The sequence below is a fragment of the Tolypothrix campylonemoides VB511288_2 genome (assembly GCF_045999855.1).
Lineage (GTDB): Bacteria > Cyanobacteriota > Cyanobacteriia > Cyanobacteriales > Nostocaceae > Scytonema > Scytonema bouteillei_A.
This window is the reverse complement of record NZ_JBFPMW010000018.1, coordinates 115343-173013: the sequence shown is the minus strand read 5'-3', so window position 1 is coordinate 173013 and position 57671 is coordinate 115343. Positions and strand designations below refer to the sequence as shown.

The 57671-nt window shown below is 40.6% G+C and carries 49 protein-coding genes, 2 tRNA genes and 1 pseudogene (2 of these 52 running past the window's edge); 25 read left to right on the top strand and 27 right to left on the bottom strand.

The genetic code is table 11. The annotated features are described in order from the left end of the window. The 3 genes in view from AB0756_RS36615 to AB0756_RS36605 are tightly spaced (at most 41 nt apart) and all read right to left on the bottom strand, a layout consistent with a single transcriptional unit that may run on beyond the window. A protein-coding gene (locus AB0756_RS36615) for a hypothetical protein (protein ID WP_038088669.1) crosses the window boundary here: on the bottom strand, nt 1-279 show its 5' portion. It extends 342 nt beyond the left edge of the window; only the first 279 of its 621 coding nucleotides appear in the window; the start codon lies at nt 277-279; the stop codon falls past the left edge of the window. Nucleotides 280-320: 41 nt separating this feature from the next. Next, nucleotides 321-1589, bottom strand: coding sequence for an FAD-dependent oxidoreductase (locus AB0756_RS36610; RefSeq protein WP_038088672.1), 1269 nt, complete (start codon nt 1587-1589; stop codon nt 321-323). 37 nt (nt 1590-1626) lie between these two features. Next, the gene (locus AB0756_RS36605) at nt 1627-2616 is read right to left on the bottom strand and encodes a beta propeller repeat protein (protein WP_137986127.1); all 990 of its coding nucleotides are present in this window, start codon (nt 2614-2616) and stop codon (nt 1627-1629) included. Nucleotides 2617-2867: 251 nt separating this feature from the next. On the opposite strand from AB0756_RS36605, the gene AB0756_RS36600 reads away from it, so the two are divergent. After that, nucleotides 2868-3059, top strand: a complete 192-nt coding sequence (locus tag AB0756_RS36600) for a CsbD family protein (protein WP_038088675.1) — start codon at nt 2868-2870, stop codon at nt 3057-3059. A gap of 127 nt (nt 3060-3186) precedes the next feature. Next, nucleotides 3187-3726, top strand: a complete 540-nt coding sequence (locus AB0756_RS36595) for a hypothetical protein (RefSeq protein WP_336604378.1) — start codon at nt 3187-3189, stop codon at nt 3724-3726. A 67-nt stretch (nt 3727-3793) separates the two neighbouring features. Here the strand turns inward: AB0756_RS36595 and AB0756_RS36590 are convergent, their stop codons facing one another. The 3 genes from AB0756_RS36590 to AB0756_RS36580 all read right to left on the bottom strand — a co-directional run bounded on the left by AB0756_RS36590 (nt 3794) and on the right by AB0756_RS36580 (nt 9028). After that, nucleotides 3794-5116, bottom strand: a complete 1323-nt coding sequence (locus tag AB0756_RS36590) for an RNA-guided endonuclease InsQ/TnpB family protein (protein WP_237265918.1) — start codon at nt 5114-5116, stop codon at nt 3794-3796. Between the two features lie 454 nt (nt 5117-5570). Then, entirely contained in the window at nt 5571-8438 is a 2868-nt protein-coding gene (locus tag AB0756_RS36585) for an apolipoprotein A1/A4/E domain-containing protein (protein ID WP_050045308.1), read from the bottom strand. Between the two features lie 452 nt (nt 8439-8890). Beyond that, complete coding sequence (locus AB0756_RS36580) at nt 8891-9028, bottom strand: hypothetical protein (RefSeq protein ID WP_153021558.1); 138 nt, start codon at nt 9026-9028, stop codon at nt 8891-8893. 506 nt (nt 9029-9534) lie between these two features. Here AB0756_RS36580 and AB0756_RS36575 point away from each other — a divergent pair. Then, on the top strand, nt 9535-9795 hold the full coding sequence (locus AB0756_RS36575; protein ID WP_038088678.1) for a ribbon-helix-helix domain-containing protein: 261 nt from the start codon (nt 9535-9537) through the stop codon (nt 9793-9795). 47 nt (nt 9796-9842) lie between these two features. Beyond that, complete coding sequence (locus tag AB0756_RS36570) at nt 9843-10124, top strand: type II toxin-antitoxin system RelE/ParE family toxin (protein ID WP_050045307.1); 282 nt, start codon at nt 9843-9845, stop codon at nt 10122-10124. Between the two features lie 185 nt (nt 10125-10309). Here AB0756_RS36570 and AB0756_RS36565 read toward each other — a convergent pair whose 3' ends face one another. Together AB0756_RS36565 and AB0756_RS36560 are read right to left on the bottom strand one after the other, a co-directional pair. Then, nucleotides 10310-10744: a hypothetical protein gene (locus AB0756_RS36565; RefSeq protein ID WP_082051611.1), complete on the bottom strand. Its 435-nt coding sequence runs from the start codon at nt 10742-10744 to the stop codon at nt 10310-10312. Between the two features lie 27 nt (nt 10745-10771). Next, on the bottom strand, nt 10772-11014 hold the full coding sequence (locus tag AB0756_RS36560; RefSeq protein ID WP_237265919.1) for a HigA family addiction module antitoxin: 243 nt from the start codon (nt 11012-11014) through the stop codon (nt 10772-10774). Between the two features lie 494 nt (nt 11015-11508). Here AB0756_RS36560 and AB0756_RS36555 point away from each other — a divergent pair, with 494 nt between their 5' ends. The 4 genes from AB0756_RS36555 to AB0756_RS36540 all read left to right on the top strand — a co-directional run bounded on the left by AB0756_RS36555 (nt 11509) and on the right by AB0756_RS36540 (nt 18814). Then, nucleotides 11509-11592 (top strand): LuxR C-terminal-related transcriptional regulator, encoded by an 84-nt coding sequence (locus tag AB0756_RS36555; RefSeq protein ID WP_072040710.1) that lies wholly within the window; start codon nt 11509-11511, stop codon nt 11590-11592. Between the two features lie 187 nt (nt 11593-11779). Next, nucleotides 11780-11911, top strand: a complete 132-nt coding sequence (locus AB0756_RS36550) for a hypothetical protein (RefSeq protein WP_272899753.1) — start codon at nt 11780-11782, stop codon at nt 11909-11911. A 133-nt stretch (nt 11912-12044) separates the two neighbouring features. After that, on the top strand, nt 12045-14108 hold the full coding sequence (locus AB0756_RS36545; protein WP_050045306.1) for a caspase family protein: 2064 nt from the start codon (nt 12045-12047) through the stop codon (nt 14106-14108). Nucleotides 14109-14179: 71 nt separating this feature from the next. Beyond that, nucleotides 14180-18814 (top strand): nSTAND1 domain-containing NTPase, encoded by a 4635-nt coding sequence (locus AB0756_RS36540; protein ID WP_038088680.1) that lies wholly within the window; start codon nt 14180-14182, stop codon nt 18812-18814. A 16-nt stretch (nt 18815-18830) separates the two neighbouring features. Here AB0756_RS36540 and AB0756_RS36535 read toward each other — a convergent pair whose 3' ends face one another. Genes AB0756_RS36535 through AB0756_RS36525 form a run of 3 tightly spaced genes read right to left on the bottom strand, consistent with a single transcriptional unit; the run spans nt 18831 to nt 22122 of the window. Beyond that, on the bottom strand, nt 18831-19100 hold the full coding sequence (locus AB0756_RS36535; RefSeq protein ID WP_237265920.1) for a WD40 repeat domain-containing protein: 270 nt from the start codon (nt 19098-19100) through the stop codon (nt 18831-18833). Then, the gene (locus tag AB0756_RS36530; protein WP_237265921.1) at nt 19004-20701 is read right to left on the bottom strand and encodes a WD40 domain-containing protein; all 1698 of its coding nucleotides are present in this window, start codon (nt 20699-20701) and stop codon (nt 19004-19006) included. Before AB0756_RS36530 ends, AB0756_RS36535 begins: the two co-directional genes overlap by 97 nt. A 47-nt stretch (nt 20702-20748) precedes the next feature. Continuing rightward, the gene (locus AB0756_RS36525) at nt 20749-22122 is read right to left on the bottom strand and encodes an NB-ARC domain-containing protein (RefSeq protein ID WP_237265922.1); all 1374 of its coding nucleotides are present in this window, start codon (nt 22120-22122) and stop codon (nt 20749-20751) included. Nucleotides 22123-22406: 284 nt separating this feature from the next. Between AB0756_RS36525 and AB0756_RS36520 the strand changes: the two genes are divergently transcribed. After that, entirely contained in the window at nt 22407-22673 is a 267-nt protein-coding gene (locus tag AB0756_RS36520; protein WP_038088690.1) for a ribbon-helix-helix domain-containing protein, read from the top strand. Beyond that, entirely contained in the window at nt 22670-22972 is a 303-nt protein-coding gene (locus AB0756_RS36515) for a type II toxin-antitoxin system RelE/ParE family toxin (protein ID WP_038088692.1), read from the top strand. Before AB0756_RS36520 ends, AB0756_RS36515 begins: the two co-directional genes overlap by 4 nt. A gap of 211 nt (nt 22973-23183) precedes the next feature. Here AB0756_RS36515 and AB0756_RS36510 read toward each other — a convergent pair whose 3' ends face one another. After that, complete coding sequence (locus AB0756_RS36510) at nt 23184-24650, bottom strand: NB-ARC domain-containing protein (protein ID WP_050045304.1); 1467 nt, start codon at nt 24648-24650, stop codon at nt 23184-23186. 625 nt (nt 24651-25275) lie between these two features. On the opposite strand from AB0756_RS36510, the gene AB0756_RS36505 reads away from it, so the two are divergent. From AB0756_RS36505 to nspC, 8 genes are all read left to right on the top strand, one after another. Next, nucleotides 25276-26247: a CobW family GTP-binding protein gene (locus AB0756_RS36505; protein WP_038088695.1), complete on the top strand. Its 972-nt coding sequence runs from the start codon at nt 25276-25278 to the stop codon at nt 26245-26247. Between the two features lie 18 nt (nt 26248-26265). Further along, nucleotides 26266-27324 carry a WD40 repeat domain-containing protein gene (locus AB0756_RS36500; protein WP_038088698.1) on the top strand — a complete coding sequence of 353 codons (1059 nt, stop codon included), beginning with the start codon at nt 26266-26268 and terminating at the stop codon, nt 27322-27324. Nucleotides 27325-27411: 87 nt separating this feature from the next. Then, nucleotides 27412-27654, top strand: a complete 243-nt coding sequence (locus AB0756_RS36495; RefSeq protein ID WP_038088725.1) for a hypothetical protein — start codon at nt 27412-27414, stop codon at nt 27652-27654. Nucleotides 27655-27803: 149 nt separating this feature from the next. Further along, nucleotides 27804-30032 carry a GAF domain-containing sensor histidine kinase gene (locus tag AB0756_RS36490; RefSeq protein ID WP_167844732.1) on the top strand — a complete coding sequence of 743 codons (2229 nt, stop codon included), beginning with the start codon at nt 27804-27806 and terminating at the stop codon, nt 30030-30032. A gap of 205 nt (nt 30033-30237) precedes the next feature. After that, nucleotides 30238-31242 carry a metal ABC transporter solute-binding protein, Zn/Mn family gene (locus AB0756_RS36485; RefSeq protein WP_038088731.1) on the top strand — a complete coding sequence of 335 codons (1005 nt, stop codon included), beginning with the start codon at nt 30238-30240 and terminating at the stop codon, nt 31240-31242. Nucleotides 31243-31416: 174 nt separating this feature from the next. Beyond that, entirely contained in the window at nt 31417-31686 is a 270-nt protein-coding gene (locus tag AB0756_RS36480; RefSeq protein ID WP_038088734.1) for an HNH endonuclease, read from the top strand. A gap of 294 nt (nt 31687-31980) precedes the next feature. Continuing rightward, nucleotides 31981-33177 carry a saccharopine dehydrogenase family protein gene (locus AB0756_RS36475; protein ID WP_038088738.1) on the top strand — a complete coding sequence of 399 codons (1197 nt, stop codon included), beginning with the start codon at nt 31981-31983 and terminating at the stop codon, nt 33175-33177. A 6-nt stretch (nt 33178-33183) separates the two neighbouring features. Next, nucleotides 33184-34335, top strand: a complete 1152-nt coding sequence (gene nspC, locus AB0756_RS36470) for a carboxynorspermidine decarboxylase (RefSeq protein WP_038088741.1) — start codon at nt 33184-33186, stop codon at nt 34333-34335. Between the two features lie 228 nt (nt 34336-34563). Here the strand turns inward: nspC and AB0756_RS36465 are convergent. Further along, nucleotides 34564-35115, bottom strand: a pseudogene (locus AB0756_RS36465) (AAA-like domain-containing protein); the annotation flags it as partial. 12 nt (nt 35116-35127) lie between these two features. Next, on the bottom strand, nt 35128-36090 hold the full coding sequence (locus AB0756_RS36460) for an aldo/keto reductase (protein ID WP_038088746.1): 963 nt from the start codon (nt 36088-36090) through the stop codon (nt 35128-35130). A 478-nt stretch (nt 36091-36568) separates the two neighbouring features. On the opposite strand from AB0756_RS36460, the gene AB0756_RS36455 reads away from it, so the two are divergent. After that, entirely contained in the window at nt 36569-37579 is a 1011-nt protein-coding gene (locus AB0756_RS36455) for an SDR family oxidoreductase (protein ID WP_038088747.1), read from the top strand. 469 nt (nt 37580-38048) lie between these two features. Beyond that, nucleotides 38049-40313 carry an EAL domain-containing protein gene (locus AB0756_RS36450; protein ID WP_038088749.1) on the top strand — a complete coding sequence of 755 codons (2265 nt, stop codon included), beginning with the start codon at nt 38049-38051 and terminating at the stop codon, nt 40311-40313. Nucleotides 40314-40449: 136 nt separating this feature from the next. On the opposite strand, the gene AB0756_RS36445 is transcribed toward AB0756_RS36450, so the two are convergent. The 8 genes from AB0756_RS36445 to AB0756_RS36410 all read right to left on the bottom strand — a co-directional run bounded on the left by AB0756_RS36445 (nt 40450) and on the right by AB0756_RS36410 (nt 45769). After that, entirely contained in the window at nt 40450-41700 is a 1251-nt protein-coding gene (locus AB0756_RS36445) for a serine hydrolase (protein ID WP_038088751.1), read from the bottom strand. Nucleotides 41701-41816: 116 nt separating this feature from the next. After that, the gene (locus AB0756_RS36440) at nt 41817-42221 is read right to left on the bottom strand and encodes a helix-turn-helix domain-containing protein (protein WP_038088752.1); all 405 of its coding nucleotides are present in this window, start codon (nt 42219-42221) and stop codon (nt 41817-41819) included. Beyond that, on the bottom strand, nt 42205-42504 hold the full coding sequence (locus AB0756_RS36435; RefSeq protein WP_038088753.1) for a type II toxin-antitoxin system HigB family toxin: 300 nt from the start codon (nt 42502-42504) through the stop codon (nt 42205-42207). Before AB0756_RS36435 ends, AB0756_RS36440 begins: the two co-directional genes overlap by 17 nt. 225 nt (nt 42505-42729) lie before the next feature. Further along, nucleotides 42730-44256: a slipin family protein gene (locus tag AB0756_RS36430; RefSeq protein ID WP_038088806.1), complete on the bottom strand. Its 1527-nt coding sequence runs from the start codon at nt 44254-44256 to the stop codon at nt 42730-42732. 302 nt (nt 44257-44558) lie between these two features. Beyond that, entirely contained in the window at nt 44559-44702 is a 144-nt protein-coding gene (locus tag AB0756_RS36425; protein ID WP_153021557.1) for a hypothetical protein, read from the bottom strand. A gap of 516 nt (nt 44703-45218) precedes the next feature. Further along, nucleotides 45219-45506 (bottom strand): hypothetical protein, encoded by a 288-nt coding sequence (locus AB0756_RS36420; protein WP_050045299.1) that lies wholly within the window; start codon nt 45504-45506, stop codon nt 45219-45221. Nucleotides 45507-45613: 107 nt separating this feature from the next. Continuing rightward, a tRNA-Ile gene (locus tag AB0756_RS36415) sits at nt 45614-45689 on the bottom strand. Between the two features lie 8 nt (nt 45690-45697). Continuing rightward, nucleotides 45698-45769, bottom strand: a tRNA-Gly gene (locus tag AB0756_RS36410). A 428-nt stretch (nt 45770-46197) separates the two neighbouring features. Between AB0756_RS36410 and AB0756_RS36405 the strand changes: the two genes are divergently transcribed. After that, nucleotides 46198-48540, top strand: a complete 2343-nt coding sequence (locus AB0756_RS36405) for a GNAT family N-acetyltransferase (protein WP_162002288.1) — start codon at nt 46198-46200, stop codon at nt 48538-48540. 111 nt (nt 48541-48651) lie between these two features. On the opposite strand, the gene AB0756_RS36400 is transcribed toward AB0756_RS36405, so the two are convergent. Both AB0756_RS36400 and AB0756_RS36395 read right to left on the bottom strand, forming a co-directional pair. Beyond that, nucleotides 48652-49284, bottom strand: coding sequence for a Uma2 family endonuclease (locus tag AB0756_RS36400; RefSeq protein WP_038088757.1), 633 nt, complete (start codon nt 49282-49284; stop codon nt 48652-48654). A 428-nt stretch (nt 49285-49712) separates the two neighbouring features. Beyond that, complete coding sequence (locus AB0756_RS36395; protein ID WP_038088759.1) at nt 49713-50288, bottom strand: PadR family transcriptional regulator; 576 nt, start codon at nt 50286-50288, stop codon at nt 49713-49715. 237 nt (nt 50289-50525) lie between these two features. On the opposite strand from AB0756_RS36395, the gene AB0756_RS36390 reads away from it, so the two are divergent. Further along, nucleotides 50526-51518, top strand: a complete 993-nt coding sequence (locus AB0756_RS36390; RefSeq protein ID WP_038088765.1) for an SDR family oxidoreductase — start codon at nt 50526-50528, stop codon at nt 51516-51518. 13 nt (nt 51519-51531) lie between these two features. Here AB0756_RS36390 and AB0756_RS36385 read toward each other — a convergent pair whose 3' ends face one another. Then, nucleotides 51532-52239: an HAD family hydrolase gene (locus tag AB0756_RS36385; protein ID WP_038088767.1), complete on the bottom strand. Its 708-nt coding sequence runs from the start codon at nt 52237-52239 to the stop codon at nt 51532-51534. Between the two features lie 8 nt (nt 52240-52247). After that, a complete protein-coding gene (locus tag AB0756_RS36380) occupies nt 52248-53153 on the bottom strand; it encodes a class I SAM-dependent methyltransferase (protein ID WP_038088770.1) in 906 nt (301 codons plus the stop codon). Nucleotides 53154-53462: 309 nt separating this feature from the next. Between AB0756_RS36380 and AB0756_RS36375 the strand changes: the two genes are divergently transcribed. Next, nucleotides 53463-55610 (top strand): RtcB family protein, encoded by a 2148-nt coding sequence (locus AB0756_RS36375; protein ID WP_050045297.1) that lies wholly within the window; start codon nt 53463-53465, stop codon nt 55608-55610. Between the two features lie 294 nt (nt 55611-55904). On the opposite strand, the gene AB0756_RS36370 is transcribed toward AB0756_RS36375, so the two are convergent. Continuing rightward, the gene (locus AB0756_RS36370; RefSeq protein ID WP_038088776.1) at nt 55905-56570 is read right to left on the bottom strand and encodes a hypothetical protein; all 666 of its coding nucleotides are present in this window, start codon (nt 56568-56570) and stop codon (nt 55905-55907) included. Between the two features lie 121 nt (nt 56571-56691). Here AB0756_RS36370 and AB0756_RS36365 point away from each other — a divergent pair, with 121 nt between their 5' ends. Both AB0756_RS36365 and AB0756_RS36360 read left to right on the top strand, forming a co-directional pair. Then, entirely contained in the window at nt 56692-57588 is an 897-nt protein-coding gene (locus AB0756_RS36365; protein ID WP_038088778.1) for an ATP-grasp domain-containing protein, read from the top strand. A 37-nt stretch (nt 57589-57625) separates the two neighbouring features. Continuing rightward, a protein-coding gene (locus AB0756_RS36360; protein WP_038088780.1) for a Uma2 family endonuclease crosses the window boundary here: on the top strand, nt 57626-57671 show its 5' portion. Its footprint extends 533 nt past the window's final position; the window shows 46 of its 579 coding nt (coding positions 1-46); the start codon lies at nt 57626-57628; the stop codon falls past the right edge of the window.

The following is a 57671-nucleotide window of genomic DNA, read 5'->3' as shown; positions in this document are numbered from 1 at the left end:
GAGTGGTGCTTGAATAAACTTACAAACAGTCTTGAGAATTGGAAAGATTAACGCTTCGCGTCGATCCATTTCTGAAGTAGGATCTACTAAGGTCAAATTTTCTTGCAGTTCTACTCTCAATGGTTCTAAATCGATTGGTAATTGTTGTGGCAGTTGAAGATCCGTATTATTCAAGCGAACACTAAATTCAGTGAGAATGTCAGCACTATCATAGGCTAATTCAGCATATTTGCTAAAAGTATAGCTCTCGGATGGATCGAGAATCCTGGCTTTGGTCATGTTACAGGTGGTGCTAAATCACAATTAATTGTAGTAGATAATTAAGTAGGATTGCTTAGAAGTAGTTTTTTAGCAAGCCATACCCACAATCTATTTTCATGTAGTACCTGCACGTAATTAGTATCTACTTGATTGACTCTAGCAAAGATGCTCGGCTGTCTTAATACAATTACCCATATTAAAGTAATAACTTTGTAGAGAAGACCTAACCATCGGTGGTAAACTATAAGTGCAATTAGGTTGAGGTCAGAAGCAGCATGACCTTCTTTAACTTGCTGACGGGAAAATTCTGGTAAGACGATGGACAATCGATCGCTGTGCTGCTGAAGTAACGAGTCAAGTGCAACTGCATCTGCAACAGCCGCAGTACAACCTTGTCCTAAAATACTAAACATTCCATGTGCAGCATCTCCAATTAGGACTGCGCTACCTTCTAGATCGTGATAGCAGGAACACTGACTCCAGTATTCATTTCCTGGCTGGGCTGCCAAGAATGTCTCAGCTTCATTGCTATCGAGTTTGAATGCAGGCAAGTTCTTTGGAGACATTTGTTGTAATAACTGCTGCAATTCTTCTACTGTTGACACTCCACATGGATTGTTGGTGTCGCTACTACCTACTGGTTGCCAGAATATTAGTGCATTGAAACTACTTTCTTTTTGCGGTAACAAAGCACCAAAAATTAGACCAAACTGAGGGCTGTGCTTTTGAAGTCGAATGATGCGGGACGGATGTTGTTGTAGTTCTGGTTGTACGGGTATTTGCAGCACTTTCCAGACGTGCGGTCGTTGCTGCTGTTGAAAATTATTTTTGTCTGGTTTTGAAACCATCATGGCACTTCTGATGGTTGAGTAAATTCCATCCGCCCCGATTAAGAGATCGTATGGCACTTTTTCAGAACCAGTGTCTCCGTCAATGATAATCTCGCGATGTGTAAGATCGACATTTACTACTGGAGTGTTAAAGTTTATCCATAGCCGTGAGTTTTCATTGGACTCGCGCTCGCCATAAAGAGTCAGTAGCGATCGCAATAGTAACGCACACAACTGACGACGCGGAATCAAGATCAATCCACTAGGAAAGTTTATGCCTTGAGAGACTAATTGTTCCTCCAAACCATCAATACTTTTGAACCAATTTTGGATTCTTGCACCCAATCCTAAACCAAATTCTTTGCTATCGCAGTACTCTAAATCAATGGGATTTTTGTTAGATTCGTAAATTTTTACTTTGTAGCTTGGATTTCGGGCTAGCAATCTATGTGCTAAAAATAAACCAGTCGGTCCCGCACCAACAATGATTACATTCATAATACAAGTTAGGTTTGGAAGAAATGTCAGATCTATATTATGCGAGAGACAAACAGTTTATTGAAGCCAAATCTGTGGCTATCTTCTTCCATGTCAAACCTGCATCGTTTGAGAAGAAAATCTGACCATCACTCGTTCCAAATGCAGCGAAATTTTCTAAAGTGGCAACAGTTCCCGTGTTAATGTTACTTGAAAACCACTCTGGCAGACCGCGATCGCATTTCTCAAAGGCTCCCGAGCGATCGAGCGGACGGCGATAGATGGCTGCTTTATTAGTACGGGGACCTGTGGAAGCAGTCATCAAGATGGTATCCTTGCAAACTGCTATGGCTCGCGAATACACAGCATGCAGATTTGCGCGATCGAAGCTCCAAGTATCTCCTCGATCTTGACTGACTGCTAATCCCTCAGCTGTGGCTGCCAGTACTAGTTCTGGACGATTTGGAACAGTTCGGACTTCGTGAACATCAGCATGAAAGTCGATGGTAGGTTGCCAAGACTTTCCTCCATCACGAGAGCGCAAAATACCGCCAACGTGTACGTTGACATAGATTTCTCCAGATTGACTCACTGCAAAAGACCGCACATCAGGAGGATCGCCCCACGGCGTATACCACTCTGAGCGTCCCTCAACATCTTGAAAGCAATTGAAGCGATGCATATTTCCATCTGTAATGCGGATGAGACAGGCTCCAGATGTTCCAACCAAAACTTCACCTTCAAGCGGCAGAATACAGTTCAGTTGTAGATCGTTAACTGAGGCGACTTGATGCCACTGGCTGTTAGAATTGCGATGCCAGACTGAGTTGTGATTCGCGATTGTCCACAATCCATCTTGGCTTAAAGCAAGATCTGTGATGGAATTCCCTTCAAGTTCAATATGCTGCTCGGAATCAAGAAATAGCAAACCCTTAGATGTTCCTGCTACGATTTGGGGCTTGTGCATCACCCGTTCGACATTAGCAAAGTCTGTATCGGCTTGTTGGCGATCGATGGGTTCCATTAGTTGCCGTGTTGTATCGTTCATAATTTGAACCTCTTTTATCAATGCTGCCACTATGGTTAGCATTTATCCTTGCTAATTAGCTATATCCCGCAACATTGGTTACATCTCTAATATAGCAGTCCTATTTAGGTTGCAATTGAAATATCAATCAGGCTTGCGGTAGAGGCAGATGATTCGACAGAATTGATATTTTAGTATTGTGAAACCTTATTTTTATTTTTTTGCAACTTTCAAAAAGTTGTGGATAAATAGTTGTATAAAGGAGTTCAGCAATGAGTACTGAAAATAGAGTGGAAGCAACCGCTAAAAACATCGAAGGCAAAATCCAAGAAGCAGTTGGTGAAGTAACTGGCAATCCTAAAGATAAAGCAGAAGGTCAGGCAAAACAGAGAGAAGCTGCAGTTGAGCATACTGTAGAAAACATCAAAGACGAAAAAAAGGAAGCCATAGATAGATCTTATTAGTCTCAGATAAGAATTTTTGTAGGTTGGGTTGAGGAACGAAACCCAACGTATATATATATGTTGAGTTTTCCCACGGTAAGCTCAACATATATATTTTTGTATTTTCATACATCCTTAAAGTAAATCAGTGGCTGTTATAACCAGTGAAATCGATTTTCTCAACATCTTTCTAGAAAACTTCTTATTCTTCGCGATCGCAACGTCATTTTTTCTAGTAACAGGCTGGGCGTGGAGAAATACAAAACCCTATGATTTACCAAAACCATTGCCAAATTGGTTTAGGATTTGGTTTTTGACAATGCAAATTGGAGGTATAATCCTGCCACTAGTTGGGCTTGTGTGGGTTATTTGGCAAGGCTATTTTAGTGCAGCGATCGTACTAATCTCTTACTTTTTCATGCTAGGGTTGCAAATCCTTTCTGAAAGCCTATCACTGAGATGGTTTCATTCATTCGTATTTGTCATGATACCCTACCTGTACTTGCCTTACCGTGTCTGGCAGTTATATCAGGGATTGATGCTTCTCAACCCCGTGAGTGATTTGGCATGGATTCGGAATCTGCTATTCATAGAGATTGTCTTATGGACTGGAAACTACGCTCTCGATTTGTCACAACTACCTAGACTTGTTCGTTGGGAGGTACGAGAAGAGATCGTATCTCGTTAAGTAGATAAGTTATTACAAACTTGTGCATATACTTCAGTTAGTTGGTAAAGGAAAAATACGATGAAACCTAATCTTGTTCTATTGTGGGTAACGCTATCGTTCGTAGTTGTGGGAGCCATAACCTTGCTTCTTCAACCTGTGATTGATTTTCAGTGACATCTCCTACACTTACTGAGAAGCAGTAAGTGTAGGCTTCCAAGACAATCCGGCTATTGCTTAGGAGACTCTTGGCTTTAAGAACGGTATGCCCATCCGCCCTTTTCTTTATATTAATCGCAGCATTACGATCCCTATCCAAGCTGCATGAGCAATGAGGACAACTATGCCATCTCTCATGCAGTTTTTTAGGAACTTTAGCCCCACAATTAGAACAATCTTGAGATGTGTTTTTTGGGTTAACAGCTATCACAAGCAAACCAGCATTTTCGGCTTTATTTGCAAGAATTGATAAAAAGCTTGACCACCCAGCATCATGAACTGACTTTGCTAGACTGGACTTTGAAAGTCCTTTGATATTTAAATCTTCATGGACTATGACATCATACTTTTTGAGTAAATGATTAGCAGTTTTGAAATGAAAATCCCGACGTTTATCAGCAACTTTTTTATGTTGCTTACCTAGTTGCTTAACTGCTTTTTGTCTCCCTTTACTGCCCTTTTTACGTCTAGATACTCGCTTGGTGACTACTCTTAATCGTTTTTGTGCTTTCCTATAATGTTTTGGAATAGCAACAGCTTCACCTTCAGAGGTTGTCAAAAACTCCTTCAATCCCAGGTCAATGCCAGTAATCGATTCGGGATTAATGTCAGGTTTAACAGTAGGAACTGTAGGGTCTTCTAGACTTAAAGTGATGTAGTATCCATCTGCTTTTTTGGTGACAGAGGCAGTTTTAATTTTGAAACCAGTAGGCAGTTGACGATGCAAAACAACTTTTATTAACCCCAATTTTGGGAGATTAATCAAGTCATCCTGCAAGCAGTCTTCTTTCATCTGAGGATAAGTAAAGGTTTTGTATCTACTTCTAGATTTAAACCTTGGTTTACCACTTTTTTTACCATTGCTATCGCCTTTAAGAAAACGGTCAAAAGTTACCTTAACTCGTTTAACTACATCTTGTAACACTTGTGAATAAATATCACCGTAGTGGGGATGAGTTTTCTTAAGCTCAGGCAATGTTTTCTTTTGAGAGTAATAGTCAGGATTATCTCTTAATTCAGGTAGGTGACAAACTAGTGGGCAAGCATTAACAGGACTACGGTTTTGTTCATACCAATGAAATCTATCTGCCAACAAATAGTTATACTGAGCGCATAACATAGATAGCCATCTATCTATCTCTACAACTTGGACTTTTGTTGGACGTAGTTTGTACTGGTATGCAGACCTCATTTTTTAATTCTCAACACCAGATAGACTTTATCATAAAAGTGTATACGTTGTTTACCCATTATGAAAGATTCTAGATTAAGTGTCAGGATGTCAAAACGTAGATTAAACAAGCTGAGGCAGTATGCAGCAGATAAGGATAAAACAGTGACACAAATAATAGAGGATTGGATCGATAAGTTGCCAAGCCCCAAAACTGGTGATTCCTCATTGACCCCCTGCCCTGTCAAGGAATAGCGGATTGAATTGGTTGTGGGTCAATTCGTCATCACCCCGACATTCATCCCACACTGCCTTCGGTCAGATGTGGGATGAATGTCGGTTTTAGTTAAGGGACTTCCAAATCAAAAAATGTCCAATTTTCTCTTATAGTTAGTGCAGGCTAGAAGCCTGCAATTAGTATAGGACGGGCGAGAACACCCATCCCACACTTTAGAGTTATCAACTCGTCAAATCTTCAACCAAATAGATTAAATCCCGATACAGCTAAAGCACCAGCCACTGCTGAAGCCGCTAGAGAGATGCTAGCTGTGTTAAACAACCACCAAGCTGCACCTGCAACAACTTTTTTGGTTTCCACTGCTTGCTTTTTAGCTTGCTCTTTGATTGCGTCTAACCGTTTTTGAGTTTCTTGTTGAATGCGTTCGGCTTGATTTAATACGCTATCCCGTGCGGCTTCGATGCGGTTAACAATCTGGTTGGCTTGTTCTTCTGAAATATCTTCGCGAGAACTAATGAGAGCAACTAAAGTATCGCGATCAAATTGTGAAAGGCGATCGCGTATAGCCTCAAACCCTTCTTGTGGAGAGTCGAATAATTTGGCAAAGTCTTGTTGTATGCTGTCATAATTCAGTTCGGGACAGTTCAGTGAATTGAGATAGTTGCGAACTTTCTCAAAAACTCCATCAACGATCGATTGCACTCTTTTCTGGACTTGCTGATACTGTTCGACAATCGAGTCACGAACGGATTCTATGCGATCGACGATTTTGTTCGCTTCTTCAGGGGAGATATCCTCGCGTTGGGACAGTAAGCTGACAAGTGTAGAGCGATCGAATTTAGAAATGCGTTCTCCTAAAGAAGAGACTCCCGCACGAGGAGAAGATAGCAACAGTTGCAAATCTCGTTTGATAGCTTCTGGATTCAGTTCTTCTTTATTAGTGTTACGCAAATAGTTCTCTAAATTTGCTTCAAACTCTACAACTCCTTGTGTTGCACGGTTTGTCAAGCGTCTAGGTGCTTTAACAATGTTGTCAATGCCTTGTTGTACTGAGTCAATAGCATGATTAATTTGTTCTTCAGTCAAATCTTGACGCTGACTGAGTAACTTCACTAAAGTATCGCGATCGAATTGTGATAATCTTGCCCTAAGAGCAGAGATACCTACTTCCGGATTGTCTAGCAATGTTTTCAAGTCGCGTTTGATGCCTTCAGGGTTGAGTTCTTCTTTGTGAGTATTTCGCAAATAATCTTCTACTCTTTGTCTGAATTCGTCGGCTTTAGCCTTCGCTTGCTCTTGCAGTTCGCCAGCGCGATTTAAAAGATTATCGCGAGTCTGTTCAAATTGACTGACAATATTATTCGCTTCTTCTTCGTTCAAATCGGAGCGTACTGCTAAGAAACTTACTAAGGTATCGCGATCGATTTGTGAAAATTGCTCTTTCACATCCTCAAAACTACCTTTCGGATCTTCTAGTAGCTTTGTTAAGTTTTGCCCAATTCGTTCTGGTTTGAGTTCTTCTTTGTTAGTCGATCGCAAATAATCTTCTAAACGGGTGCGGACATTTTGCGGTTGTTCTCGTGCTTCCGCCTGCTTGACAGTTTCTAAAACCTCGTTTTTGGTGCTTTGAAGTAATTCACTAATTTCCTTAATCCTTACTTCGCTCAAATCTCCCCGCTGTTGCAATAAGTTGGTGAGATACTCTTGGTTGAGTTCTTCCAATTGTCGTCTTACACTTGAAGGATTTGCATCGCGATCGTAGATAACTTCTTTGAATTCATCTTGAATGGTAATGCGATTGAAATGCCAGGGAAAGGAATTCAGTATGTATTCTTCTACATCTGCTTTAATTGTATTATTTACAGATGCAGGTAATCTTTCAGCTACAGCACCGCCAAGTTTTTCAGCTTGGTGAGTCGCTTGGTCTTTAAGTTGTTGCAACTGTTGTGTGATTTTCTCTACATCTACATCCCGAACTTTTTCTCTCATCTGTTGTAGTTGTTGACTGACTTGTTCTACATCCAATTGAGACAAGTCTACTTGTTTTAACACAGCAGGTAAAGTGACACCTAAGCCAACTTCTAGAGCTTGTTTGACTATTCCATTGCTTTGTTTGCCATTTCCACCTCCAACTGTTGCCAATTGCTGAACTTTCTCTCCTAAACGTTCGGATTGTAGTTCTTCCGGTGTTGCTTGTTGAATTAAACGAATGACTTGTTCTGTAGGATTTTGCCTAGCCAAAACTTGGTTCCAAGCATTTTGTAATTGGTCGGCGATACGATTAACATCTTCTTTGGAAAAGTCTGTACGACTGCTAATTAAATCGACGAATGTTTGACGATTTATATTTTTCAGTAGGTCGCTATCAGCAAGCGATCGCAAATCTGCATCCTTTAGTAGCTTGTCAAATTGCGATCGAATTTCTTTAACATCTAGTTTTGACGGTTGTATAGAAGTTAAAGAATTTTGCAATGTATTTCTAATAGTATCGGTGTTAAGTCCCGATACAAGCTCGCGACGAACAACAGCACTAATTTCTTCTGCAGTGGAAACTATTTGATTTTTAGCAGCATTTGCACCTAAAGCAGCAGTGGCTGTACCCATTATTCCTTGTAAGCCAGATGTGACAGTGCTCGCAACAGAGCCAATTAAAGAACCTACTGCTTTTGAACCAAGCCACATAATGAGTGAGAAATAAGCAGACCAGATGACGACACCAATAATCGCTCCCAAGGACGCACTTTCAATTAGGCTGAGTTTCACTGCTAAAAAACAGGCGCTAAATAATGCGATAGTTGCGGTTGCGATCGCCCAAAGACCAACAGATGTTTCAATTTTACGAATTGTACTACCTGAGGTTCCTGACTCATCATCGGTATAAGAATCAGTTCCCAAAGATGAAATTCCCACCGCTACTGAAAAGTTAGTTAACAGAAGTTGGAAAGCAAATGCCATAAATACGCCTGCAAGCAATGCTACCAAAAATTTAGGGCCAGAAAAAGCAACTGATACTTCTTCTGGAGTTAATACTTCGTCAACTACGGGAATTTGTGCCAATCCTTGTAGATAGCAGGATTTAAATGCAATGAATGCACTTGCAAACATAGATATTGTCCTCAATTTAGTTTGATTAGATACTGCTGTACTCAGTCATTACGTACCTAAAGTACTTTCTCTTGAACTGGAACCCAATCTCTCTACAGTTCCAGTTTTAATGTGTTTGTTAACGATCTCCCAAAAATCAAATCTCAGCTTTGCTCCCTATTTGTAGGCTAGAAAATATTTCTCTGTAATTTATCTTCCTGAAGATTGACTTTAGTTATTTTTATGTCTGTGTGAGTGTAGAACCCTGACTTCTCTAAGAAATCAGGGTTCTAGTTGTAGTTTAATTATTTTAAATAATATTACGTTATGTTAATTAGGTAAATTATCAATGATGAGATAAACAAGCAGCAAGAATCGTTAGCATATAGTTGTTATCCATAGCAGATCGATGCGATTTTTGACGATTACCATCGCAGCTTAAATGTAGCAGTAAAATCTCCGCTAACTGGCACCTAAGCACCTTGAGCATGACCTTGTTGTTCTAAGCATACAGCACAGGCTTCAGCCAATGCGGCTCCAAATGAAGGGGTGATAGCAGGTAAGCCTTGCGATAAATCAGTCAGTACAAGTTCTAGAGGTTCGTTCAACATTATTCCCTTGGTTAGGATTTCCAAAGTTTTTACATTTTGTAATATAGTTCTATTGATTTCTACTCACCTACTTATTAAGTTCCAAACCATTAAAGAACTATAGCAGTCCTAAATCATTCGTGCGAATTTGAAATTATTGTGACCCCCTGTAGTTCCTCCAAGGCATCATACGGTGTACACAGTTCTCTAGAAAAGACATGAAACATCCTAAAAAAGGAGAATTGGAATTAAGTTCCCCCTTTTTTTAAGCCTTTTTTAAGGGGGTTTAGGGGGGATCGAAACCGCAAGAATACACTTTAGAAGACTTGTGTGTACACCGTAGCCAAGGCATCGGGGGGACGATGTTAGCAGGGAAGTGAATTTTCTAACAATTCATTTAAGATTGCTATAGGACAACGTAAATTCGATTAAAATCAAGCTCTAAAAATTGGCATAGACCTTGGGGAATTGGGGTTGATGTGAAATTGTAAGTTAAAATAGTAAGCGATCTTTATGCTTGAATCCTAATGAATATCAACATCGATATACCTGATAAGGTGCGCGTTTACGTTGAGGCACAAGTAATAGCTGGTGCTTACAATAGCATTAGCGAATATTTTTTAGATTTAGTACAGCAAGACCAAAAACGCAAAGCACAAGAAAAGTTGGAAGCTCTTTTACTCGAAGGTATTGATTCTCCAGGACAGGAAGTCACACCAGAATATTGGCACTCTTTGCGTTCTATGGTTTTGGGTGAGAATAATATGGAGAACTCGAACGAAGCATGAGCTATCGGTTAGTTGTCAAAAATAAGGCAACGCAAGATTTGTGACAGTTGGCAAATTATATATTGCTCAATGGCAATGCGGATGTAGCTGTTAAATTTTTAAATGCTGCGGAAGTGACTTTTGAACAGTTGCTACAAACTCCTAAAATCGGAAAAGTGACCCAATTGGTGGTGTCGAGATTGGGCGAAATTAGACAATGGCGTATTAAAGATTTTAAGGATTATTTAATTTTCTATCGTATTCAAGATACTACCGTTGAGATTTTACGGGTATTTCATGGAGCAAGAGATTTAGCAGATGTACTTAGCGAGTTAGATGAAGAAATTTAACCCAAAATAACAACTTCATCTCTCTAGATTCCCAGTATCGGCTTGATTATGACACCAATACTATTTCTCGATTGTCAACCGTATTTCAAGTAAGTTCGCGATCGCACAATATGTGCTGCTTCATGGAAAAAATGAAACTAGAAGCGGTATTGGTTTTACTGTCAAGTGAAAGTTGAATCAGTGCCTTATGGGGATTTAACCACCGCGCTACACCACTGATATGCGTTCACATAGTGGCGGCTTCCGCATCGCTTAATTGATGGTATAAAAGCAAGCACAACCCCCGCTTCCCGGCACAACTGTTGCATCTGTGGTTCAAATTCCTCTGGTGGTAACACCGTCAACGTGCGAATTGAGCGTACCGCTTTTTCAAACTTTGATTTGCTGTACTTAGGACAGTCCAGTTTTTCTGCCTCTATTTCACCCAAACGCAACCAAGCAGTAATCGCACCAACATCACTTTGTTCAAAGCGGGTGCGACGAAAAGCAATTTCCATGCCTGCATAGTATTTCTGCCAATCTTCTGGCTCGACAACACCGAAAAATTGTAGTAACTTTTTTACCAAAGCTGGTTTATTCTTGGCGATTAAATGGCATTTGGAAATTACACCAAGGTTCATCAATTCTTTGACTGGTAACCGATCTAACTAAGATGTCCATCCCTTGAAGCGGTTTTCTTCTTCCTTCTTTGCCAAAGCAGCGCGATATTGGGCTTCATATCTGAGCCAGAATGCTGGTGTACTACCCAAAACTCGTTCTAGCTTCAGGGCTGTTTCTTCATTAATCGCTGCTTTGCCATTGATAAGCAAACTGATATGTTTCGTGGTGTAGCCCAAACGCTCTGCTAATTGTGCTTGCGTCCAATCGCGCTCCTCTAAATAGATCGGCAATGGTATCACCGGGAGGAGATACCCAATCGGGAGTGAATGTTCGGATTGTCTCAATCATGGTCATTTCCAATGAAAACAATACAAACAGCAGTAACTTTTGACCAATCAATGCTTCCATGTCAGGCATTAATTCCTCTCACCCTTCAAAAATGAGCGAAGGTACAGTTATGAGGCTTGACGAAAAGCCCAAAACTCTATTTATGGGCGAGCAAAGATGTAGGGGGAATGGCAATTAAAATTGCCGTCAACATGATACTCTCATCAAGCTTGGAAGATAAATCGCTCTCGTTTGTTTACGAAAGCCTTAAGTTGAAAATAACTTGCTAAAGTTGCCTTGTGTAAGTACGGGAAAGTACGCAAACAATAATTATGTAACAACTACATGGCACTTTAAAAATAAATCTTTATGTGCATAATCTATTGTACTGCGGATAAGCAGCTAGGAATTGAGCTATGTCTAACAACCAGCCACTCCGCTTCTACGCAACTTAGAGGTGCTGCGCTCTATCGCAAAAGGCAATAAGAACCAGCAAATTAGCACTGTCCTCAATATCGCTGAGAGTACCGTCAAGCTTTGATGCTAATAATATTTTCGGCAAATTAAATATGAGGGGTCGTACACAAGCACTAGTTAGCGTGCTGAATCAGGGATTGTAAGGAGTTCATGCTCTTAGCAAGGATATCAGCCGTCACATGGCGGCTGATATCAGCCTCGCTGACTTTGTTTGCGAATTCATGTAAACCGCAATTTCTGGCGTAGGGGCTATGGCATTTCAAAGGTTTGAGCATAGCGATGCCTGCGGCGGGCTGTGCCAACGCAATTCGCCAACAGAATCCGGAGTATACCGCAATCGCAAGCACTGGCAAGAAAACTCACCTACGACGCCCGTTCCTTGAAAAGCAAATTCAGTTCTTGATTCTGACCGATTGTGTACACTTGCTCAAATGAACAGCGCTTAAGGATTCTGGAAAACTTTTTAGATAAGGGGAGCTAACCTCCTTGGAGCCAACCTTATGAGGTAAAACTACCATGTCCAACCATATTTACGCTTTGCTAGTTGGTATTAATACTTATCATCCTCAATCTGAAGTTTCTTCCTTAGATGGCTGTGTTAACGATATTGAAGCGGTAGAAGCATATTTAAAAGGACGCATTGATAAAAAATGGAATGTTAAAGCAAAAATACTGAAAAACGAAGAAGCGACTCGGCAAAATATTATTAACGCCTTTGACAATTATCTCTGCCAAGCAACAAGCGGTGATGTGGCGCTATTTTACTATGCAGGTCATGGTGCCCAGGCAAGAACACCAGAACAATTAAAACATTTAGACCCGAACGGCTTACTTCAAAGTATAGTTTGCTATGATAGCCGCACCGAGAATGGTTGGGATTTAGCCGACAAAGAACTACGTTACTTAATTTACAAAGTGGCACAAAAAAATTCTGAAATCTTAGTTATTATGGATTGCTGTCATTCTGGAACTGGTACAAGAAACCCAGAAGTTAAAGTGCGTCAAACATATGAAGACTTGCGCGATCGCCCTTACGAAAGTTTGATTTTTGCAACAGATAAAAACGCACTTATTCAACCATTCAACGATGGGAAAGTTTCAACTTTAGTTCAAGGAAAACACGTTGCAATAGCTGCCTGCCGTTCCCACGAAACAGCGAAGGAATATAAAACTGAAGACTACAAAAACAGAGGTGCTTTTTCTTATTTCTTATTGCAAACATTAGAGAAAAGTAATGGTAATTTAACTTACAGCGACTTGTTGAGAAATGTTAATGCTTTAGTTAGTGGAAAAATATTAGAGCAATCACCACAATTAGAAGCAATATGCAAAGAAGATTTTAAAAAGATATTCTTAGGGGGTGCAATTAAAGAAATACCTATTTACTTTACCTTGAGCTATAGCGATAAAAATAAGACTAAACACAGTTGGGTAATAGATGGCGGTACGTTGAATGGCATTCCCAGTAACTCTCAAAATGGAGATACTTTATTAGCAATTTTTCCAGTAGGAAGTAACCCTGAAGAAATGCGCGAAATTTCTAATGCTTTAGGTACAGTTCAAGTTACTGAAGTAGTCGCCCAGCAGAGCAAAGTGATAATTACAGAAGGGAACGAAAAGCTAGATAAAAATGAAAGTTATTGGGCTGTTGTTACCCATTTACCTCTAAAGCGTTTGAAGGTTTATATTGAAGGCGAACAAGGTGATGAAATAGGTGTAGAACTGGCACTACAAGCACTAAATAAAGCTGCGGCTGAGGAAAATCCTTCGTTATTTGTTGAGAAAGTTGATGAAGCAAAAGATGCGGATTATCGTTTATTAGCCCGCCAAGGGCAATACTGGATTATTGAACAGACGACTGACCGTCCTATAGTTGCTCCCATTCCCGAAAAATCTGATATTCAAGGTTACACAGCAAAACGCGCCCGTCAAACTATTCAACGCTTAGAACATATCGCTCGTTGGATAAACATTTTAGAACTAGACAGCCCAGCAAACAGCACCATTAAAGCTGAAGACGTAGAGATGGAGATTATTGTTGTGTCAGGAGATAAACCATCTTCAACCTATGAAAATAATCTCTATAAACAAGAGTCGTACTTCCATCTAGAGTATTTTAATAAAAATGGAGAATGGCAACCACCAGAACTCAAAATCAGGCTGAAAAATAACAGCCACAAAACTATCTATTGTAATATCTTAGACCTATCTGGTAATTTCGCTGTATATGCTGAATTCTTTACTCCAGAAAAGAGTAGCATTCGCTTAGAACCTAATTCAGAAAGAACAACTGATGAAGGCGAGATGAAAATTCCCGAAGATTATTTAAAACAAGGAATTGCTGAATACAAAGAAATTTTGAAATTAATTGTCAGTACGTCAGAGTTTAATGCCAGTTTATTAGAGCAAGATGAACTTGATGTTCCACCACCTACATACCGCAGTGTGCCATTAACTGGAGGAACTCTCGATAAATTAATGGCGCAAGTTTATTCTCGCAAATGGGAGTCAAAAAGTAAGGGTAAACTTGACGATTGGATGACAAAACAAGTCACTTTGAAGATTGTACGTCCACAATAATTTCAAGGTATTAATCCAAATCAAAGCACTTCTCTACTATACAGACACAACGTTAATAACAAGGTAAAAAGATGATGAAACAATATGCAGTCATTATTGGTATTAATGATTACCGTGAACGTCCTTTAAAAACTGCGGTTAATGATGTAAAAAAAATTGCGTCTATCTTACAAGAAGACTACGGCTATGAAGTTAAAGAGATTTTAGATAAAGACGCGAATTTGGCAAGACTGCAAAATCTACTTTCAGAACTTAAACAACAACAATTCCCTGGTACTACAACAAAAATTCAGTCTGACGATCGTTTTTTATTTTATTTTGCTGGACATGGTAAGGCTAATAATGCGCCAGAAGGAGAGATGCGTCCAGAAGGTTTTCTCATACCTCAAGATGCCAATCTTTTAGATACAGATAATCAAAAATTTTTATCAATGAAAGATTTGCATGATGCTTTGGAAAATTTACCATGTCGTCATGTGCTAGTCATCCTTGACTGCTGCTTTTCTGGTTCTTTCAAGTGGGCATCTAAAAGACCTTGGTATCAAAAAAGTTCTTATAAAATGTATCACGAACTTTATCAGCGTTTTCTTAATAGTTTTGCTCAACAAGTAATTACTTCAACTGCTCATAATGAAGAGGCAGCAGATGTAATCAGTCTTGGAAATCGTGGGGAAGATAAAAATCAGAAAATAGGCTCTCATTCTCCTTTTGCTTATCGATTAATTGAAGGATTAACAATTGATAACGATAGAGCTAAGGCAGATTCTTCAAAAAGCGGTGTACTTCTTGCAAGGGAGTTACATACATATATTCTTGAACGAATGCATATACCTAAACATCAGCAAACACCTGGTTTGTTTGAGATGAACAAGCATGATAAAGGTGAATACCTCTTTGTTATTAAAGGATTTACACCTCAAAAGTTACCAGACGCTATAGAATTAAATGAGCATACTAATCCTTACAAAGGGTTACGTTCATTTGAAGTAAAAAAAGAAGATACTAAAAGATTCTTTGGGAGAACAGAACTAATCAATCAATTAGCTGATATTGTTGAAAAGCAAACTTTTACAATTGTATTAGGTGATTCTGGATCGGGAAAATCTAGCCTAGTGCAAGCAGGATTAATTCCTAAATTATGTCCTCAAGAAATTGGAGAAACTCCAAATTTAAGTAGTAACAATCACAATTGGATTTACCTTGGTTCAATGCGTCCTGGAGATTCTCCTTTTCAGGCTTTGTACAAAATACTAGACCCGCAATCTTCCACCTCCACTACACAACAGGCGGAAACTCAGAATAAATTTGTTCAGTTTTTTGAAAATCTACTAATTGGACTGAATCTGAAACAGAACAACTCAGCAAATGTTCACTCTTCTCAACCTCCTTCTATGCATAGAGCATTAGAAGCGTTTAATGTTTTAAAGGATAGGCTTAAGGCTAAAAGTCAGCAAGACCATAATTCTAAGATGATCTTAGTTATAGACCAGTTTGAAGAATTAATAACTTTCAGCAAAAAGGAAGAGAAAAAGAAAAAAGACGAGACAGAACAAGATAAATTTATCAGTCAACTTAGTAAAATTATCGGAAACAAAGACTATTCAGAATACTTACGTGTGGTACTGACATTACGTTCAGACTTTGAACCGCAGTTTAAAGAAAAAGAAGGATTGAAGGATTATTGGAGTGAAAATTCACAATTTTGGGTTACACCCATGGATCGTCAGCAATTGCGAGAAGCAATTGAAGAACCAGCAGCACAAAAAGTGGTATTTTTTGAGTCTCCTGAGTTAATAGACAAGTTAATTAATGAAGTGGCAGATACGCCTGGAGCTTTGCCTTTACTTTCCTTTACCTTAAGCGAGATTTACCATAAATATTTAGAAAGTGCAAGAGAAGACAGAACTCTCACTAAAGATGATTACAACAGCCTTGGCAGTGTTAGGAGTTCAATAACCAAGAAAGCTACAGAAGTTTATAATAATTTGTGTGAAAAAAAAGAAAAGGGTGAAGAAATTAACGAAAACATGATTCGTTATATAATGCTGCGAATGGTATCAGTAGAAGGAAACGAATTAGCTCGCAGACGGGTAAGAAAAGAGGAATTAATATATCCAAAATCAGTTAATAAATATGTTGATTTAGTAATTAATGAATTTGTTAATGCTCGGTTGTTAATCACTGGACTAGATGCCAACAACAAAGAATGTGTAGAACCTGCTCATGATGAGTTAGTGAGGGGATGGTCTCAATTGCAGCAATGGCTGAACCAGGAGAAAAAAGAACATTTGGCTATTCAAAGGCGTTTAACTGATGCTGCTTTTGATTGGAAGGAAAAACAAAGAAAATCACAGCTTCTTTGGAATGGTAGTCCTTATTTAGAGGTTTTAAAAAAAGAGGTACTGAACGATGAAACTCACAACTGGTTAAATCAGTTGGAAACTGAGTTTGTTAAGTCTAGCATCCGGCAAAAACACTTGAATACAAACTTACGAAGGGTCGTTGTAATTGGTGTAATTGGGTTAATTACCCTTGCTGGGATCTTTGGGCGAAATAAAGAAATAGAGCAAATCCGTGCTTTAACAGCGTCCGCGAATACGGACTTGAGCGTAAATCGAGAGTTGAATGCTTTAATAAGCAGCCTACAAGCTGGAAAGAAACTCAAACAGTCACGCTTGTTGCAATTTTTTCAGCCAGATACACAACTACAAAACACATTAAATTTAACATTGCAAAAAGCAGTTGAGCGAGTTAAAGAACGCAATATTTTAGTATTGTCGCCAGACGAAATAGATAAAAATGATATAAAAGTGATTTTCAGCTCTGACGAGGAATTACTAGCTATTGTTAAAAAGCCTTATTCGGAAGATGGTAACACTGTTCTGGATAGTACGGTTGACTTGTGGAGCCGTTCAGGTAAACATCTTCAAAAATCATTCAAGATACCTAAGTTGTTAGACGTCAGTTTTAGTTCCAATAGCCAACAACTGGTTGCCATTAGCACTGACAATACTATTAGCTGGTGGGATTTGGAAAGCAATCAGAAGAGTCAATCGCATACATTATTTAACACCAAATCACCTATATTTAAGAGTGTGGTAGAAAAAGGGCTTTCTTCAGCAAATGTAATGATTGATTCCAATAATAGGCTGCTTGTGTCGGTTCAAGAAGAGAATTCCATCGTCCGTTTGTTTGACTTTAAGCAAGGAAATTTGTTAGCTAAATTCAATAAGCCAAACGCTCCTGGTAGCGAATATTATGCGGCTTTTAGCCTTAACGGCGAATTACAAGCTACTATTTCCAATAGCGGCACTGTCAGCTTATGGGATTCAAAGGGCAAAAAACTAGACGACATCGGGGGATGTAGAATTTTAGTTCAAGACAGCACACCAATGACAAATGTTAGTATTAGTCCCGATGGCAAGCTTCTTGCTACTGCTGCATTTGAAAATGGAAACGGCATCATTTGCTTGTGGAATTTAAAGAGCAAGCAGTTAATTAAATTTAGGGGCAATCAAGGTCTAATCAACAGTGTCAGTTTTAGCCCTGATAGCAAACAATTAGCTACTATTGGAAGAGATGGCACTATTCGCTTATGGGAAGGTTGGGAAGGTCAACCCCTAGTAGCAGTCAAAGGACAAAATACGGTTACTAGCGTTAGCCTTAGCCCTGATAACAAGCTAATAGCTACTGGTGAAGAAGAAGGCACTGTCCGTTTGTGGAATTGGAAGCTGCAACAAAAACCAATCCGCGAATTCCCACTTCAAAATTCAGGCCAAATTTGGGGTTTGATTTTTAGTTCTGATGGTAATTTACTGGCTACTGGTAAAGAAGATGGTACTATCAGCTTATGGGATTTGAGGAAGTCGAACAACCAGCAACCGTTAGCTCGATTTACCGGACCAGCACTTAGCGTAGGTTCTGCTAGTTTTGCTCGAGATCCATTATGGACTTTTGGCTTTAACAAAGATAACAACTTGCTAGCTACTGTTGACTCTCATACTTCTAATAATGCTATTGTCTACCCGTGGAATGGGCAAACTCCACAAAATCCGACCATACTCTCTCGAAATTTGCCAGAGTATGATGTCAACAAAATCCGTAGCGTCAGTTTTAATCCTAATAGTAGCTTGCTAGTTACTGGTGACTCACACGGCGAGATAAGTTTTTGGGACTGGAAAAATAAGCAGAAACTGCCAACGAAATTTAAAGAACATAGAGATGGGGTGAACAGCGTGATTTTTAGTCATGATGGAAGTATGCTGGCTACCGCCGGAAACGATGGCATCGCCCGCTTATGGCTAGATTTAGTAAATTACAAGTTTTTAGAATTAAAAGGACATATCTACGGGATTAATCAGGTAATTTTTAACTCGAAGAATAATTTAGTAGCAACTGCTGGAAGAGATGGTACGGTTCGTTTGTGGAACTTGAATGGTCAGCAGTTAGCAGAATACCAGATAGATCAAAGTAATCGTGATTACTGGGTTACAAGCATTAGTTTTAGCCCGGATGGTAAGCAACTAGCTGCTGTAGGACAAGATACTACAAGAGGGTCGTGGCAAGCTAAGATGTGGCAGGTTGAAGGATTAGATGAGTTGATGGTAAGGGGTTGCAATTGGGTGCGTAGCTATCTTGAGAATAATCCCAATGTTAAAAATGGCGATCGCAAGCTTTGTAATGACATTCCCGATAAACGCTCTTAGAGGTCAACAATACAACCTACCTTACACCCTCCACAGCCCCCAAAGCTAAGAGTGCTGCTCTCTGTGCTGCTGTTAACCCAGTTACACCCGCAATATTCATACCCTCATAAAGACGATCGCTTCTCAATACTTTTGTACATTCCCCAGTATCTACATCCCAAAGCCTCATCGTCTCATCCGTACTACCACTTAATAAGGTACATCCATCCGGACTCCAAGCAACAGACCAAACCTCATTAGTATGTCCTTGCAATATCTTAAGCACGTACCTTGCTGCACATCCCATAACCTTACAGTACCATCCTGAGAGCCACTTGCTAAAATGCTACTATCATGACTCCAACATACTGACCACACGCGATGGGTGTGACCGCGCAACACCAGGCAGCACTCATCTTGCTGCACATCCCATAAATAAATTGAACCGTCATCGCTGCCACTTGCCAAAGTTCGATTATTTGGAGCAAAACTGAGTGTCAACAATGCGTGATTTGTATCATACTTTAACACCTTGAGGCAGGTACCAGTTTGGGAATCCCACAGGCGAATGGAACCGTCAAAACTGCAACTTGCTAAAAGCGTAACCTCTGGATTATGACTTAAATCTGTTCTGGGTGCATAACTGACTCCACTGACCCAAGAAGCATGACCTTGCAATACTTTTAAAGTTTCACCCGTCGCAACATCCCACACTCTCACTGTACAATCATGACTGCCACTTGCGATCAGGCGAGCATTTGGACTCCTAGATACATCCCAAACTCGATTGGTATGACCGCGCAACACTCTTAAAGCTTCACCTGTCTGGATATCCCACAATCGAACTGTACCATCCGAACCGCCACTGACTAAAAGTTGTGAGTCTCGATCGCTAGCATAGCTTGTGGGTGCATAGGAAAGTCCCACGATTCCACGCTTGTGCCCCTGAAACTTAGTCATTAACTTACCATTATCGACATTCCACAATCTCACATTAGAATCATCACTACCACTAGCAATCGTTTTACCATCTGAACTCCAAGCTACCGATCGCACGGAATGACATTGCCCCTGTAATACTTTAAAACATTTACCCAATTTTTCATCCCAAAATCGCACGCTAGAGTCGTGGCTACCACTGGCAATTGTCTTACCATCTGAACTCCAAGCCATCGAATAAATTGCACCTGTGTGTCCCTGCAAAATTTTGAGACACTCACCAAGTTGTACATCCCACAATCGAACAGAAAACTCAGAATCGTCCCCAGTTGCAATCTGACGACCATCTGGACTCCAAGCGATCGACCAAATCGGTGCAGTGTGCTCTTGTAAAACTTTTAAGCTGTTACCTGTTTGAGTATCCCACAATTGAACAGCATTATCATCACTATTACTTGCCAAGATATTGCCATCGGGACTAAAAGTAACAGTTGATGTCAAACTATGATGCCGATGCCCTTGAAGTGTTAAAAGGTTTTGATAATCCGACGTGCGGCGTAAGTAAATGTATCCATCAATGTCACTTATGGCTAACAATTTGCCATTTGGACTAAATGCTACTGACCTCACACTAGTTAGCTTTTCTGTAAATACACAGCGTTCGAAAGCGGAAGAATGGAAATTAGCTCCAGCCAGATTTACACGCCGTAAGTCTGCTTGCCAAATTGCTAAATTTGAGAAGTTATACCCCCGTAAATCTACTTGCATATGTGCTAGCAAATTAACAAGATTACCCCCCACATATCCTGCTAGTATTGCGGCTTGATGTCTTTGCTGCTCTAGTACACCCTGCAACTTTTGTATAAGTAATTGTTGACTGCCTAATTCCATGAGCAATTGCTCGAGCAAGGGTTGTATAATGAGTTGCTTTTGTGTCTCCCGAATGTAATCTTTAGCTGTTGCCTTCATCAAAGCATGGCTCTGGAATAGAGGAGTAGGGCATTGGTTTTCTAACCCTACGCCCGATGCCCGATGCCCAATACCCCATTCCCTAATTTCTTGACACGATCGAGCAATCGCTGTGTGGTATATTCCATCACCACTGGTTGTAGGAAGAAATACTCTTCGCTTTTTTCAACCAATGAGCGTCGTAACAGGGATTTGATTGCTTGCGGTAATTGACGCTTAGAAGCAGATGTCACTATATCCTCAGCTAACTCAGCGAGAGAGACTGGCTCTCGATGAATTGCCAGCCAATACATGACTTCCTCTTGCACCATCGACAAACGGTTGAACTGGGATTCCAACAAATCGCCGATGTCCTCAAAAATCCATATCCCCTGTTGCACATAGTCCAAAACCGAAGCAATCTTACCGTTAAAAAGCTCTTGGGTTCCAGATGCCACCATCTTCAGTGCTAGAGGATTGCCCCCATAATGCTCGATAAGTACCTGCCAATCTCGTTCTGTACCCGCAAATTGTCCTTTTTGCTCGAATAACTGCCGTCCCTCAGTAGGATTTAATCCCTTCAGTTGGAGCGATCTCACTCCTGTTTTCTCTCCTTCTAACGGTATCATTTCTCTTGGTTTTTCTCTAGAAGTCAGCAGGACACAACTCCTATGAGGAACTTCCCTAAGGCATTTGAGTAAGCGATCGTACCCTTCGTACCCAGGACGGCATTGCCCTGCGCGATCGCCACTTAATAAAATCGTCTCCACATTGTCTAAAATCAACAGACAACGATGGTTCATCAAACATTCCATCAGCTTTGATACTTTGCCATCAAAACTTTGAGCGATCGCTATTTCTTTTCGCAACGCCCACAGCAAGAATTGCAGTATGCTCGTTAAAATCTCCTCTACTGGTGGGGCATTTTGCAGGCTTCGTCGGCTTCGCCACACCACTACCTCAAATTCCGTTTGAATTTCTAGCCCTAACTTAACTGCTAAAGTACTTTTGCCAATACCACCAATTCCTAACAACGCCACTAAACGACACTGTTCTTCTAACACCCATTCCCGTAGTTGCACCAGTTCCACAGAACGACCATAAAATACAGAGACACTCGGTGCTTCTCCCCAATCATACTGTGGATAAGCGCCTCGCACTTCCAATTCATTGGGAGGGTTTGGTCGGGTATAGTCTTCTTCACACAACTCCAATCCAAAAGCAGCAAAAGCAGATTGCAACGAACTTTTATCTATCGGTTCACTGCGCCCCTGTATCCTGGAGACAGTGTGCAACGCTAAACCCATGCGCGAACTCAGTTCCTCTAAAGAAAAGCCTAATTGAGCATTATCAGTCAAATCGGCTTTAGTAATGGATGCTTGAAGTTTATCCCAGCCTTTGAGGGTGAGGATAAAACCTCGGCTTCGTCTGTTCTGTTTCATAAACGTCACCTAGAACGGAGTAGATGCATCTTAATAGAGCTTTTGGGTAAGTTTGGCTTTGAGATACACAGCTACTGAAGCGTATTAAGCAGCCTTACAAAAAATGGGGTTATATAATATATAATAGCCAAAAACTACTGACGGTTTTGTTGAGAAAAAAACAACCCCAGGATTAGCAAAGAAAATATTACTATCAAAGTTCCGTCTGAGGTTGTTGAAGTTTACCGTAATGCGACGGTGTTAGAACGTCAAAAAACAGAGCCAATCTACAATAATTAAAAATTATGAACATCCAACTTAAGCCCGAAGAAGAGCAATTTATTCAAACACAAATTGCTGGAGGTAAATACGACAATCCAGAAGCAGTTATTAGTAAAGCACTCAAACTATTGAGGGAGTGGGAAAAAGGCTATCAAAATTGGATTGAAGAAACCCGTCAAAAAGTAGAAGTCGCTGCAGAACAGTTAGAGAGAGGTGAAGGTATTGACGGGGAAGTTGTAGTTGAGCGACTGCGGGAGAAATTGCGTAAAGCGAGAGAAAATCAAGGATGAAACAACACATTATCTCTCCAGCAGCCAATCAAGATTTGGAAGAAATTATTGATTATTTTACGAGCCGTAATATTGATACTGGGGAGCATTTTATTGATGAGTTTAATAAAAAATGTAAGAATCTTGCAAACTTCCCCAACATGGGACGCAGTTATGCTAACATTAAGGATTATTTGCGGGGTGTGCCTTTAAATGGTTACATTATTCTTTACCGAGTTACAGATAATGGAATTGAAATTTTACGTGTAGTAAGCGGTTATAGAGATTTAGAGTCTTTATTCGCAGAGGATGATGATTAACCAGGTGGACTTTGTTTGTATAGCGGCGAATTCTATTCGTCTCAATTATTTTCTTCCCAAAGTGATAAGAGAGCGGTAGGTAAGCGGGAAAAAACAAAACTATGTAAAGGTGGGTAAACACGGCTAACACCCTTACAAATAACCAATGACTTTTGACCAACGACGCTCCTGACTAGTTAACTTTAATTGTGCTGACTTACTTAGGAATTGCTCAAGCAACGGTTGCTGTAGGAGTTGCTTTTGAGTTTTCCGAATGTAGTCTTTGGCTATTGCTTTTATCAAAACATGGGTTTGGAAGAGGGGAGTGGGGAGTAGGGGTTTGAATGTTCTGCATGAGTGAGTCCTTCCTTTCTTGACTAACCCGTTCAACAAATCGCTGTGTGATATGTTCCATCACTACTGGTTGCAGGAAGAAATGCTCGTCGCTTTTTTCAACTAATGAGCGTTGCAATAGGGATTTGATTGCTGAAGGTACGAGACGTTTTAAAGAAGATGTCACTATATCAGAAGTTAACTCGGCGAGAGAGACTGGCTTGCGATGAATTGCCAGCCAATACATCACTTCCTCTTCCACCACCGACAAACGGTTGATTTGACATTCTAACAACTCACTAATATCCTCAAAAATCGATACTCTCTGTTCCACGTACTCCAAAACCGAGGCAATCTTACCGTTAAAAAGCTCTTGAGTTCCAGCAGCTACCATCTTCAGTGCTAAGGGATTACCTCCATAATGCTCGATCAGCTTTTGCCACTCTTGTTCTGTCCCCGTGAATTGTCCTTTCTGCTGGAATAACTGTTGTCCTTCGGTAGAACTTAATCCCCCCAATCGCAGACATTTCACCCCTGTTCGCTCTCCAACTAATGGTGCGATCGCTCTTGGTTTTTCTCTAGAAGTCACCAAAACACAGCTCCTATGAGGTGTTTCCCCAAGGCATTTGAGTAATTGAGTGTATCCTTCGTACCCAGGACGACATTGCCCCACCTGACCACCACTACATAAAATTGTCTCTACATTGTCTAAAATCAACAGACAACGGTGATTCATCAAACATTCCATCAGCTTGGATACTTTACTATTAAAACTTTGAGCGATCGCTGTATCGAGTCGCAACCCCCACAGCAAAAATTGCAGTATGCTCGTTAAAATCTCCTCTACTGGTGGCGCATTTTGCAGGCTTCGCCACACTACCACCTCAAATTCTGTTTGCATTTGTAGCCCTAACTTAACTGCTAAACTACTTTTGCCAATACCACCGATTCCTAACAACGCTACTAAACGACACTGTTGTTCTAATATCCATTCCCGGAGTTGCACCAGTTCAGCAGAACGACCATAAAACACAGAGACATTTGGAGCTTGTTCCCAGTCATACTGCGGACAAGCTCGTCGCACTTCCAACTCATTAGGAGAGCTTGGTTTAGTATAATCCTCCTTACACAACTCCAACCCAAAAGCAGCAAAAGCAGATTGCAACGAACTTTTATCTACTGGTTCCAAACGTCCTTGTATTCTAGAGACAGTATGCAGTGACAAACCCATGCGCGAACTCAGTTCTTCTAAGGTAAAGCCTTCTTGAGCATACTCGATCAACTCGGCTTTAGCTTTGGCACCTTGAAGCTTATCCCAGCCTTTAAGGGTGAGAATAACACCTCGGCTTCGTCTGTTTTGTTTCATTAATGTCACCTAAAACAAAGTAGATGCAGTCTTAAGCGAGGATAATAGAAGGAGATAGTTGAAAGACAATAATTTTGTCTTGACAAATAAAATACACTCTGATAATGAGCCTATTTTATTTGAGCTAACTCTTCTACATAACTTACTAGGTGAAGCCAAAGCTTACTTATGCACCAACCACTCTGTCGAACAGTTTACTCTCCCACAGGAGCCAAAGCTTGTTGGTATAGTTGTTGACTGATGTATGTACCGTGGGCTTATTTATAATTAATGGTGTAGTTTTATGAAAAATCAAGTCTATAATTCCTGTTTCGCTCCCGCAAACGGGTTTCATTATATTTGAAACTAGAGATATAATGTTTTCTCAAATCGGCGCTCAGGTTTCAATCCCGCAAACGGGTTTCATTTAATTGAAATTGTTACAATACCTAGCCCAGATAAATTTTGCCATTTTTGCCCAGAACGCGAACTTTTGCTACTTCCAACGCCTATCTCCCACCCATGTATGTTCTTTCGCTTCTAAAACTGTTCGGAAATCTTGGCAGAGCTAGGTAAACTATAAAGGAAAAAAGATTAAAATAATTAAAATGATTATCTTAATCGTACATTAAGAGGCGCTAAAGGCATGGTAGCTGACGCATTAACAGATTCAGTTCCCGTTACAGTTCTGACTGGCTATTTAGGAGCGGGTAAAACAACACTTCTCAATCGCATTCTAACTTACGAACACGGTAAGAAAGTCGCCGTGATCGTGAATGAATTCGGAGAAGTGGGTATTGATAACCAACTGGTTATTGACGCAGATGAAGAAATTTTTGAAATGAACAACGGTTGCATCTGTTGTACGGTGCGTGGCGATTTGATTCGCATCATTGGTAACTTGATGAAACGTCGCAATCAATTCGACCATTTGGTTATTGAAACCACCGGGCTTGCCGATCCCGCACCAGTCATTCAGACATTCTTTGTCGATGAGGATATGCGGGACAAGCTAAATTTAGATGCTGTGGTAACGGTGGTAGATGCCAAACACATTTGGCAACACTGGGATGCTGATGAAGCACAAGAGCAAATAGCCTTTGCTGACGTGATTTTATTAAATAAAGTCGATCTGGTATCACCAGAACAGCTTGAGGAATTAGAAAAGCGGATTCGGGGGATGAATGTTATGGCAAAAATCTACCGAACCCAAAATTCAGAGGTATCCATGGACGCTTTGTTAGGCGTACAAGCCTTCGATCTCGATCGCGCTTTAGAAATTGACCCAAATTTCTTAGGTGAAGATGCCCACCAGCACGATGAGAGCGTATACTCTATTGCTTTGGTAGAACAAGGCGCACTTGATGGCGAGAAGTTAAATAATTGGTTGGGAGAGTTACTGCGTACCCAAGGACCAGATATCTTCAGAATGAAAGGCATTTTAAACATTGCTGGTGAAGATAACCGCTTTGTGTTCCAGGGAGTGCATATGCTATTTGAAGGCAAACCAGACCGCCCTTGGAAACCGGGCGAAACTCGAAAAAACGAACTCGTCTTTATTGGGCGCAACCTTAATGAAGCCCAACTCAAGCAAGACTTTCTTGCTTGTAAAGCGTAGACTGGGGTTAGTAAAATCATGAACAGCTCGTCCTTACAATCCAAGGATTTTGAAGAACAATATTCTGGGACACTTGCAGATTACGTTACGGCGATCGCTTGGTCTCCCCAAGGGACTGTTTTTGCCGCCACTTCAGCAGCAGGGGAAGTTGTCCTTTGGCAAGATGGGGACTTAACAACCTTGCAAACTCAACGAGGTGAATCAGTCGATTGTCTTGCCTTTTCTAAAGATGGACAATTTTTAGCGGTCGGGGGACAAGATGGTAATGTTAGGATTTGGCGAGACAAAGAACTCATCGCCACTTTAGAAAACGCCCCCGCTTGGGTAGATAGACTTGCTTGGAATCCTACCAACCATCTCTTAGCTTTCAGCTTGGGACGTTACGTGCAAGTGTGGGACGCTGACACTCGCGAGGTAGTCGTTACACTCAATTTTGAGAATTCTTCTGTGTTGGGTATCGATTGGCGCTGTGATGGCAACTATCTTGCCACTAGTGGCGATCGCGGTATCAAAGTCTGGAATTGTCAAAACTGGGATAACGAACCCCACATTCTAGAAATTCCATCTGCTAGCTTGGCTATGGCGTGGTCGCCTGATGGCAAATTCCTTGCCTCTGGTAATATGGATCGCACCATTACTGTTGTAGAATCTCAGCTATTAATATCAGGTAACAACCCCGAACCTTGGATTATGAGGGGTTTTCCTGGGAAAATCCGCCAACTTGCATGGTCGGAGATCGACACCCCAGTTGCACCTCTGCTGGCATGCTCGAGCGTTGACGGTATAGTTGTTTGGGAAAAGCAAGCTGATGATTCTGAAGGATGGGAAGCAAGGGTTTTAACCAATCATGTCGATATTGTGCAGGCAATTGCCTTTGCACCCAACAGCTTTTTACTGGCTTCAGCTGGTGCTGATGGATGGATTTGTCTGTGGAAAAACGCCAAGCAACTTTCAGACATTCTTACGGGTGCATCATCTGAGTTTTCTTGTTTGGGATGGCATCCGCTAGGTAAGCAATTAGCTGCAGGTAGTAAGTACGGTGAATTGCTTGTTTGGTCAAAAGCCTCTCCTGTTTAGGATTTGGGCGCGGCTAACCTAGAGAATGACTATCAATTATAACTTGCTTATACTGTATCTAAAGAGCATACCCCAGAACAGCAATTTATGAAAGCAGCCAAGTTAATTTTGCTAGCCTCTCCCATGTTTGTTTCTTCTATGTTTTTAGTGGCAAATCAAGCAGAAGCAGCAATTGTGCCATCTGCACTTAATCAATCTGATTCTGAGGTGGTAGTATATAATACTACTCAAGAGTCGAATCCTATTTTAGATGGGCTCGGTTGCAAATGTTCCAGTTGCACCCAAACCAGACAGGAATTCCTTCAAGGCAAGTTACCTTCCGTTCGTTAATTCTTCTGGTTTTCAGGCTGTGCCTGGAAACCAGAGTGCAAGCGCGTGTAAGGGAACAAAATTAAGAATAGTTGAAAGATGTTATTCACGCTTCTGGTGTGGGAATACTGCTAATAGCGAAACCCTTTACATTCGGCAAGCAGTAAATTATGACCGTTCCATCAGTACAAGACAACTCTTTTATTGTAGATAGAGAAAGCTTACTGCGCCGCATTACCTATAGAATTCGTCGATCGCTCAATCTTCAAGAGATTCTCAACATTACAGTAGCAGAACTCGCTTCTTTTTTAAAGACTCATAGAATAAAGATTTATAAATTTCATCCGGATGGTAGCGGACAGGTGATAGCTGAATATATACGCGAGCAAGGTTTACCATCTCTTCATGGGTTAAATTTTCCTGCTGATGATGTCCCTTTATCTTCTCGAGAACTGTTTATTAAAGCTCAAGTGCGAGTGGTGGTAGATGTTGATGCTTGTCAGATCGGTCAAAGCATCTTGAGAGATCCAGAAACAGGAGAGTTTGTGTATGAGGAATTGCGCTTTCGCCCTGTCGATCCTTGCCATGCTGAGTATTTAACAGCAATGGGAGTCAAAAGTTCCTTAGTTTTACCTATCCTGCATCAGGAGCAACTTTGGGGATTGCTGGTATCTCACCATGCTGAATCGCGTATGTTTTCAGAATACGAACTGATGGTGGTTCAATTAGTGACAGATCAGCTTTGTATTGCGATCGCTCAATCTATTTTACTTACAGAGGCTCAAGACAAAGCTCGACGTGAAGCTGTTATCAATCGTGTTGCCATGCTACTCCACTCTCAGTCCGCTATAGAATTACAAGCCGCATTAGAAGAAACTGTTGACGCATTTGGAGGATCTGGTGGTCGGTTGTGCTTTAGAGCGGAAGCCTTAGAACTTGAGAAGAATTCTGCCAAAAGCTTTGCAGAGTCACTAGCAACAAAAAGAGATGCTATCCGACTCTACACCTGTGGAGAGCAACCTGTGACACACAAAGTTACCAAATATCAGATGTTAGAGGAGTACCACGTCTGGCAAGAATATTTTAAATCCAATCACAATCGGGTTTGGGCAATTTCAGACCTTCATCTTATTTCTAGCTTACGCAATCTACAGCCCTTATTTGAATCAACGAAAATTCGCAGTCTGTTAATAGTACCGCTTTCATACCGCCAACAAGAAGTTGGGTATCTCAGCATTTTCCGCAACGAATTTGAAACTGATATTCTATGGGCAGGACAGTTCGATCCTGATGAGAGGCAACTTTACCCCCGCCAATCATTTGCTGTTTGGAGACAATCCGACAGACTGCAAATTCAACAGTGGAGAACCGTTGAGATTGAACTCGCGCAAACACTAGCAACTCACTTTGCGACTGCTATTCAGCAATATGAAATGTGCCATTCACTTGAAAGGCTCAATAGCAATTTAGAACAACAAGTTCAAGAACGCACGGCTAAACTACAACAAACAGCCGAACAATTAGCTCAAGCAATTCATAAGTTACAAGCCACACAAACCCAACTTGTCCAACGCGAGAAAATGGCTAGTCTGGGACAACTTGTTGCAGGAGTGGCGCATGAAATTAACAATCCCGTGAATTTTATTTATGGCAATTTTATTCATATTGAAGAATATGTGTACGATCTGCTGAGATTACTGGAACTCTATCAAAACCAATTTCCCAATTCAGATTTAAAAATTCGCGAGATAGCAGAAGACATAGATTTGGATTTTATTGCTCAAGATTTACCAAAAACCCTATCTTCCATGAAGATAGGCACGGATCGCATTCGGCAAATTGTTTTATCTTTACGAAATTTTTCCAGACACGACCAAGCAGAAATTAAACCTGTTGACATTCATGAAGGGATTGATAGTACTTTATTAATTTTACAACATCGATTGAAAGGTAAATCAAATAGATATCCTATTGAAGTGATTAAAGAATATGAGAATTTACCTTTAGTAGAGTGCTATGCAGGACAACTCAATCAAGTGTTTATGAATATTTTGGTCAATGCTATTGATGCTCTTGAGGAGAAATATAGCGCAAGGGACATCACACAGGAGCAAAATTCTCTGTTTTCAATTCCCAAAATCCGTATTTCTACTAAACTTGTTGATAATTATGTTAAAATTACTATTGTAGATAACGGTCCGGGAATCGACGAATCTATCAAAAATCGTTTATTCGATCCCTTTTTTACAACTAAAACTGTTGGTAAAGGCACAGGGTTGGGGCTATCTATCAGTTATCATATCGTTGTTGAAAAGCATCAAGGCAAACTTGAGTGCTTTTCTAGTCCCACTCAAGGAACAGAATTTGTTATTGTGATTCCACAACAGCAAACCTTATAAAAGATAGCTTTGGAAAATAACTTCTGTACTAAATATGCACGGCTGTTATAGTATATCATTTTCTGCTAACGACTTATAAGTTAATTGGTTTGTAGTCGATCTAGGCGCGTTCGCCGCTTTTGCACAACACAGGCAAGACAGCACAACTACAAACGGAATATAAGTGTTTATCCGAACATGATATGAGTGAAAATAAGAAGTTGTTATGACAAAAAAATTACTATTAACCCAACCCCTACGAACTTTCCTTATTGCTCTTACTATAGGATTCTTTGGGTGTAATAATCCAAGTCAACTGACAAACATTTCATCGGCTAACACTCCTGCATCTGACGAACTCACCAACAAGCTCCCCAAAGTTGTAGCAACGACGAGTATTTTGTGCGATTTAACCAAACAAATTGCACGAGACACAGTAAAGTTGACTTGCTTGATACCCTCAAATTCCAACCCTCTGGTTTATGAACCAAAACCAGAAGACGGCGATGCGATCGAGCAAGCTCAACTCATTTTATACAATGGATACGATCTAGAGCCAAATTTGGTTCAACTTATTAGAACCCGTAATAATTCAGGGCTGAGAGTAGCAGTTGCTCAACGAGCTGTTTCCAAGCCAATAAAAGTTAAGGTAGAGAAAACAACGCTAGCTAACCCTTACGTTTGGCATAATGCCAAAAATGCTATCGGTATGGTTGATGTTATCAGCCGTAATTTAGGTAAAACAGTTCCTGAAAATGCATCCTTGTATAAGGACAACGCACAGAAACTAAAACAAGAGTTAAATCAGTTAAATACTTGGATTTCTGAAAGAATTGAAAGTATTCCTGAAGACCACCGTAAATTGATCGCCACTCGTAATGCTATGGCTTACTATGCTAAAGCATATGATATGGCTTATGCAGTTGTGTTAAGAGGTTCAAATCCTGATGGAATGCCAACTCCTAAGCGGACAAAAGCCCTAGCTAAATATATTAGAAAAAATCAGATACCAACAATTTTTACAGAAACAACGAATAATAGCAATGCGGTAGCAACAGTTGCCGAACAAGCAAATGTAAAAATATCAGAAAGGCAATTATTTGTTGATAGCTTGAGTGAACCTGGAACTGAAGCAGATACTTATCAAAAAATGATGGTTGCCAATACGCGGACGATTGTAGAAGGATTGGGAGGGACATATCTAATCTTTGAGCCAACTCCTACAAAGTAAAACAAATGTAGCAATGGCTACTTTACATTATTTTCTGATATGGCAATCCTATTTGAAATCCAGACAAGGGAGACAAGGGAGACAACAGAGACAAGGAGGAGGTGGCAAAATCATAAGTAATACGTAATAATACAAATAGCTCAATCGCAGTAAATTGAAGGATTAATCGGAAGCATGACTTGCGAGTTATGTGACAGAGAAGTGGACAAGTTAACAGTTCACCATCTCGTTCCCAGACAGAAAAAAGGCCATCACGGTCCAAAAATCAACATTTGTTCTGCGTGTCATCGACAAATTCATACGTTGTATGACAACACGTGCTTAGCGCAACAGTTAAACTCACTAGAGAAACTGAAGCAAGAACCGCAAATGCAAAAATTTCTTTCTTGGGTTGGCAAACAAGATCCTGCTAAACGTGTCAAAGTACATCGCAAGAAAAGCTAGTACATGAAGGCTGATACACTGTCGGCTTTCTCACGATTTACAATGGGGTTTTTATTTATGCCGTCTTGTACTAGGGTAATTGTCTCTGTGTCGAAATGCTCAACTTCAACCGCTAGCGGTAAACGCATCTTTTCGATGTATTTCACGCAAGTATCATAAGTTTCAGAAAGTGTCATTCCATCATTGGGAATAGAGACCATCTTACAACATTTATATTGATGAGCGCTTTTTACTTCATTGACTTAAAATCTGCTATAGGTCCGTTATTAGCCAAATGTAGTGCAAGGAGAGAATATGGCAAGAGTCATGATAGTGGGAGCCGGTGGTGTCGGTAGGGTCGTTGCTCACAAATGTGCCGCACAACCAGAATTTTCTGATATTCTGTTAGCAAGCCGCACGCTGGCAAAGTGCAATCAAATTGCTAAAGATATCAATTCCCCGAAAATAACCACTGCTGCCTTAGATGCAGATGTTGTAAGTAATACGGTTAAACTCATTCAAGAATTTCGCCCCGAAATTCTGATTAATGTAGCGCTTCCTTATCAAGATTTAGCCTTGATGGATGCTTGTCTTGAAACAAAAGTCAATTATCTCGATACGGCTAACTATGAACCTCCTGATGTCGCCAAATTTGAATATAGTTGGCAATGGGCGTATCAAGAACGGTTCAAAAATGCTGGAATTACAGCAATTCTTGGTTGTGGGTTCGATCCTGGAATGACAGGAATTTATACCGCCTATGCCTTCAAACACTATTTTGATGAAATCCACTATTTAGATATTATTGATTGTAATGCAGGCAGTCACGGACAAGCTTTTGCCACCAATTTTAATCCAGAAATTAATATTCGTGAAATTACACAAAATGGTCGCTATTATGAAAACGGGCAATGGGTAGAAGTACCTGCTCTTTCCGTTCATCGCCCAATTGATTACCCAGAAATAGGGTTTCGAGAATCTTATCTCTTGTACCATGAAGAGCTAGAATCTTTAGTAAAAAATTTTCCTACAATTAAAAGGGCGCGTTTCTGGATGACATTTTCAGAAAACTATATTACCCATTTGCGAGTTTTAGAGGCTGTAGGGATGACACGAATCGATCCTGTTAATTATGAAGGGACACAAGTCATTCCCCTCAAATTCCTAAAAGCAGTTTTACCGGAACCTTCTTCTCTCGCCGAGAATTATACAGGACAAACTTCTATTGGTTGTCATATTCGCGGATTAAAAGATGGAAAAGAACTTCAATATTACATCTATAACAATTGCGATCATGCGGCATCATATAAAGAAGTAGGTTCTCAGGCAATTTCCTATACTACAGGTGTTCCGGCAGTAGTTGGTGCATTAATGTTAGTACAAGGACTATGGAAAAAGCCTGGAGTATTTAATGTAGAAGAGTTCGATCCAGATCCCTTTATGGAATTGGTAGCAAAACTTGGTTTACCCTGGCATGAAGTCATCAATGGAGACTCACCCTTTGAGGCGTAGTTTATAATGACCCAAACTAGCGATTTATTCAAAAATATCCCTTCGCCCTGTTTTGTATTGGAAGAGGCACTTTTAGAACGAAATCTAGCTATTTTTGAAAGATTGCAACGAGAAGCCCCTATCAATGTATTGCTGGCATTAAAGGGGTTTTCTCTGTTTCATACTTTTCCCATGATTCGTAAAACGCTTCAGGGTGTATCAGCAAGTTCACTATGGGAGGCGCAATTGGGGGCGGAGGAATTTGGCAAGGAAGTTCATGTCTATTCCCCTGCTTATCGAAATGAAGATTTACCTCAGATTTTACCCCTAGCTTCTCATATAACCTTTAATTCGATGACGCAGTGGGAAAGATTTGCACATATTATTGCAACATCATCGTCTCATCTGTCGATAGGCTTGCGGATTAACCCTGAATATTCCCCAGTCAAAACCGCGCTGTATAATCCTTGTATGCCTAATACACGTCTTGGGATATCACAAAATCAGCTTGGAGATACTCTACCAAAAGGAATTGAGGGTTTTCTGTCTCACAATTTATGTGAAAGTGATTCTTATGCGTTGGAGAAAACCTTATTACAAATAGAACTGTTATTTGGGCGTTTTCTACCTCAATTAAAATGGCTAAATCTTGGCGGCGGTCATTTGATGACTCGTAAAGATTACAATGTGGAACACGCGATTGAGGTGATTAAGGCTTTTCACGATCGCTACCCCCATATTCAGTTAATTATTGAACCAGGTTCGGCGATCGCTTGGGAAACTGGGTTTTTACTCAGTACAGTGCAAGATTTAATTCCTACTCCTGCACTGATTAATGCTATGTTAGACATCTCTTTTACTGCTCATACACCAGATTGTTTAGAAATGCCCTATAAACCCGTAATTCGGGGAGCGCACGAGCCTCAAGACGGCGAAAAAGTATATCGCATGGGGGGAGCGAGTTGTTTAGCAGGAGATTTTATCGGAGATTATGCTTTTGCTGAAGATTTATCTATCGGCGATCGCTTAATTTTTGAAGACATGATGCATTATACAATGGTCAAAACTTCCATGTTTAATGGGGTGCTACATCCTTCCATTGGCACGATTGAGAAAGATGGTAGTTTCGTTTTATGGAGACAGTTTTCCTATCAAGATTATCGTGCTAGATTGGGATAACTTGCTACGCTCTGGGAGAACATCCCAATTTGGCAAAAACAAATTATTTGCAAGAGCTTAGTAGGGAAAATCTAAGCCAGTTAATTGGCTTAGATTGTTACAATACCGTTGATAATCTTAGCAAGTGCTCGCTGATAAGTGTACAAAAATATAAACAGTATTAAAAAACATCGATAATCTGAACTTGGGAAGATATTAACAATAAAATTAGGAGAAAAGATAAAATTTTTATGTACTACTTTCTTTCTGTTTTGTTTGTATGTGACAGTTGGGGTGTGGAAGGGAGGCTATATGCCACCGTCTTTGCGATCGCTCCCACCACTCCTGCAACCACTCCGCCGCCTGCTCCCGTTGTAAAAACTCTTCTAAAATGGCATGAGCGATCCCAATTCGTAACTTCTGCCAAACTGAAATGTCTTTTGTTTCCTCATACCAGGAACGCAACAGAACAAAAAAATCACTAGAGACTTCTGGGTACTCAAATAATTGGTCGATATCATCAAGTGCTAGAACCATAGGGTGAGAGAGTTCCTTCAGGAGATAGCCCTGAAAATAAATCGTGCTGTTAATCAAAGCTCCCATATCCTCTTCCCAGTAGTCATTTAATCTAGATTCCAAACCCAACTGCTGAGTGACATTTGTACAAAACCAGCGTAAGAAGCGATCGCTCGAAGCAAACACCTATATTTTGGCGTGATAGAAGCTAAGCCTCACTGTGTGATAATTCTGACTGCTCCTATAATTCAGAATTCGTGCGATCGGGGATGTCGTTCCCATCTTTCGAGGTGCTTTTTATGTTGGCATCAATTGCTGAAGGCGCTGTGGTTCCTCTCCAAGCCAAGCCGGATGCTGAGCGGTGCTGTCGAAAATGGATGAGGTTTTGAATGGCTCAAACTCCCCTCGTGCTGCTGCCTCTGCCGTTTTTGCTAACAACGATTCTACCTCATGCTCGTTCATTGTCTGGAATGTACGCACGGCTTCAAAAGCTTGCTCCAGAATATCCATGCTGTCAATTCCAGCGATTACTACCGATGTGGGCAAATTTAGAGCATAATGCAGACACTCAATTGGCGTTACAGTCTTTGACCGTAAAAGAATACCATTAGCCATACTTTTCATGCCAAGAACGCCGATGTTGTTTTTGACTAGTTCTGGCACAACTAACTTTGCAAAGCTTCGGTAGTGTGCATCCATTACATTCAGCGGCATTTGAACGGCATCAAATTTAAAACCGGAACTGGCTGCAACTTCAAGCATATGCAGATGAATGTGAGGATCTTTATGTCCCGTAAAGCCTATGTATCTGAGCTTACCAGCTTTACGCGCCTCAATAAAAGCGGCATTTGCTCCTTCTTCATCAAACACTCGATGCGGGTCTTCATACCTGATAATTTCGTGGTGCTGTACGAGATCGATGCAATCAACTTGAAGGCGTCGAAGCGATTCGTCTATTTGTTTTGCAGCTTCTTTCTTCGAGCGACCATCAATTTTCGTCATCAGGAACACTTTGTCTCGATAGCCATCACGCAGCGCTTTCCCCATGCGAATCTCGCTAACACCCCCGTTATAATCCCAGGAGTTATCCATAAAGGTGATACCGCGATCGATAGCTGTGCGAACTATACGTATACCCAATTCCTCATCAACGTACTTCAATCCAATGTGCCAACCACCCAGTCCGATCGCAGAAACCTTTTCTCCCGTGCTACCGAGAACACGATAAAGCATTTCTGAGTTTGACGTACTTTCTGACATCTTTGCTGATTCCACTTTCTGATATACTAGCTACTGATTAAATACATATAGCTATTAGTTAATTCAAACACAAAGAAATATTTCAATTATCTTTCTAAAGATACACTAGCTCTATAATTTACTATTTTAGACTTTTGAATTCCTCATTATGGTGTTCTCAAGCTCTGAAAATATATATTTAGCTATAAAATCTATCTTAGTATTGAGGCTAAATCATAAAAATTAAGCTTGCACATTAGACTTTTAATATATTTGCTAAATTTGTCAAGAAATCATCAAAAATAGCAATTAGACGAATGTTATAGGTTAAATAGATATACAGAAAATAGCGATCGATTGCTACTAATTTGTATTTGTAAATACAAATTTATTTTACATCTATCTACTTCTTTAATAAGAGGTTGGTTAAAGAGTTAGAAGTTAGTTTAGGAGCAAGTATAGGAATACTATATAAAGATTTCGTTGAAAGTAAAAAACTATGACTATTTCACTCAAACCCCTCCGCAACCAAGTTATTGTCATTACTGGTGCTTCCAGTGGAATTGGCTTAGTGACTGCTAGAATGGCAGCACAAAAAGGTGCAAAACTCGTTCTTGCGGCTCGTAATGAGGATGCGCTCCGTCAACTTACCGACGAAATTTGCAGCAAGGGAGGTCAGGCAATTTATGTTGTTGCTGATGTAGGAAAAGAAGAAGACGTTAATCGCATAGCCGATCGGGCGCTCGCAGAGTTCTCTGGGTTCGATACCTGGGTTAATAATGCTGGTGTGTCTATTTTCGGTCTCTGTACAGAGGTGTCAATACCAGATATGAAGCGCATGTTCGATACCAACTTTTGGGGAACCGTTTATGGCTCGCGTGCTGCGGTCAAACACTTTAAGGAGCGGGGGAGCAACGGAGCACTGATAAATATCGGTAGCTTTTTTGGCGATCGGGCAACACCCGTTCAGTCCACCTATTCAGCTTCAAAACACGCACTTCATGGCTGGACAGATGCTCTTCGGATGGAGTTAGAGGCAGAAAAGGCTCCAATCTCAGTCACGTTAATCCATCCCGGACGAATAGATACTCCATATAACGAGCACGCCCGCAGTTATATGCCCAAACAGCCTGCCCATCGCGGTATGATCTACCCACCGGAGGCAGTCGCTGAAGCCATTTTGTATTCAGCAGAGCATCCGAAGCGGGATATGTTTGTTGGTTTCCAAGCTAAGTTCTTCGCCGTACTAGGTGGCATATCTCCACGCCTGATGGATAAGTTAATGGAGATATGGATGTTTCCTTCTCAACAATCGGATCGCCCCTCGCGAGACAGAGAGGATAACGCCCTCTATCAAGCTGGTTATGGTATGCACGAGAGAGGAACGCATCAAGGATGGATTAGATCGGGTAGCATATACGTGAAAGTCTCAAAGTATCCAGTTTTTACAACTATAGCTGTTGCTGGTCTGAGTGTAGCTATTTGGTTACTGGCAACATCGGTTGTGTGAATGAAGAACTGCGAGCCGGGTATGGCTTGCGCTGAAGCGATCGCAATACTAATACATTATATTAAATACTAATTCAAAAGTTGCTCAATAGCGTCCCTTGTGACTCCGACCGCATTTTCTGCTCGAACCCCAAGATTCGATACGGTCTACTCCTTTTTATGCTGGCATCAATTGCTGAATGTGCTGGCTCCTCTCCAAGCCGAAGCTACCGTTACCATCCGCTTCTAGTTCCGCTTTTCACCTTTAGTCAGTCGTTAGATGTCTATTACTTCCAAAGGGAACTGTACAAAGCCCGATCTCCTTGATAGGGAGCGATTGGAACGAGTCCAAGCCTGAAAACTGGACATATGTTGGTAAGTTTAGTTTCCCGAACTCATGAAATCTTTATTTACTTAAAGAGTAGTTTATTTATTACAGGGAGGCTAGGGGGAATACTAGAGGAAATTGGGTTGAGCAAGGTAATTTATATATGGAGCCAACATCTCCTATCTCCAAGACTTGTCGTTGTCAACATGTTACACGCTGCCAGGCTAAAGAAGCAGGTAAGCTCTTTTTCTGGTTCCCCATTCCACATACTCTAAAAAAAGTCACCTCTTACCTACAGCAATTTAAGCTTAAGTACGAACTTATGCACGAGCGACCCGGACTGATTTTGGACTGTAGAGCCGGACAGACCCAAGAAATTGCTCGTAACCTAGCTCAACTACTTGCACCGCGAGAATTAATAGAAACACAAGTCCTTTTTATTCGAGGCGCTATCCAACCTCAACTTCAGGACTTTAGTGACATCGCCTCACTACAACGCTTTATTAAGTTTAGCCAGTCGGACTGGCTGGTTGATATGCTGGCAACAGAACGATTTACCAGTCACTTTCAACCGATCGTTTCTATTCAAGATACATCCCAAATTTATGGATATGAGTCTCTGTTGCGGGGACTAGACGAACACAGCAATTTAGTACCCCCAGGACCAATCTTAGAGTTAGCAACCGAATCCGGTCTTTTGCCACAACTCGACCGAGTTGCTCGCTTGAGCGCGATCGCCCAATTCAGCCGCCATCAAGTAAACGGACACATCTTCATCAATTGTTCGCCAACAGCTCTTTATGACCCCGTTTTTTGCCTGCGAACTACGGTAGAAGCAATCGATCGAGCAGGTATTTCCCACAAACGGGTTGTCTTTGAAGTCGTCGAGTCAGACAATCCTCAAGATTTAGCCCACCTTCAATCAGTACTTCAGTACTATCGAGATGCTGGTTTTTTAGTAGCTCTTGATGACCTCGGTTCTGGTTATTCTAGCTTGAATTTGATCCATCAGTTACGACCAGACTTTATTAAGTTGGACATGGGCTTAATTCGAGACGTGCATAAAGACCTGTACAAAGCCTCAATTACCGAAAAGCTTCTAGAAATTACTCAAAAGTTAAACATTCAGACTGTCGCTGAAGGGATCGAGTGCATTGAAGAACTAAACTGGCTGCGAGAGCGGGGAGCAACGTTTGCTCAAGGTTATTTAATTGCCAAACCCAGTGAAGTTCCTGTTACTTCAACTCCTAACTTTGATACGATTGCTTTAAGTGCAGCATCAACATCTAACAAGCAGGTTGAGCAGCGCGTCCAACACCAAAGCGAGTCCGAGAGAATTGTCGCAGCTGTAACACAGCGCATCCGACAATCGTTAGAGTTAGACGATATCTTACAAAATACAGCTGATGAGGTACGGCAACTGTTTGAGGTAGATCGAGTGGTAATCTATCAGTTCGAGCCGGACTGGAGCGGGTTTGTTGCTGTAGAATCCCTAGCGGATGAGTGCAAATCTATTCTTGGATTTCACGTTATGGACACGTGCTTTCAATCTACCCATGCAGTTTTCTACCAACAAGGCAATACCAGAGCAATTGAAGATATTGAAACTGAGGGATTAGCTCCGTGTCATGTTAACCTCCTTCGGAGCTTATGCGTCCGGGCAAATCTCATCGTGCCTATCTTGCAGCAAGAGCGTTTGTGGGGACTATTAATCGCTCATCAATGCCGCAGTACCAGACAATGGCAGCAATCGGAGATTAACTTGTTTAACCAACTCGCAGCTCAAGCGGCGATCGCCATTCAGCAATCGGAACTCTACCATCAACTACAGCAAGCAAATCAGGAATTACAGCGCCTTGCTTCTTCGGATGGTCTGACTCAAGTGGCAAATCGGCGCTGCTTTGATGATATACTCAACGCAGAGTGGCAAAGGTTAGCACGAGAGCAGGCATCGCTATCTTTGATTTTGTGTGATGTCGATTGCTTTAAGCTTTACAACGATACTTATGGACATCTCGCAGGAGATGATGTGCTCAGACACGTTGCCAAGGCAATCTCTCAGACAGTTAAACGCCCTGCCGATTTAGTTGCTCGCTATGGTGGAGAAGAGTTTGCAGTCATTTTGCCGAATACTGGTATCGAAGAAGCTATTACGGTTGCAAGAGAAATTCAAACAAATGTTAGTGCATTACAGCTGCCTCATCCGAATTCTCAAATCGATCAATTCATTACACTCAGTATTGGCGTGGCAACTATAATTCCTCACAGCCAATCATCGAGCTCGACTTTAGTGGCTGCTGCTGACCAGGGACTCTACCAGGCAAAAGCACAAGGGAGAAATTGTGTGGTGCAAATGGATTGTAAAAATACTGAGGCTAGATTTGTCCTCGAGCAAGCAAAAGTATCGCGGCCAACACTTGTTCTTTAACTACCAAGTTGCGATCGCTATTCTAGATGACGGCGATCGCGATTTTGGGATGTCACTCACCCCAGGAATCGATTGTGCTCAAAATATATTAGACTCCTAGAATTTAATTTGCTACTTTGATATATTTGTCAGCAAACTAATTATTAGCTGCTAGTTTGGCAAGCACCCCACTATACAATGCCATAAATTTCGACTCTTCTAAAGATGCATTGCTATTATTCCAAATAGCTACTACACAGTAATTTTTACCGTTCTTTGCCTGTAACCAAGTTGTCATATTGAAAACACCAGGCTCAGATCCCCCTTTATACGCTACCCGTTGCCAATTTTCGGTATTGGCAACACCAGGATTAATACTCATCAGTGGCAAATCGGCAACTTGTTCTATAAGTTGGCAGAGTTCTTCTGCTGTAAAAAACCATTCTACATCTAGGGCAACTGGGTTAGTTCCCACAAATTCATTCACATCGGGAAGTGGTTTTTTTGCAATCTCTCTCAGGATCGTGCGGCGTTGAGATTCGTTGCTTGTTTGATAGCGTTTCAACAAGTCGCGATTTCCAGAACCTTTTAAAACAAATAATTCGCGGGTAGTCAGGAAGGGACGGTTACGGGGTGACACGGGCTCAATTTCCTCTCGTCCAAGCAAATTAATTAAGATATCTGTTGCCGTATTATCACTGAGAGAAATCATCAAACTCGCAAGTGTTTGCACTGTCAAGTACGATCCGTCTGGCCATGTGTGTAACATTCCAGATGGTAAACTTTTCTCACTTGGTTGCAATTGCACGACATCTTTCCACGTGCGTTTGCCTGAAGCAATTTGTGATTTCAGTGCTTGGAGTACTGCTAGCTTGAAAGCTGAGCCGACAGCTAGGGGTGTTGTGGTATTTAATGCAGCCTTTGTCGTTTTGCCTTCCCGAACTAGGAAACTCACTTGACCGGGTAAAGCTTTAAATTGAGCGATCGCTTCTTCTAAACTCATGACTTTAGCTTGCGGTGGTTGAAACAGCAACCCCGAAATCTGTCCTTTGCTATTTAGCACTATTTGAGTTGGTACTGAAGCTTGACTAAAGAGAACCAAGAAATCTCGAGCGTTACTTTGTATACCTTGATAAGTTCCCAATTGATTTTTTAACCCTGAGAGCACTTGGCGTATCTGTATAATTGAAACTTGAGCTAAAAATTCCGGTGAAAACCACTCAGGTTGTATTTGTTTGCTAATAAATAATCTTTCTAAAGCTGCTTTGGGGGACATTGATTGTTCTGGGGTTTGTATTTGAGCAAGCGAGCGTTTTTGAAGTTCACTTTCTGCTAACGCCGAAGGAGGAAACATTAAGTTTAATGTTAGTAAGATAATGAAGAAAACACTGCTAATATATTTATACATAAAAAATACGCTCCTCTAAGCCCCAATTAATCTTGATGTTAATGTGTTGAAACGAAGTAAGCTAGCACAGTCAAAGTAAGGATATGGTGTGAGAGATCGCCACTAGTCCGACAATTCTATTCAGAGAAAAATAAACTAGAATCAACATATAATAATTTTCCTAACGCTAAAGCCTGTTGTGAATCTATTTCTAATTCACCATTCAGGACTTTATCAACAATATCAGATGAACCAAAAACTTTTACTAAATTATCCTTCTTAATATTCTGTGCTTCCATCAGATGAATCATTCGAGAACGCGGTGTAGAATGGTTTAACTGATAATGTTTATTTTCAAAGTCTTCAATTAACTTTACCAATAGCTCTAAAATTGTACTTTCTTCAGGAGTAAGCTTTTGGCGAGCCAGCAATTCCTCTACCACCTCTAAAAATTCCTCATTTTCAGCTTCTGTTTTAATAATTCGAGGTTGATATTTAGAAAGTAATTGGCTGTATACATCTGAGTTAATAGTAAGGGTCATTTTTCCAGTGCTCTTTGTCATATTCTGCATGAGTTAAGACATATTTAATATAGATAACTTGTTTCTCGTAATTAATACTAACAATCAATCTATATTTATTCCCTTTGATATTAAAAACTGTAAAGTTACTAACCGCTTCCGCTTGAGGATAAGTGGTTTGAACTTCTACTAAGTTTCCCCAATGAGCTTTACTTGCAATTTTATACCAGTCATCTAGTGCTTCGTAGCAATCTCCGTGTCGTTGGCAAAATTCTTGTAACTTTTTACGGCTAATAACGTGCATTACATTAATGATTATAGCGTTCCTAATTGTTTGCCGTTACACCTATTCTAAAAGTGAATTGATCGTAATTGCGCCTGCTCTGGACACCTAATTTTCCTTAAATTACTCCCTTCTCACTAAAAAATTACCTAAAGATGTAGGGTGAGCAGTGCCTACCAACAACGAACGGTATGCTGCCCACCCTACTCCCTGAAATTTGCCATTTTGGACTACTCAATATACGGATTACTGCCGATTAATCCGAATCAAATCTGTCAAGATGCTATCCAAACTACCATTGACTTGGATTTTCTCAATCTTCTCGGCAATTCGTTCGAGTACTTCCAATTCCTTCAGACGCAACGCTACGGGGTTATCCTCCATCACCTTAGCAGTATTCAACATACTGCGAGTGGCAGCAGTTTCTTCACGACGGCGGACTCCGTTCGCTTGGGCTGCTTTTTCTGCTTCCACAACCTTACTCAAAATTGTCTTAATCTCGCCAGGGAGAATAATATCTTTCACCCCAACAGAATCGACTTCAATTCCATAGTCTGCGGTTTTCTGGCGGACATATTCAGAGACACTTCTATCAATTGCGCCTTTATCCTCCAATAGAGCATCTAGAGTTCTTTCCCCAACAGCACCACGTAAAGCAAACTGTAGTTCTTTGTACAAGTAAGTGTTAATATCCGATAAACCGTTCTTGGCTCTCAGTGGGTCGAGAATGCGATAACCAGCAGTTAAGTTTAAGCGCAAAGGGACTTTATCTTTAGAAAGAATGTCTTGACCGGAGACTTCCAGTGTTGAGTAGCGAAGGTCAAAGATTTCTGTTTGCAAAGAACGCCCAAACAGCCACCATGCATGCATTCCTGCTTGGAGTTGTGTTTGATACTCTTGATTGATGTAGAGTAGTCCCAGATGTTGTGCTGGAACTTCGCGAATATGCAAAGAATTGCGGCTTAAGGCTAGAGTTTCTGGCAAACCTGTTACTAACTCAGCAACCAAGCGAGGTGGTAACTTAGCATCAGTACTAATGTCAATAACCTCTACCTCAACACCTTGCCAAAACAGCTTGCGACTGCACGGTGGTAGGATGGAAATCACTTTCCCTTGATATCGTACAATGGCTACTTCCGAAGTCAGCAATTGTACTATGTCACAGTAAGCTGCAACAAAATCGGGATGCTTTTCAATCAATACATCTTCAAGGGGAAAACTAGGATTAGGTACAATACGGCTGAGAGTTCGGAGCGAAACATCTTTGTCGTATGACCAAAAAGCATACTCGCCCGGTTCTAGTGGTCGGACAAAGTTATTTTGCACGTACAGCAAACCAATTTCCGACTCCGAAATTTGGAATTTTTTCAGTCCACTCAAGGGGATTCCACGTACTTGCGGGACGAATTCGGCAGGTAATTCCAAGCTTTCTTCTAAGTTAAAGATATGGGGTTCTACATCTATAAAACCGCGCCAAAAAGCCCGTAGTTGGTTGGGTGGAACGCTCACCCAATTTTGACCCAACCGTACTAGAGCTGCTTGGTTGTAAGCTGTTCGCACAACTAGAAGATGCTGTTGTAGCTCGGAACTGCTATCGCGCAGCAAAAGTTCGAGGTTATCAATCTTCGCTTCCGGTTGGTTGAGGTCATAAGTTGTGACTTGCCAGTGACGCCCAAAATACCTGTAAGTACCAGGCTGCAAAATTTTCTTAAAATCACTGCGGTGATATAAGATTCCAATTTCGTTAGGTTTGATATAAAACGTTTTCCACATAGAAATTTTTATGGCTAACTTGGGCATTTTTACCCAACGCAGAAGGTGTGATAGAAACATTGTTAACTCCCGTTTAGCCTCACCTACATTGCCTATCTCAACCTAAGAGACAGGTGGAGAGAAATTGTGTACGAGGAGCAATTCCAGCTGTAAACCAAGTTCGGAGGAATGACTGGCTGTATGGGTTTTGTAATACACCAAATGTCCCAAATAACCGGAAGCTTATAAAGCTCCAATATAACTACCTGTAATATATATACTACAAAATATTTTTAAACTCTGCAAATGTGAGTGTTAACAGTTCAGTTGCGGGCAAATTGCATCTTCAAAACTGGATTAAGGAGGTAGAGTCGGCTCTGGTTACCACCAGTTTGAGTGACTGCCATATTGCTGCCATTCCCGCAAGCGGAAAAAACAGCACTCAGATTTGCCATTCCATTTGCCATTCTAGAATTCTTATTAGAGAGACTAGATATGGCAAATGCTTGTGACAAACTCAAGTTAGGGAGAAAACAATTGCACTGGCTTCTTTACTGTAAGTACCAAGTATTACCAATGGTAATCGGTAACAGAACACCAACATCGCAGAGTTTACAAAACCAAAACAGATTTTTTCCGTTTTGGCTTTTTCCTGTTTCTGTAACTGCGAAACTGCCTTGTCCCTAACAAGGTGCCCAAATCAGGGCGAGGATGTTGTGGCTGAAAGTACAGGAGTACAACCTGTGTCCCATCGACGATCCACCGATGGCTTTACTGAGTAAAGTTCACTTTCTTTCGGTAGTCACATATAGCAAGGGGCGGTATACGCTCAATCCAATGGTTGGCGCACCAGCCGGGTATGCAGAACCCGCACTACTGCTTTGCACAATATATTCCCACCTTACGACTTAATGTAACCCAAGGAAATCTGAGAAAACACGTGGGAATTACTTAACAAATTGAAACTCTGCAAATGTGGGTGTTTACAGTACAGTTGCGGGCAAATTGTGTCTCCAAAATTCTGATTGAGAAGGCAGCACTAGCTTGTGGTTGTTACCAGTTGCAGTGACTGCCATATTGCTGTCATTCCCGCGAGCGGAAAAAACAGCACTCAGATTTGCCGTTCCGTTTGCCGATTCTCGAATTCTCTTGGAGAAACCAGATGTGGAAAACGCCCATGACAAACTCAAATTAAGAAGAAAACAATTGCGCTGGCTTCCTGACTGTAACGGCGCGATCGCAAATTCACGACCGGCCGCGAACACCGACATTGCAGAGTTTGTACAATAACGGAATCGAACCGTCTTGGGATTTCTCCCATACCATATAAGTAACTTGGCTACCGTGACAGGGTAGTGTCTTTTGACCCGGACGGGGTTGGTGGAAAGTGCAGGAATCGAACCTGCAACCAATCGATTATGAGTCGATCGCTCTATCCAGTGAGCTAACTTTCAAAGAGGGGAGTTTGATGTAGGATTTTAACCTACGTCCGACCGATGGCTTCGGTTGCTCTAACTAACTGAGCTAATCAAACAGTAACGTAGTGACGCATAACAAGAGCGGTATACGCTCAATCCAAAGGTTGGCGCACCAGTCGGGTATACAGAACCCGAACCATAGCTTTGCTGATGTATTACTACATTACTACCCATTGTAGTACATTAATTTCAGTGCGTCCAGATCCCAATTTCTTATTTTGAGTTTTCGGTGTAATTGCGGTTCTCTGTAATTTGAACCTCGTGAAAAGCTTAGAGTCAAGTGCTGTTCGTCACAGGTATATTGTTGATGTCCTCATCTGGAAAACAACTTTTTGAATTCTATAATTCGCCCTCAGGATATTCATTCCGACAAGGCACGTTGAGAGAAATACTATGGCAACACTTTAAAACCTTTTTTTGTATATTTCTTGTTCTATTTGTCTTGTTTGCAGCGCTCGCTATCCGAGCATTACTGGAAACAGCTATGGAGAGATTATACACCTATCATCAAGCATATTTATATGAGATGGGAAAGCTGCCAAGAAATTTTCTAGACGATTGGCAACAAATTTTTTCGTTACTAAGCTCAATCGAACTACCTGTTTTTGCGGAATTGGGACTGAGAATTGGACTGGGAGTTGGACTGGCAATTGGAACTGGAGTTGGAACTTATTTCATTACTATATTGTTACTATCACGGAAATCTTCCAATTACGCCGTATGGGTTGTTGAGCATAAACAGCAAATTGTTGGATGGGCATCGCTTTTGATGCAAACAAACTATACCGTGCTTTCTACTATTTACATCGACCCCAAACATCGCTTGCAGGGCGTTGGCTCACACTTGCTCTGGCGGTGTTTGAAGAATGTGAGAAAACCTGTTTATCTCATCTGTTATCCTCACCTTCAAGGATTCTATGCACGTATTGGGTTTGTTTCTCTTTCCAAACAGGATATGCCTAAAGAACTGCAGTTCTCCAAACTACTTGGGATGAGATTGTTGCACGAACCAACACTAATAACAAACCAGTCATCAATGACTCCACCTCTGCTACCTAAACTCTCAATTCGTCCCTTCCAAGAGATTGAGGAGCAATGGCACATTTACAAAACCTTTTGGCGCAGGAAGCGATTTCGGAAATCTCGACTCGACGTCTTGACTTTAGTTGTTTTGGTATCAAGCCGTCCTTTTGTTGCGCTAAGTGGAATTGTCTGGAGTCTCGAAGCAATCTTTGGATTTACAGAGTTCGCTCACTTGAACTTTTCTGTACTTGGCATCCAATTCTCAGGAATAACTATTACCTTATGGGTGTTCTTGTTCTCAATAAGTCTGTTATGGTTCTTTGCTAAGTGTCAAGAGTGGATTGTTGAACGGGACGGTAGTCTCATTGGTTACATTCACTTTTCTCATAGAGGGAACTGTTCAATTTTATACAACTTACACATTGAACCCCAGTATAACCAACAAAATCTTAGCAAGTTGTTATTAGCGCGTCTCAACCATCAAATATCACGACCTCTCTATTTTAATTGCCCGCGTGCGGATAGACAGTTCTACACTGGGCTAGGCTTCTCACTCGCCGATCGCAGAGAACTGCCATTTGAGTTTCAGTTTTTTCAATTGACTGGTTATGTACCTCTTAAACTTACAAATTTGGCAATGACAGATTTACTGGAACAACTTGTTCAATCTGTAGAACCTATTTGCGATCGAGAAAGCATACCCTTACGCAGTCAGACTCACTTACAAGCTCAACAACTGAAGAGAAAAAGATGGATTTGGATGACTGTTGCAGCCCTTTTACTTGGAGTATATACGATCGCTCCTCTTTTCAAAATTCCTCAAATTTCCTCCGAACTCAAACAACAAATTCCAACAGAAGAGCTTAAAAGCGATCGCATCGTGCAACGCTTGGAAGGAAAAGAAAGTATTCGAGCTTTGGCGATCGCATCCGATAATCAGACAGTTGCTCGTGGTAACGAAGATGGTAAGATTCAAATTTGGGATCTCAAGAGCAAAAGCCTGCAACAAACTTTGAACGTTTCTTCTAGCAAGATTCAATCCCTTGCCTTGAGTCCAGACAATCAAACCTTAATTGTTGGCACATCAATAGGTACAATTCAACTTTGGAATTATAAACTTGGTATTTTACAGGAAATACTCTCTCCTACTCATCTTGGAGAAATTCAAACTTTAAAAATCAGTCGTAATGGTCAAACGTTAGTCAGTAGCAGTTGGAAAGACGCATCTGTTAAAGTTTGGGATTTGAATCGCGGGCAGATCCAACATACAATCAATACTGGCGTTGAAGTGCTTTCTGTAGCAGAAAGTCCTGATGGTCAAACTTTATATATTGGAACGCTAGGTGCTATCAAGATTTGGGATTTAGAGCATCACGCACTAGTACAACATTTGGCTGCTCATTCTCGTGAAGTGGAAGTTATTGCTATGAGCGCAGATGGTAAATTGCTTGTTTCTGGGGGTATCGATCGCCAATTTACTGAAAACAAAAGTTTTAGAGATGTTTCCACGGTCAAAATTTGGGATGCTCAAAGTTTCACACTGCTAAAAACATTGCAAATTTATTCTAGTTCGCTAGAGTCGATAAGTATCAGCCCTGATGGGAAAACGATCGTTTTTAATGATTGCTGTCAAGCTCGTTGGTGGCAATGGATGAAGAACAAATATGTTTCAGATATTTATGGGCTCAATCATAACACTGTGTTGAGTTCTGATGGTACAACTCTGGTTGGTGTTGGGTTCGATCGCAAAACAATAACGATCGCAAAGTTATCCAACCTCTTGCAATCAAGTTCTTCTCGCTGAATTTTTAGAAGCCCAATCGTTACTCATTAATGTCATCTGGTTTAATTTAGCCAATGTCTCATCATACCAAACAATCATAGTTTTTAACCCGTTTTCTGGGCGTAGTAATGATTATTTATTGCAATTCTGCAACCAGTGACGAAATTCTTTCACCAACTCTAAATAATCTTTTTCTCCAACTTGTTCTAAAAACTTAACAAGTTCTAAAATTGGTAAATTTGGGAAGGCTAAACTTTTTTCTGTTTTAATATATTCTTGATTTTGAAGTATATAAATACTCAAATCTTCACCATTGTAACACCAAACTTCTGCTATTCCTATATCTGAATAGATTTGTAAGCGATTTTCAGAACTGCTAGTGATATCAATTTCAACTACTAAATCTGGTGGGGGATCTTGTTGTAAGTCTATCCTCTTTTTGCCACGAATAATATCAATATTTTTCAAATAAAAACTTTCATCTGGTTCTGCTCCACTCAACTGTGGATACTTATAAGTAGTAGAACCAAATGGTTCAATTCTGATTTCTAATTCTTCAGCTATGGTTTCAACAAAGCGTCCCATTAAAGTCTTGTAACGTTCGTATTCTGGAGAAGGAGCTATGATTTCTAAATTGCCACGGTTGTAAGTTAGCCGAAGACGACGATTTTTGCTCAATTCATCAAGTAAACTTTCATAGGTTTGCCAACTAATACCTGATAAATGAATAATCTCTTCGGGCTGAATAAGAATTTTTGCAGTCATATTTCACCTTAACGATTGAAATATTGATTTGTCTTAAGCGATCGCATTACATCTCAAGAAAGCTACTTTTTTAAGAAGATGCTTGTAAAGTCTCAATTCATACCCGCCTCTGCGAACTAATTAGATGCATCTTCATACAGAAATGGTATAGGTCATTTGGTTTATGCTTGCCCTATGCGAACGTATAGAGCAAGCTTCCATATACTATCTTAAGCATAATCTTCACTATTCTTGTATAAGTAGAGGGCTAGAAGCTAACACCACAAGAAATTTTGGGAAGTTTTTTATTTAGAAGTTCTTAAACTTCCTGTACCAATTCAAACCTCTTAATCGCTAAGATAATCAATACTTTCTGCGTTCCATATCCTTCAAATTTGGGCTTATAAGCTATGTATTGGTATTTTGCCCATAGCTTATAAGCCCAATCGTTACTCACTACTGTTTTCCAATGCTTCCTGTGTCATCTGGTTTAATCTAGCCAACGTCTCATCACACCAAGCAATCAAAGCCTTTGTAGCATGGAATTTGTAGCTAACAGTTATCATCCAGTAGGGAAAATTGAGATTTTCAGCCTCCTTCACCTTCATATCTTCTTCAATCGCCCGGTACTTCTGTAGGAGTTGTTGTTGCATTTCTCTGAATTGTTGCACGTGACGAATATTGTCAGCAACGCTCACCTGCTTTCCACAGAACAGCTTTAATAAAATCTCGATGCGCTCTACCTGCGGTTCAACAGGTTCTACCAACCAGTGTTGCAACTCCTCAAGCCCTTTGTCTGTCAGCGTGTAGATATGTCGGTTGGGCTTACCGACTTGCTCCTCAACTGACTGAATTGCCAGTCCTTCAGTGACTAGTCGTTTCAAGATGGGATAAATTTGCCCGTAACTTTCCGTCCAAAAGCTTCCAGTAATCGTTTCTATCTTCTTTTTGATATCGTAACCGGACTTAGGACCAAAACTGAGCAGTCCCAAAATAGCGTACTTACTTTTGTTCTCTCTTGACATATAGTTATTTGATATATATCTTTAAGATATAAGTTGCAGACAAAGTTCCAAGTTTACTCTTGAAAAATTCAAGTTAAGGATATTGATCAATGTCCCGAGCTGTGTTCTCAGGGCATTCATCAATATTAATCTTCTGTTGATGTGATTTTGCAAGACTGTAAGGGGAATCCCGAACGAGCGATCGCAAAGTTTGGGCTGGAAAATTGACGTAAATATAAAACTCATTAACCAAGAATTATGAAAGCATTTGTCACTGGTAGTACTGGGTTACTTGGTAACAATTTAGTGCGCTTACTATTACAACAAGGCTATTCTGTAAAAGCCTTAGTTCGTTCTTCAGCAAAAGCATCTCAAGTACTTTCTGGATTAAATGTTACTCTAGTGAAGGGCGATCTGCTGGATATTGATAGCTTTGCCAATGAATTATCTGGATGTGATGTTTTGTTCCATACAGCTGCTTATTTTCGAGAATATTATCAACCTGGCAATCACTGGCAAACGCTAAAAGATCTTAATGTCAATGGCACAATTAAATTGCTAACTGAGGCAGAAAAGCAAGGTATTAAAAAAGTCATTTATGTGAGTTCAGCAGGTCCTTTAGGAATGAAAGAGAGTGGTGAACCGGGTGACGAGTCTACCCCACCCGCTCCGGAAGCATTTAAAAATCTTTACTTTAAGAGCAAGGTGTTAGCAGAGAATGCAATTTATGAATTTCTCAAACAGCATTCTTTACCAGTTGTTTTCATCTTACCAGGATGGATGTTTGGACCGGGAGATGCGGCTCCAACAGCAGGCGGTCAACTCGTGCTAGATTATCTCAATCGAAAAATCCCCGGTATTATAGACGGTGGAACCTGTATGGTAGACGCACGGGATGTAGCACAAGCAATGATTCATGCGGTAGAGAGCGGTAAGGGTGGCGAGCGTTACATAGTAGGCGGACAATATTATGATTTCAAAGCTCTGTTTCACACTCTAGAAAAAGTGAGCCATGTTCCCTCTCCCAAACGCCAGCTACCCTACAGTTTAACCTTGATTCTTGCCAGGTTTTCTGATATGTATGCTCGATTGACTCATAGCAAATCAGTACTTCCTCTTGATGGGATTCGCATTATGTATTTGAAAAGCCAAGTTTCATCTGCAAAGGCAATAGAAGAATTAGGAGCAAGTTTTCGACCAATGGAAGAAACATTGCAAGATGTTATTGAGTGGTATCGAAAACATTATTAGGACATTGTTGGTATTAACTCGCTTTCTGCGCGTAAACTTCTTGAACCCGTTCAAGTTCTAAATCGCTAAGGTAATCTACAGTCCAGTTAGCTTGACGCTGTAGCATGTGGAAGGGATAAGTATGTGCTACTCCAACGACTTGCATCCCCGCTTGTTTTGCCGCTTGTATGCCAGCAAAGGTATCTTCTATTGCCAAACATTCTTCTGGCATAAGGTTTAAATCGAGATACACTTGGTTGAGGCGTTTTACTGCAAGCAAATAACCTTGTGGATCTGGTTTGCTGGTGGTAACGTCATCACCTGCAACGATCGCATGAAAATGTTGGGCTAGCTTGGTACGATTCAGTATTAGGTCTATTTCTTTACGAATAGCGCCACTGACGATTCCTATTTTTAAGTTACGCGATCGCCCTTGAAAGAGTAAGTCGTCTAAACCAGGATAGAGAGGTAGCTTTTCAATTTTTTCTATCTCTCGAACATAACTTTCTGCTTTACGATTAAGCAACTGAGTGAGATAGGTGTCACTCACTACACGCCCTCGTTTGGCGAGCAATTCTTTTACGCAAGAGCGATCGCTACGCCCCAAACAAATTTTGCGGTACTCACCTGGTTTGATCGTCAGGTTTTCTTCAATCAAAAGTTGCTCTATGAGTTGCTCGTGAATGGATTCATCATTAATGATGACACCATTAAAGTCAAACAGAATCGCCTTTAGACTCATGGAAGTGTTTAAAAAGCTGGTGATGGAAATCCTTGCAACTCTCCATTATCTACTGTGGTGTCCCCTTGTGTAGGAGTGTAACGCGTGGCATTTCTTTGGACAGTGCGATCGCCAGACAGAATCGGCTTGACTCCGCTTGTCACTTGATTGATCCACCAGACATCCTGAGTTTGTACAGAGCCAAATCCAGCAGCACCCATCCAAGCATCAATGCTTGCGGCTGCATATTCCTGAATGTACGGTTCCTCAAAAACATTGTTCAGCCAGTCCAACTGGCGGATAGTTTTTTGATTACCATCCAAAATCAGTACTTGTCCCCCAGAGACTAGTAACCGGAAAGCTTCCTGTAAAATTGTCTGAGAGACTGCTGTTGGTGTTTCGTGGAATAACAAAGAAGCTGTTACCAAGTCAAAGGAAGCATCTGGAAAACTAGTTTTCTCAGCATTGCCATGTCGCCAGGTAATTTCCAAACCAGCGTTTTGGGCTTTGTGTGAAGCCCTCACAAGCATATAAGGTGATAAATCCAAACCTAAAACTTCTGCTTGAGGGAATGCCTGCTTTAACATTAATGTTGTAGAACCCGTCCCGCAACCCAAATCTAAAATTCTTCGCGGTTGTACCTGAATTGCATCAATTAATGCCTGACGGACAACGGTTTCACCGGGTACTAAAACGTATTGGGTGATGGGGTCGTAAGAAACAGCAGCGCTTGGGTTCAGATATCCGCGCTTAACTCCGTGAAAGTTTTGACTGCTGTAGTATGGGGGAATTGCCACATCAGCACGTCGGTAGCGATCGCTTTCTTTTTCCCAATCAACACTTTCCGCATATCGCTGCAACCCCTGTTCATCAATTAGGAGACGTACCACAGGGGATAAAAAGCGTTCCCAAATAGTGTCTTGACGAACTGCCATAGAAGTTTGTTGAGTTTTATTTAACTATCTTAACTAATGTTACATTATTTACCTCTATCTTGAGGATAGGGGTTATAGCTCAGGCAATTAGGAGTTCTTAGCGCTCGATCGCAACCAGGCATTCGGAGCTTGCATCACTCATTTTAGAATACTACAATTGTAATACAAGTATAAATAGTTAAGGTTAGAAGTCTTTTGGCTTCGCCTTCTTCTGACACATTATGCCAAGGGGAAATTTGTGCGATCGTCTCGTGTAAAAAAGTCCAATCCAATTAATCCAAAATCCAAAATCTACGCATCCAAAATTTTATGCCCTACGAAGAACTAGAACTTTCCACGCCATCACCTGTCCTGTCTTGGGCAAACCACCCATTAGGGACAGAAGAAACCAAGATGGCAAAAAATGTAGCATCACTGCCATTTGTATTTAAACACGTAGCATTGATGCCAGACGTTCATTTAGGTAAAGGAGCCTTAGTGGGTTCAGTCCTTGCCACAAAAGAAGCAATTATCCCAGCTGCTGTCGGGGTGGATATTGGCTGCTTTGTAGGTGAGACTCTTATTCCTCTGGTCGATGGTAAATTGTATTCTATAAAAGATTTAGCTGAACGTAATGAAGAGTTTATAGTTTACTCATGTACCTCTACTGGAAAAGTCGTAGCAGCTAAGGCAAAAGCAAGGTTAACAAGACGTAATGCTCCTCTTGTAAAAGTGATTTTGGACAATGGTGAAGAAATTATCTGCACCCCAGATCACCAATTTATGCTTAGAGATGGAAACTATGAGGAAGCACAGCATCTTCAATCTGGAACATCCTTGATGCCGTTCTACTCAAAAACTGACAAAGATGGTTATACCTTAGTCTCTCAACCGTACTCCGGTAGATGGCAAAAAGCACATTGGATTATTGCTAGATCGGGTTTGCTAGGAAAAGTCCCTAGATTTGAAGAACAAAGAACAGTTATTCATCATCAAAATTTTAATGAATCAGATAACCGACCTGAGAATTTGAAGTTTATGGGCGATCGCGACCATTGCGCCTATCATCGTAGCTTAGTTGAACGTAACCAGCACTGGCAATCTCCAGAGTTTGAACAAAAACGATTGGCAGCACTTGCCGGAAAAGCAGCAACACAAGCAGGATACGAGTATTACGCTGCTAGAGGAACTCGAAATATCCTGAATTATATGCAGCAAAAGTCAGAACACTTTCAGCAAGCAGTTGCTGGTAATGGCAAGCGCGGTCAGCATTATTTAGTGCAATACAACCAAAGTGACAAGGGAAGAAAGAAATCTCAGGAAATCGCCAATCGATACTATACCTGCGACATTTGTAATGCACAAATCAAGACTCCAATTGGTTTACACAATCATAGAAAAAAAGAACATCAATGCGATCGCAAAGTTTTAGCAGTTCTATCTTTAGACTACACACAAAATGTTTATTGCCTTACAGTACCTGAATATCATAATTTTGCTTTAAAAGCAGGTGTCTTTGTTCACAATTGTGGTATGATGGCGATAAAAACACCATTCAATGGTGACAAACTAGAAGGAAAACTAAAAAAAATTCGCTTGGATCTTGAAGCAGCTATTCCAACTGGTTTTAACGAAAATAAAGAGGTTGAAAAAACTGTTACCAACTGGCAAAGCTGGCGCGACTTTAAAGACTTGCATCCAGGAGTGCAAGATTTACAAAGTAAAGCGATGAAACAAATGGGTTCTCTTGGGGGTGGAAATCATTTTATAGAAGTTTGCCTCGATACAGAGAACCAAGTTTGGTTGATGTTACATTCTGGTTCGCGCCACATTGGCAATAATCTGGCTCAGTGCCACATTAACACTGCCAAAAACCTAGCAAAAATGGCAAACAATACATTGCCAGATCCAGATTTAGCCTATTTTGTAGCTAATACACCAGAATTCCAAGCATACTGGCACGATTTGCAATGGGCGCAGGACTATGCACGTGTCAATCGTGAGGTAATGATGGCACGTTTCAAGCACATTATTGAAAAACATTTAGCAGGTGGTAAATCCATTAAACCTTTATTAGAAGTCAATTGCCATCACAATTATGCTGAAAAAGAAGTGCATTTTGGCGAGGATGTATACGTCACTCGTAAAGGTGCAGTGCGTGCAGAGAAAGACGACTATGGCATTATACCCGGTTCAATGGGAGCAAAATCCTACATTGTTAAAGGCAAAGGTTGTGCCAATAGTTTTTGTTCTTGCTCTCATGGTGCAGGGCGTTTGCTATCTCGAAATAAGGCCAAGAATGTCTACACTCTTGACGATCTCATTGAGCAAACCAAAGGTGTAGAGTGTCGTAAAGATGAAGGTGTTTTGGATGAAATTCCAGGTGCTTACAAGCCTATAGATGAGGTGATGAAGAATCAAGACGATTTGGTGGAAGTTGTGGCAACTCTCAAACAAGTTGTTTGTGTAAAAGGTTAGCTTGATAAATCTCTAGCTAGCATCTTTAGGAATATAGATAGTCAATGGGAGGTATTGCCTCTTATCCAAGATTCTCTTGATTCTCTCTCGTTCTCTCTCGTTCCCAGGCTGCGCCTGGGAATGCATTCCTAGAGGCTCTGCCTCGTTTAGAGCATCTTTTTACGAAGACTGTGAAGTAATTGCTGTCGGATTTACGGCAGCAAAAAATTGCGATCGCGTTACCTGAGTTGAGGTGTACCTTTGGTGGAAGTTCAATCGGGCAATGGGCATCGATCCTGATGAGATATAGTGAATTTAAAATTTAGCAGTTTTAGCTAATTCAATCATTTTATCAAGAATTTTTAGGTCATCAGGAGCAGGAGAAAAAGATGATTGAAAAAGAATTTTTTTACCTGCAATGGTTCTGAGCATTACAAAAACAGGTTTTTTTGCTTTATCTTGTGTATCCATTTGAATACCACGAATTAAAAAGCCGTTACTATCTGATTCAATAATTCTAACTTCTGTCCAAACAAAGCCCCAATCTAAAAATTTAGAAGATTTTAGTTTTTCAGCAAATGCATTAACATTAGTGGGCGCATCATCAGGGAATGTTGAGACGAAAAGCTCAGCAAAAGTATCATTGTAAGAAACGCTATCGGGTAAATTTATTTGAGTTAAAGTCCATGAATCCATTGCTGCATTATAATCAGCTTTCCAGTCTTTGCCAAAAAATTTAAGTGATTTGAGTTCTCGTGAAGCAAGATTGATATGCCAATTGAAAATAGAAGTTGGGATTTGAGTTTCTGTAGTAGAAGGTACTTGGACTAAATGTATCTCATTAGTTTTATCTTGTTTAGATGCTTGAACTATACTTGTTCGATCGTTATCATTATAAGATAAATTTATTGTTGGCTCTTGCAAGTAGGACAAACTAGCATAGATGGGTAACACTATTAGAACCAAGGGAAAATTCAACATTTTAGTTTTATCACAATCAAATCATATTGGATACATTGTAACCAGATAACAATTGAATTGTGATTAGAATAAATACGGAATAGTTTTCAATACTTATTATCCAGAGTTAAAAATTATAGAAATGATTGTTTTAAGTGAATCACCAGAACAATTAGAACCATCTGCAAGTGTCAGCAATATTAAAGTATTGACTGAGGCTGCTCAAATAGTGGGATGTACGGTCTATAGTATACCACCAGACTTTGAGCGTTGTAGCACGGCGGAAAATGCTTTATGGCATATTCCTCAATACACTCAAGAAATGACTGGTATTTGGGTAGGATACATCCCAGAACTTGAACGCTATCAAGCTATTTACAATGCAGCTTTATATAAAGGGATAAAACTGGTGAATTCAACATTACAACATCAGACAGTAACAGAATTTGATTTATTTTACCCGTATTTAAAAGGTTTAACTCCTGAAAGTCTTGTCATTAGATCCGTTGAGGAATGCGCTGGTACTGGTGAATTATTAGGATTTCCTGTTTTTGTTAAAGGTGCAGTTCAATCCAGAAAAAAACAGGGATGGAAGTCCTGTGTAGCGAATAATTTAGAAGAATTAATAACGCTTACAGAATGGTTGTTGAAACTTAAATATGGATCGCGTGGTAAAGTTATTGTCAGAAAATTTATTAATTTACGCTATCATCGCCTAGCTCCAAATGGCTTTCCCATGGGAAGAGAGTATAGAGTTTTTATGTATAACGGGCAAGTTTTAGAATACGGGTACTATTGGGATGGCAAGGATGATTTAAGCCGACTCTCACAACAAGAAGAAAAAGAAGTCTTAAGTTTAGCAACTTTAGCATCTCAGCGCCTTAATGTTCCTTATATCGCAATTGATATCGGACAATTAGAAAATAAAGAGTGGGTAGTCGTAGAGGTAGGCGATGCTCAATTTTCAGGAACCTGTCACATTCCTGCACTTGAGTTGTGGAACAAGTTAAAAAACATAGATTCTCAGGAGAAGCTATGATTTGTAAATACGATCGCTTGATTCACAGGTAGCCCATATGGTACAAGTACCAACGCAAAAACTAACCTTGGAAGAGTTTTTGA

Coding starts and splice junctions, on each gene's coding strand:
- AB0756_RS36610 (WP_038088672.1), bottom strand. CDS start 1,589: ATGAATGTAATCATTGTTGGTGCGGGACCGACTGGTTTATTTTTAGCA.
- AB0756_RS36605 (WP_137986127.1), bottom strand. CDS start 2,616: ATGAACGATACAACACGGCAACTAATGGAACCCATCGATCGCCAACAA.
- AB0756_RS36600 (WP_038088675.1), top strand. CDS start 2,868: ATGAGTACTGAAAATAGAGTGGAAGCAACCGCTAAAAACATCGAAGGC.
- AB0756_RS36590 (WP_237265918.1), bottom strand. CDS start 5,116: ATGAGGTCTGCATACCAGTACAAACTACGTCCAACAAAAGTCCAAGTT.
- AB0756_RS36585 (WP_050045308.1), bottom strand. CDS start 8,438: ATGTTTGCAAGTGCATTCATTGCATTTAAATCCTGCTATCTACAAGGA.
- AB0756_RS36580 (WP_153021558.1), bottom strand. CDS start 9,028: ATGTTGAACGAACCTCTAGAACTTGTACTGACTGATTTATCGCAAGGC.
- AB0756_RS36575 (WP_038088678.1), top strand. CDS start 9,535: ATGAATATCAACATCGATATACCTGATAAGGTGCGCGTTTACGTTGAG.
- AB0756_RS36565 (WP_082051611.1), bottom strand. CDS start 10,744: ATGAACCTTGGTGTAATTTCCAAATGCCATTTAATCGCCAAGAATAAA.
- AB0756_RS36550 (WP_272899753.1), top strand. CDS start 11,780: ATGGCATTTCAAAGGTTTGAGCATAGCGATGCCTGCGGCGGGCTGTGC.
- AB0756_RS36545 (WP_050045306.1), top strand. CDS start 12,045: ATGTCCAACCATATTTACGCTTTGCTAGTTGGTATTAATACTTATCAT.
- AB0756_RS36540 (WP_038088680.1), top strand. CDS start 14,180: ATGATGAAACAATATGCAGTCATTATTGGTATTAATGATTACCGTGAA.
- AB0756_RS36535 (WP_237265920.1), bottom strand. CDS start 19,100: ATGGGATGTGCAGCAAGGTACGTGCTTAAGATATTGCAAGGACATACT.
- AB0756_RS36530 (WP_237265921.1), bottom strand. CDS start 20,701: ATGAAGGCAACAGCTAAAGATTACATTCGGGAGACACAAAAGCAACTC.
- AB0756_RS36525 (WP_237265922.1), bottom strand. CDS start 22,122: ATGAAACAGAACAGACGAAGCCGAGGTTTTATCCTCACCCTCAAAGGC.
- AB0756_RS36520 (WP_038088690.1), top strand. CDS start 22,407: ATGAACATCCAACTTAAGCCCGAAGAAGAGCAATTTATTCAAACACAA.
- AB0756_RS36515 (WP_038088692.1), top strand. CDS start 22,670: ATGAAACAACACATTATCTCTCCAGCAGCCAATCAAGATTTGGAAGAA.
- AB0756_RS36510 (WP_050045304.1), bottom strand. CDS start 24,650: ATGAAACAAAACAGACGAAGCCGAGGTGTTATTCTCACCCTTAAAGGC.
- AB0756_RS36505 (WP_038088695.1), top strand. CDS start 25,276: ATGGTAGCTGACGCATTAACAGATTCAGTTCCCGTTACAGTTCTGACT.
- AB0756_RS36500 (WP_038088698.1), top strand. CDS start 26,266: ATGAACAGCTCGTCCTTACAATCCAAGGATTTTGAAGAACAATATTCT.
- AB0756_RS36495 (WP_038088725.1), top strand. CDS start 27,412: ATGAAAGCAGCCAAGTTAATTTTGCTAGCCTCTCCCATGTTTGTTTCT.
- AB0756_RS36490 (WP_167844732.1), top strand. CDS start 27,804: ATGACCGTTCCATCAGTACAAGACAACTCTTTTATTGTAGATAGAGAA.
- AB0756_RS36485 (WP_038088731.1), top strand. CDS start 30,238: ATGACAAAAAAATTACTATTAACCCAACCCCTACGAACTTTCCTTATT.
- AB0756_RS36480 (WP_038088734.1), top strand. CDS start 31,417: ATGACTTGCGAGTTATGTGACAGAGAAGTGGACAAGTTAACAGTTCAC.
- AB0756_RS36475 (WP_038088738.1), top strand. CDS start 31,981: ATGGCAAGAGTCATGATAGTGGGAGCCGGTGGTGTCGGTAGGGTCGTT.
- nspC (WP_038088741.1), top strand. CDS start 33,184: ATGACCCAAACTAGCGATTTATTCAAAAATATCCCTTCGCCCTGTTTT.
- AB0756_RS36460 (WP_038088746.1), bottom strand. CDS start 36,090: ATGTCAGAAAGTACGTCAAACTCAGAAATGCTTTATCGTGTTCTCGGT.
- AB0756_RS36455 (WP_038088747.1), top strand. CDS start 36,569: ATGACTATTTCACTCAAACCCCTCCGCAACCAAGTTATTGTCATTACT.
- AB0756_RS36450 (WP_038088749.1), top strand. CDS start 38,049: ATGGAGCCAACATCTCCTATCTCCAAGACTTGTCGTTGTCAACATGTT.
- AB0756_RS36445 (WP_038088751.1), bottom strand. CDS start 41,700: ATGTATAAATATATTAGCAGTGTTTTCTTCATTATCTTACTAACATTA.
- AB0756_RS36440 (WP_038088752.1), bottom strand. CDS start 42,221: ATGACCCTTACTATTAACTCAGATGTATACAGCCAATTACTTTCTAAA.
- AB0756_RS36435 (WP_038088753.1), bottom strand. CDS start 42,504: ATGCACGTTATTAGCCGTAAAAAGTTACAAGAATTTTGCCAACGACAC.
- AB0756_RS36430 (WP_038088806.1), bottom strand. CDS start 44,256: ATGTGGAAAACGTTTTATATCAAACCTAACGAAATTGGAATCTTATAT.
- AB0756_RS36425 (WP_153021557.1), bottom strand. CDS start 44,702: ATGGCAAATGGAATGGCAAATCTGAGTGCTGTTTTTTCCGCTTGCGGG.
- AB0756_RS36420 (WP_050045299.1), bottom strand. CDS start 45,506: ATGTCGGTGTTCGCGGCCGGTCGTGAATTTGCGATCGCGCCGTTACAG.
- AB0756_RS36405 (WP_162002288.1), top strand. CDS start 46,198: ATGGAGAGATTATACACCTATCATCAAGCATATTTATATGAGATGGGA.
- AB0756_RS36400 (WP_038088757.1), bottom strand. CDS start 49,284: ATGACTGCAAAAATTCTTATTCAGCCCGAAGAGATTATTCATTTATCA.
- AB0756_RS36395 (WP_038088759.1), bottom strand. CDS start 50,288: ATGTCAAGAGAGAACAAAAGTAAGTACGCTATTTTGGGACTGCTCAGT.
- AB0756_RS36390 (WP_038088765.1), top strand. CDS start 50,526: ATGAAAGCATTTGTCACTGGTAGTACTGGGTTACTTGGTAACAATTTA.
- AB0756_RS36385 (WP_038088767.1), bottom strand. CDS start 52,239: ATGAGTCTAAAGGCGATTCTGTTTGACTTTAATGGTGTCATCATTAAT.
- AB0756_RS36380 (WP_038088770.1), bottom strand. CDS start 53,153: ATGGCAGTTCGTCAAGACACTATTTGGGAACGCTTTTTATCCCCTGTG.
- AB0756_RS36375 (WP_050045297.1), top strand. CDS start 53,463: ATGCCCTACGAAGAACTAGAACTTTCCACGCCATCACCTGTCCTGTCT.
- AB0756_RS36370 (WP_038088776.1), bottom strand. CDS start 56,570: ATGTTGAATTTTCCCTTGGTTCTAATAGTGTTACCCATCTATGCTAGT.
- AB0756_RS36365 (WP_038088778.1), top strand. CDS start 56,692: ATGATTGTTTTAAGTGAATCACCAGAACAATTAGAACCATCTGCAAGT.